51 protein-coding genes (2 of these 51 running past the window's edge) are annotated in these 57671 nt (G+C 33.3%); 32 read left to right on the top strand and 19 right to left on the bottom strand.

Annotated elements, in window-relative coordinates; translation table 11 throughout:
- On the bottom strand, positions 1–336 hold the beginning of the coding sequence (locus ACE94K_RS13620) for a PLP-dependent cysteine synthase family protein (protein WP_378173179.1). It extends 705 nt beyond the left edge of the window; only the first 336 of its 1041 coding nucleotides appear in the window; the start codon lies at positions 334–336; its stop codon lies off the left edge, out of view.
- 91 nt (positions 337–427) lie between these two features.
- Positions 428–2488, bottom strand: coding sequence for a S9 family peptidase (locus ACE94K_RS13615; protein ID WP_378173177.1), 2061 nt, complete (start codon positions 2486–2488; stop codon positions 428–430).
- 145 nt (positions 2489–2633) lie between these two features.
- Here ACE94K_RS13615 and ACE94K_RS13610 point away from each other — a divergent pair, with 145 nt between their 5' ends.
- Positions 2634–2957 (top strand): YbaB/EbfC family nucleoid-associated protein, encoded by a 324-nt coding sequence (locus tag ACE94K_RS13610; RefSeq protein ID WP_378173174.1) that lies wholly within the window; start codon positions 2634–2636, stop codon positions 2955–2957.
- A 64-nt stretch (positions 2958–3021) separates the two neighbouring features.
- On the opposite strand, the gene ACE94K_RS13605 is transcribed toward ACE94K_RS13610, so the two are convergent.
- Positions 3022–4125, bottom strand: a complete 1104-nt coding sequence (locus ACE94K_RS13605) for an OmpA family protein (RefSeq protein ID WP_378173171.1) — start codon at positions 4123–4125, stop codon at positions 3022–3024.
- A 233-nt stretch (positions 4126–4358) separates the two neighbouring features.
- Here ACE94K_RS13605 and ACE94K_RS13600 point away from each other — a divergent pair, with 233 nt between their 5' ends.
- On the top strand, positions 4359–4679 hold the full coding sequence (locus ACE94K_RS13600) for a YegP family protein (RefSeq protein ID WP_378173169.1): 321 nt from the start codon (positions 4359–4361) through the stop codon (positions 4677–4679).
- A 75-nt stretch (positions 4680–4754) separates the two neighbouring features.
- Here the strand turns inward: ACE94K_RS13600 and ACE94K_RS13595 are convergent, their stop codons facing one another.
- Both ACE94K_RS13595 and ACE94K_RS13590 read right to left on the bottom strand, forming a co-directional pair.
- Positions 4755–5768, bottom strand: coding sequence for a threonine aldolase family protein (locus ACE94K_RS13595; RefSeq protein WP_378173167.1), 1014 nt, complete (start codon positions 5766–5768; stop codon positions 4755–4757).
- A 53-nt stretch (positions 5769–5821) separates the two neighbouring features.
- The gene (locus ACE94K_RS13590) at positions 5822–8233 is read right to left on the bottom strand and encodes a zinc-dependent metalloprotease (RefSeq protein WP_378173164.1); all 2412 of its coding nucleotides are present in this window, start codon (positions 8231–8233) and stop codon (positions 5822–5824) included.
- Between the two features lie 241 nt (positions 8234–8474).
- Here ACE94K_RS13590 and ACE94K_RS13585 point away from each other — a divergent pair, with 241 nt between their 5' ends.
- The 5 genes from ACE94K_RS13585 to arsC all read left to right on the top strand — a co-directional run bounded on the left by ACE94K_RS13585 (position 8475) and on the right by arsC (position 13353).
- The gene (locus ACE94K_RS13585; RefSeq protein ID WP_378173161.1) at positions 8475–9941 is read left to right on the top strand and encodes a circularly permuted type 2 ATP-grasp protein; all 1467 of its coding nucleotides are present in this window, start codon (positions 8475–8477) and stop codon (positions 9939–9941) included.
- A gap of 4 nt (positions 9942–9945) precedes the next feature.
- Positions 9946–10893 carry an alpha-E domain-containing protein gene (locus ACE94K_RS13580; RefSeq protein ID WP_378173159.1) on the top strand — a complete coding sequence of 316 codons (948 nt, stop codon included), beginning with the start codon at positions 9946–9948 and terminating at the stop codon, positions 10891–10893.
- 30 nt (positions 10894–10923) lie between these two features.
- Entirely contained in the window at positions 10924–11778 is an 855-nt protein-coding gene (locus ACE94K_RS13575; RefSeq protein ID WP_378173156.1) for a transglutaminase family protein, read from the top strand.
- A 124-nt stretch (positions 11779–11902) separates the two neighbouring features.
- A protein-coding gene (gene prfB / locus ACE94K_RS13570) for a peptide chain release factor 2 (RefSeq protein ID WP_378173153.1) occupies positions 11903–13001 on the top strand; the annotation gives its coding sequence in 2 pieces (ribosomal slippage) (positions 11903–11965 and positions 11967–13001; 1098 coding nt in all).
- Between the two features lie 10 nt (positions 13002–13011).
- Entirely contained in the window at positions 13012–13353 is a 342-nt protein-coding gene (gene arsC, locus ACE94K_RS13565; protein ID WP_378173150.1) for an arsenate reductase (glutaredoxin), read from the top strand.
- Positions 13354–13414: 61 nt separating this feature from the next.
- On the opposite strand, the gene ACE94K_RS13560 is transcribed toward arsC, so the two are convergent.
- Both ACE94K_RS13560 and ACE94K_RS13555 read right to left on the bottom strand, forming a co-directional pair.
- Positions 13415–15580, bottom strand: coding sequence for an immunoglobulin-like domain-containing protein (locus ACE94K_RS13560; RefSeq protein ID WP_378173147.1), 2166 nt, complete (start codon positions 15578–15580; stop codon positions 13415–13417).
- Between the two features lie 53 nt (positions 15581–15633).
- A complete protein-coding gene (locus tag ACE94K_RS13555) occupies positions 15634–16188 on the bottom strand; it encodes a conjugal transfer protein TraO (RefSeq protein ID WP_378173145.1) in 555 nt (184 codons plus the stop codon).
- A gap of 282 nt (positions 16189–16470) precedes the next feature.
- On the opposite strand from ACE94K_RS13555, the gene ACE94K_RS13550 reads away from it, so the two are divergent.
- Entirely contained in the window at positions 16471–18909 is a 2439-nt protein-coding gene (locus ACE94K_RS13550; RefSeq protein ID WP_378173142.1) for a TonB-dependent receptor domain-containing protein, read from the top strand.
- 98 nt (positions 18910–19007) lie between these two features.
- Here ACE94K_RS13550 and ACE94K_RS13545 read toward each other — a convergent pair whose 3' ends face one another.
- Positions 19008–19184 (bottom strand): hypothetical protein, encoded by a 177-nt coding sequence (locus ACE94K_RS13545; RefSeq protein ID WP_162897257.1) that lies wholly within the window; start codon positions 19182–19184, stop codon positions 19008–19010.
- Positions 19185–19368: 184 nt separating this feature from the next.
- Here ACE94K_RS13545 and fumC point away from each other — a divergent pair, with 184 nt between their 5' ends.
- The 3 genes from fumC to ACE94K_RS13530 all read left to right on the top strand — a co-directional run bounded on the left by fumC (position 19369) and on the right by ACE94K_RS13530 (position 25904).
- Positions 19369–20766, top strand: a complete 1398-nt coding sequence (gene fumC, locus ACE94K_RS13540; protein ID WP_378173139.1) for a class II fumarate hydratase — start codon at positions 19369–19371, stop codon at positions 20764–20766.
- Between the two features lie 188 nt (positions 20767–20954).
- Complete coding sequence (locus ACE94K_RS13535; protein WP_378173136.1) at positions 20955–22130, top strand: T9SS type A sorting domain-containing protein; 1176 nt, start codon at positions 20955–20957, stop codon at positions 22128–22130.
- A gap of 777 nt (positions 22131–22907) precedes the next feature.
- Complete coding sequence (locus ACE94K_RS13530) at positions 22908–25904, top strand: RICIN domain-containing protein (RefSeq protein ID WP_378173133.1); 2997 nt, start codon at positions 22908–22910, stop codon at positions 25902–25904.
- Between the two features lie 81 nt (positions 25905–25985).
- Here ACE94K_RS13530 and ACE94K_RS13525 read toward each other — a convergent pair whose 3' ends face one another.
- Positions 25986–27266 (bottom strand): cystathionine gamma-synthase family protein, encoded by a 1281-nt coding sequence (locus tag ACE94K_RS13525; protein WP_378173131.1) that lies wholly within the window; start codon positions 27264–27266, stop codon positions 25986–25988.
- A 209-nt stretch (positions 27267–27475) separates the two neighbouring features.
- Here ACE94K_RS13525 and ACE94K_RS13520 point away from each other — a divergent pair, with 209 nt between their 5' ends.
- Together ACE94K_RS13520 and ACE94K_RS13515 are read left to right on the top strand one after the other, a co-directional pair.
- The gene (locus ACE94K_RS13520) at positions 27476–27931 is read left to right on the top strand and encodes an Lrp/AsnC family transcriptional regulator (protein WP_378173128.1); all 456 of its coding nucleotides are present in this window, start codon (positions 27476–27478) and stop codon (positions 27929–27931) included.
- Between the two features lie 258 nt (positions 27932–28189).
- Positions 28190–29170: a lipid A-modifier LpxR family protein gene (locus ACE94K_RS13515; protein WP_378173125.1), complete on the top strand. Its 981-nt coding sequence runs from the start codon at positions 28190–28192 to the stop codon at positions 29168–29170.
- A 16-nt stretch (positions 29171–29186) separates the two neighbouring features.
- Here ACE94K_RS13515 and holA read toward each other — a convergent pair whose 3' ends face one another.
- Complete coding sequence (holA, locus tag ACE94K_RS13510) at positions 29187–30191, bottom strand: DNA polymerase III subunit delta (protein WP_378173123.1); 1005 nt, start codon at positions 30189–30191, stop codon at positions 29187–29189.
- A 26-nt stretch (positions 30192–30217) separates the two neighbouring features.
- Between holA and ACE94K_RS13505 the strand changes: the two genes are divergently transcribed.
- The 5 genes from ACE94K_RS13505 to ACE94K_RS13485 all read left to right on the top strand — a co-directional run bounded on the left by ACE94K_RS13505 (position 30218) and on the right by ACE94K_RS13485 (position 33992).
- Positions 30218–30661 carry a type I restriction enzyme HsdR N-terminal domain-containing protein gene (locus tag ACE94K_RS13505; RefSeq protein ID WP_378173120.1) on the top strand — a complete coding sequence of 148 codons (444 nt, stop codon included), beginning with the start codon at positions 30218–30220 and terminating at the stop codon, positions 30659–30661.
- A gap of 85 nt (positions 30662–30746) precedes the next feature.
- Entirely contained in the window at positions 30747–31739 is a 993-nt protein-coding gene (locus ACE94K_RS13500) for a glycosyltransferase family 2 protein (protein WP_378173117.1), read from the top strand.
- A gap of 100 nt (positions 31740–31839) precedes the next feature.
- Positions 31840–32709 (top strand): flagellar motor protein MotB, encoded by an 870-nt coding sequence (locus ACE94K_RS13495; protein ID WP_378173115.1) that lies wholly within the window; start codon positions 31840–31842, stop codon positions 32707–32709.
- A 142-nt stretch (positions 32710–32851) separates the two neighbouring features.
- Positions 32852–33619 (top strand): DUF3108 domain-containing protein, encoded by a 768-nt coding sequence (locus tag ACE94K_RS13490; protein WP_378173112.1) that lies wholly within the window; start codon positions 32852–32854, stop codon positions 33617–33619.
- Between the two features lie 4 nt (positions 33620–33623).
- The gene (locus ACE94K_RS13485) at positions 33624–33992 is read left to right on the top strand and encodes a hypothetical protein (protein WP_378173109.1); all 369 of its coding nucleotides are present in this window, start codon (positions 33624–33626) and stop codon (positions 33990–33992) included.
- A 36-nt stretch (positions 33993–34028) separates the two neighbouring features.
- Here ACE94K_RS13485 and ACE94K_RS13480 read toward each other — a convergent pair whose 3' ends face one another.
- Positions 34029–35867, bottom strand: coding sequence for a glycoside hydrolase family 13 protein (locus ACE94K_RS13480; protein ID WP_378173107.1), 1839 nt, complete (start codon positions 35865–35867; stop codon positions 34029–34031).
- A gap of 260 nt (positions 35868–36127) precedes the next feature.
- Between ACE94K_RS13480 and ACE94K_RS13475 the strand changes: the two genes are divergently transcribed.
- Positions 36128–37189, top strand: a complete 1062-nt coding sequence (locus ACE94K_RS13475) for a sensor histidine kinase (protein ID WP_378173105.1) — start codon at positions 36128–36130, stop codon at positions 37187–37189.
- Complete coding sequence (locus ACE94K_RS13470) at positions 37179–37910, top strand: LytR/AlgR family response regulator transcription factor (protein ID WP_378173103.1); 732 nt, start codon at positions 37179–37181, stop codon at positions 37908–37910. Before ACE94K_RS13475 ends, ACE94K_RS13470 begins: the two co-directional genes overlap by 11 nt.
- A 19-nt stretch (positions 37911–37929) precedes the next feature.
- On the opposite strand, the gene ACE94K_RS13465 is transcribed toward ACE94K_RS13470, so the two are convergent.
- Positions 37930–38061, bottom strand: coding sequence for a hypothetical protein (locus tag ACE94K_RS13465; protein ID WP_378173101.1), 132 nt, complete (start codon positions 38059–38061; stop codon positions 37930–37932).
- Between the two features lie 180 nt (positions 38062–38241).
- Positions 38242–38826: a hypothetical protein gene (locus ACE94K_RS13460; RefSeq protein WP_378173098.1), complete on the bottom strand. Its 585-nt coding sequence runs from the start codon at positions 38824–38826 to the stop codon at positions 38242–38244.
- Between the two features lie 228 nt (positions 38827–39054).
- Here ACE94K_RS13460 and ACE94K_RS13455 point away from each other — a divergent pair, with 228 nt between their 5' ends.
- Positions 39055–39930 (top strand): AraC family transcriptional regulator, encoded by an 876-nt coding sequence (locus ACE94K_RS13455; protein ID WP_378173096.1) that lies wholly within the window; start codon positions 39055–39057, stop codon positions 39928–39930.
- Here the strand turns inward: ACE94K_RS13455 and ACE94K_RS13450 are convergent.
- Positions 39927–40547 (bottom strand): L-threonylcarbamoyladenylate synthase, encoded by a 621-nt coding sequence (locus ACE94K_RS13450; RefSeq protein ID WP_378173093.1) that lies wholly within the window; start codon positions 40545–40547, stop codon positions 39927–39929. The two genes, ACE94K_RS13455 and ACE94K_RS13450, sit on opposite strands and share 4 nt — an antisense overlap.
- A 203-nt stretch (positions 40548–40750) precedes the next feature.
- Here ACE94K_RS13450 and ACE94K_RS13445 point away from each other — a divergent pair, with 203 nt between their 5' ends.
- From ACE94K_RS13445 to ACE94K_RS13415, 7 genes are all read left to right on the top strand, one after another.
- Positions 40751–42112, top strand: a complete 1362-nt coding sequence (locus ACE94K_RS13445) for a DEAD/DEAH box helicase (protein ID WP_378173090.1) — start codon at positions 40751–40753, stop codon at positions 42110–42112.
- A gap of 10 nt (positions 42113–42122) precedes the next feature.
- Positions 42123–42671 carry a metal-dependent hydrolase gene (locus ACE94K_RS13440; RefSeq protein ID WP_378173087.1) on the top strand — a complete coding sequence of 183 codons (549 nt, stop codon included), beginning with the start codon at positions 42123–42125 and terminating at the stop codon, positions 42669–42671.
- Positions 42672–42690: 19 nt separating this feature from the next.
- Positions 42691–42993 carry a hypothetical protein gene (locus ACE94K_RS13435; RefSeq protein ID WP_378173085.1) on the top strand — a complete coding sequence of 101 codons (303 nt, stop codon included), beginning with the start codon at positions 42691–42693 and terminating at the stop codon, positions 42991–42993.
- The gene (gene bla / locus ACE94K_RS13430) at positions 42959–43813 is read left to right on the top strand and encodes a subclass B1 metallo-beta-lactamase (RefSeq protein WP_378173082.1); all 855 of its coding nucleotides are present in this window, start codon (positions 42959–42961) and stop codon (positions 43811–43813) included. The genes ACE94K_RS13435 and bla overlap by 35 nt, the downstream gene beginning before the upstream one ends.
- On the top strand, positions 43759–45540 hold the full coding sequence (locus ACE94K_RS13425) for an ABC transporter ATP-binding protein (protein ID WP_378173079.1): 1782 nt from the start codon (positions 43759–43761) through the stop codon (positions 45538–45540). Before bla ends, ACE94K_RS13425 begins: the two co-directional genes overlap by 55 nt.
- A 152-nt stretch (positions 45541–45692) precedes the next feature.
- Positions 45693–47360 carry a DUF4832 domain-containing protein gene (locus ACE94K_RS13420; RefSeq protein ID WP_378173076.1) on the top strand — a complete coding sequence of 556 codons (1668 nt, stop codon included), beginning with the start codon at positions 45693–45695 and terminating at the stop codon, positions 47358–47360.
- Between the two features lie 290 nt (positions 47361–47650).
- A complete protein-coding gene (locus tag ACE94K_RS13415) occupies positions 47651–47887 on the top strand; it encodes a CDGSH iron-sulfur domain-containing protein (RefSeq protein ID WP_378173074.1) in 237 nt (78 codons plus the stop codon).
- A gap of 57 nt (positions 47888–47944) precedes the next feature.
- Here ACE94K_RS13415 and ACE94K_RS13410 read toward each other — a convergent pair whose 3' ends face one another.
- Entirely contained in the window at positions 47945–49261 is a 1317-nt protein-coding gene (locus ACE94K_RS13410; protein ID WP_378173071.1) for a serine hydrolase domain-containing protein, read from the bottom strand.
- A 197-nt stretch (positions 49262–49458) separates the two neighbouring features.
- On the bottom strand, positions 49459–49875 hold the full coding sequence (locus ACE94K_RS13405; protein WP_378173068.1) for a MotA/TolQ/ExbB proton channel family protein: 417 nt from the start codon (positions 49873–49875) through the stop codon (positions 49459–49461).
- 177 nt (positions 49876–50052) lie between these two features.
- Here ACE94K_RS13405 and ACE94K_RS13400 point away from each other — a divergent pair, with 177 nt between their 5' ends.
- From ACE94K_RS13400 to ACE94K_RS13390, 3 genes are all read left to right on the top strand, one after another.
- The gene (locus tag ACE94K_RS13400; RefSeq protein ID WP_378173066.1) at positions 50053–51174 is read left to right on the top strand and encodes a sensor histidine kinase; all 1122 of its coding nucleotides are present in this window, start codon (positions 50053–50055) and stop codon (positions 51172–51174) included.
- Positions 51164–51874 (top strand): LytR/AlgR family response regulator transcription factor, encoded by a 711-nt coding sequence (locus ACE94K_RS13395; RefSeq protein WP_378173063.1) that lies wholly within the window; start codon positions 51164–51166, stop codon positions 51872–51874. Before ACE94K_RS13400 ends, ACE94K_RS13395 begins: the two co-directional genes overlap by 11 nt.
- Before the next feature lie 128 nt (positions 51875–52002).
- A complete protein-coding gene (locus ACE94K_RS13390; protein ID WP_378173060.1) occupies positions 52003–52452 on the top strand; it encodes a hypothetical protein in 450 nt (149 codons plus the stop codon).
- A gap of 76 nt (positions 52453–52528) precedes the next feature.
- Here ACE94K_RS13390 and lpdA read toward each other — a convergent pair whose 3' ends face one another.
- Positions 52529–53935: a dihydrolipoyl dehydrogenase gene (gene lpdA, locus ACE94K_RS13385; RefSeq protein WP_378173057.1), complete on the bottom strand. Its 1407-nt coding sequence runs from the start codon at positions 53933–53935 to the stop codon at positions 52529–52531.
- A gap of 216 nt (positions 53936–54151) precedes the next feature.
- On the opposite strand from lpdA, the gene ACE94K_RS13380 reads away from it, so the two are divergent.
- Complete coding sequence (locus tag ACE94K_RS13380; protein WP_378173055.1) at positions 54152–55723, top strand: right-handed parallel beta-helix repeat-containing protein; 1572 nt, start codon at positions 54152–54154, stop codon at positions 55721–55723.
- Positions 55724–55938: 215 nt separating this feature from the next.
- Here the strand turns inward: ACE94K_RS13380 and ACE94K_RS13375 are convergent, their stop codons facing one another.
- Positions 55939–56766: a leucine-rich repeat domain-containing protein gene (locus tag ACE94K_RS13375; protein WP_378173052.1), complete on the bottom strand. Its 828-nt coding sequence runs from the start codon at positions 56764–56766 to the stop codon at positions 55939–55941.
- Positions 56767–56863: 97 nt separating this feature from the next.
- On the bottom strand, positions 56864–57671 hold the 3' portion of the coding sequence (locus ACE94K_RS13370; protein WP_378173049.1) for a type II CAAX prenyl endopeptidase Rce1 family protein. It continues 80 nt past the right edge of the window; only the last 808 of its 888 coding nucleotides appear in the window; its start codon lies off the right edge, out of view; it ends in the stop codon at positions 56864–56866.

Raw genomic sequence — 57671 nt, 5'->3', positions numbered from 1 at the left:
ATTTTTGAGCATTGCAATCTTATCCTTGGAGGACTTAGAACTTACTGCTAGTATACAATCATATCCTTTTATTACACTTACCATCGCTAAGCTAAAACCGGTGTTTCCGCTAGTAGTTTCGATAATAGTACTACCAGGTTTTAAAATGCCTTTTCTTTCAGCTTCTTCAATAATATAAAGTGCAATTCTATCTTTGGTGGAGTGTCCGGGATTAAAAGATTCTATTTTTGCATAGAAATTACCTGGAAAGCCTTTCATAATTTTATTTAGTTTTACAAGTGGGGTATCACCTATAAGCTCTAAAACATTATTATAAGCCTGAATATCTTCTCTCATAAGGTTGTGTTTTAAACAGATTTGCAGAACTGAAAAAGGGGAGTCCACAAACCGTTACAAAAACGCTACGAAGTTACGTTAATTTTTTTAATTAATCCTTTATACCTTCCAAATCTAGTAAAAAAGCATACTCTTCAGCTACCTCTTTCAGTGCCTCAAATCTTCCCGAAGCTCCTCCGTGTCCAGCTTCCATATTAGTATGTAACAATAAAACATTGTGATCTGTTTTAAGCTCTCGTAATTTAGCTACCCATTTAGCAGGTTCCCAATATTGAACTTGAGAATCATGTAATCCTGTTGTTACAAGCATATTAGGATAATCTTGTGCCACTACATTATCATAGGGAGAATATGTTTTCATATATTCATAATATTCTTTTTCATTAGGATTACCCCATTCGTCATATTCTCCGGTGGTTAAAGGGATACTATCATCCAACATAGTAGTTACTACATCTACAAATGGCACTGCAGCCACTACACCGTTATAAAGTTGGGGTGCCATATTAACAATCACCCCCATCAGCAATCCACCGGCAGAACCGCCCATTGCATATAAGTGATTGGCACTTGTGTATTTTTCTTTAATCAAAAACTTAGAACAATCTATAAAATCGGTAAATGTATTTTTCTTTTTAAAAAGCTTTCCCTCATCATACCATTCACGACCTAAATATTCTCCTCCTCTTACATGAGCTATCGCATATATAAATCCTCTATCCAATAAACTTAATCTTACAGTAGAAAAATAGGGGTCGATTGTAGAACCATAAGATCCATAAGCATATTGTAGTAATGGACTATTCCCATCCTTTTTCAATCCTTTTTTATAAACCAAGGATATGGGTACCTTCTTTCCATCTTCTGCTGTTGCCCATACTCTATCGGAAACATAATTATTTTTATCAAAATCACCTCCTAGTACTTCCTGTTCTTTTTTAATTTCTTTTTCTTTAGTATCCATGTCAAAGTCGATCACAGAGTTTGGAGTGGTCAGAGAATTATAGGCATATCGTAAGATTTTTGTATCAAAATCAACATTTGTACTTACATATGAGGTATATGTTTCATTATCAAACGGAAGATAGTAGTCTGCAGTACCATCCCATCTTTTTATATTTATTCGGTTTAATCCATTGCTGCGCTCACTTATCACCAAATACTCCTTAAAAATATCAACATCCTCTAACAATACATCCTTACGATGAGGGATAAGGTCTTTCCAGTTTTCTTTTAATGTGTTTTTTTCTGAAACCTGCATTAATTTAAAATTCGTAGCTCCATCAGCATTGGTCAACACATAGAAACTATCTTCATAATGCGCTATTCCATATTCTAATCCTCGAATTCTAGGCTGAAAAATAGTAAAATCTTCTGTTGGCCTATCAGCATTAAGAATACGATACTCAGAGGTTAGTGTACTACTCGATCCGATTATAATATATTTTTTAGACTTCGTTTTATATACAAAAGTGTTAAAAGTATCATCTTTTTCGTGATAAACTTCTACATCCTCTTGAGCAGGAGTACCTAAATAATGTCTATAGATTTTATGTGATCTAAGAGTTTCTTCATCTTTTTTTGTATAAAATAATGTTTTGCTATCTGCTGCCCACGTACTTCCCCCTGTCGTAGTTTCCATTATTTCAGGGTAAATTTCACCCGTGACCAAGTTTTTGATCCTTATGGTATATTTTCTTCTGCTTAGGGTGTCAACTCCATACGCAAGTAATGTATTATCGGGACTCACATTTAAACCAACCATTTTAAAATAAGAGTGCCCTTCTGCTTCCTTATTACAATCAAATAAAATTTCTTCGGGAGCATCTAGATGATCCTTTTTTCTTGAATATATAGGGTAATCCTTACCGGTTTCATACTTAGTAATATACCAATATCCATTTAACTTATAAGGTACTGATTCGTCATCTTCCTTGATTCGACTTTTCATTTCTTCAAAAAGTTTTTTTTGAAAGTCTTTCGTATGACTCGTCATTCTATCATTATAATCATTCTCACTTTTCAAATAATTGATAACTTCTGGGTTATCTTTGTCATTGAGCCAAAAATAATTATCAACACGAATATCTCCATGTTTTTCAAGGTGTGTAGTTTTTTTTTCGGCGAATGGGTTTTGAACTTCTGTCTCCAAGGATATTTCTTTATTATAATTATTCGAAGTTGCAAAAGTAATAGTTAGCAATTACATAACTCTGCGACTTTTGACAATATTCTCTTAGTTTATTAACACGTAAAATACTAATTTTGTTCTTAATAAATCATTAAAAAAAATACCAATGTTTGGAGATATGATGGGAATGATGGGTAAGCTAAAAGAAACCCAGAAAAAAGTAGAAGAGACCAAAAAGAGATTAGATACTGTTTTGGTAGACGAGCAGAGTTCTGATAATCTTCTTAAGGTTACTATTACTGCGAATCGTGAAATCAAAAGTATTTCTATAAATAACGAATTACTGAATGATAAAGAACAGCTAGAGGATTATCTCATTCTCACCTTAAACAAAGCTATCGCAAAAGCGACATCTGTTAATGAAGCTGAACTTGCTGCAGTAGCCAAGGAAGGAATGCCCAATATTCCAGGACTAGACTTGTTTAAATAGTATCAGTATCAAACAAAAAAAGGAAGCAAAATTGCTTCCTTTTTTTGTTTGATAAAACGCTAAATTAATTGTTAATCAATCTAAATTCTGTTCTACGGTTTGCTGAGTGCTGACGTTCTGTACAAGTAACACCATCTGCACATCTATTTTTTAATCTATTCTCACCATATCCATTCGCTACTAGCCTGCTACTGTTTACTCCTTTAGAAAGCAAATAAGTTACTACCGCTTGTGCTCTTCTCTCAGAAAGATCCTTATTACTTGATTTAGAACCTCTTGCATCAGTATGAGAAGCTATTTCCATTTTAGCTCCCGGGTTATTCGCTAAAACCGGCATTAAACGCGTATCGATAATGCTCTTTGCTTCTGCCGTTAAAGTAGCACTACCTAAATTCCAATTGATTGGTAAAGCAGAATACTCAACTAACGAACATTCTACCTCTTTCCAAGTGGTTAATCCTCCTTTTTGGGTTAGTACTTCCTTGCTTACCGTTTTAAAAGTTGCAGGAACCACAACTTCTTCTGTGTATGCATCTTTTACCATCACTGTTTTTGTAATAGTCGCATATTCTGCAGGGATCACTTCTTCAATTACTCTTGCCGGTTCTGCAATTACTCTTTTAGTATAGGTACTTGATTGCTCTGCAATTGCAGAACTTGTAGTAGTAGCATCAGAACTCAATGTCTGAACAGGAACTGTAGTGAATTCTGCAGGATATCCTTTATAACACCAGTAACGACAATCGTCTGGATTGCTGGAAGCACAGTCAGGAGCCGGAGAACCAAGTTCCCATTGTGCGTATGCAGGCTTAATTTCTACTGTTTCTGCTCCTTTACCAAATTTAGCAGGAATAACTGCTAACTTAGAAGCACCTTGTTTCTTAATAAAAGTAACAGTTTCATTCTTATACTTGGCAGGAATAACGGTTAGTTTTTTTGCTTCTTCTTTTACCAGTACTTTTTCTGTTACTGTTTCAAAAGTTGCAGGAAACGTTTTCAATTTTTTATACTCTGGTGTGATTTGAACCTTCACTGTTTGATTTTCGTAAACATCTGGGGTCGTACAACGTACATAGCATTTTCCTGGTTCTGGATTAGCTGGTAAATCCTGAGCTTGTAAAGTAATTCCGGCCATAGCCAGAAACATTAATAGAATACGGTTTTTCATGTTAAGATGATTTTGTGGTTATTATTATGTTACATTTAAAGATACGAAATTATGAAGATGAAAAGAAAATGTTAAAATGAACAATTCTTAAAAAAAGCATATTTTCGACGTATTGTATTTTTATTCGATAAAAAACCTTTAAAATAAGATTCGTCTTTTTATATATTTTTCTTTCTGATTATTATTCTATATTTTTATCAAAATCATTCTAAATTCTTTAAAAACTCGACAATATGTTTGAACTCAAAAACAAGGAGGGATCCAGTTATCATTTCACCTTAAAAGCAAAAAACGGACAAGTTATTTTAAGTAGTGAAGTTTATAATAGTAAAGCAGCTGCTGTTAATGGAATAGCATCTGTTCAGAAGAATGCTTCTGAAGATGGAAGATATGAAAGAAAGACCGCCAAGGATGGAAAATTCTTTTTCAACCTAAAGGCAACTAATGGCCAGGTTATCGGAAGTAGTCAGATGTACTCTTCTGAATCAGGAATGGAAAATGGAATTAATTCTGTTAAAGAGAATGCTCCTGAAGCGGAAACAAAAGAGATCTAAGTTTTTTTATTAAGTGTTATTTCTATAAACTGTAATAAAGCTGTTCAAATGATTTGAACAGCTTTATTGCTCTTATTATAATGTTTGTAACAATTCTAGAAAATATTCATGCATTTTCTGTGTATAGTCCAAATGTGTTACAAATCTTAGCTTTCCCTGCCCCATTCCATAAAAATGAATATTCTTTGAAGCCATATTCGATATGAAATCTTCTTCGCTACCATCAATAGTAAATATGATAATATTAGTATCTATTGGCTCTACATTAGTTACAAAAGATAGTTTTTGCAAGACCGCTCCAATTTCTTTTGCTCTTTTATGATCTTCTAATAAACGATCCAGATGATTTTCTACGGCATATAATCCTGCAGCCGCCATAAACCCTATTTGTCGCATACCTCCTCCTAGAACCTTACGGATACGAATAGCTTTTTCCATAATTTTACTATTGCCAATTAAAACCGAACCCATAGGAGATCCCAACCCTTTACTCAGACAAACCGAAATCGTATCGAACACTTCTCCATATTGTTTAGGATCTTCTTTTTTGGCTATCAGGGCATTCCACAATCTTGCACCATCAAGATGATATCCTAAACCATGTTCTTTACATATTTTCTTAATTTTCAGGATCTCTTCAAAGTTATAACAAGCTCCTCCTCCTTTATTAGTTGTGTTTTCTATACACACCAAACTTGTTAGAGGGCTATGATAAAAATCCGGTGGATTAATAGAAGCCAATACCTGATCTGCTGTTATCATCCCTCTATGACCATCAATTAGTTTACACGAAACTCCGCTATTAAATGAAACTCCTCCTCCTTCATAATTAAATACGTGGGCATACTTATCTGCAATAAGTTGTTCTCCAGGTTGTGTATGTAACTTGATCGCTGCCTGATTTGCCATACTTCCGGAAGGAAAAAACAACGCACTGTCTTTACCAAACATAGTGGCTATCTTTTCTTCTAAAGCATTTACGGTTGAATCTTCTTTGTATACATCATCCCCTACTTCGGCATTCATCATTGCATTAAGCATATCTGGAGTAGGCTTAGTTACTGTATCACTTCTAAGGTCAATTATCATATGGTATTCTTTAACTCTATGGTTTGTTATTTGTTGTAAATGATTTAAAAAAATTAAAATCCGCATCTGAAACTCCCAATAGGAGAACCATCAGGAATTTTGGGCGAAGGTATTACCTTAAACTTTTCAGGATCTTCAATAAAATCCTGAATTTGCTTTAAATAATATTTATTATATATCTGATTGACTCCTTTTTCTTTACCGGAACTAAGTAATTGATTTATTTGATTGAGATAATGATATGCTAAAGCATTAACCTGAGAATAAGCTTGTTCATTTTTAGCAAGGCTCATTAAATGTTTTAATGTATTCTGCTTTACCGCATGTGTAATTTCGTTATGATAATCATTCGTTGATGTTGAAGAAAAAACTACTTTAACCAACTTTTCTAAAAATTCTGAAGCTCCCAATTGCTTCGTGTCTAAACTTTTTTGCTGTACCAACCTCGAAACTCTTTCCGGATTTAACAAAAGGGACAAAGTCATATCACTAGCCGTTGATGCAGCACTAATTGCATCAAAAGCAACTCCTGTTTTTCCCTTAAAAGATTCTCTTGTACGACCATAACCAATTGCTCTGGGAGGAAATAAGTTTAGTTTATCTTCTGGAATGGCTAAAATTTCGGGAGTTAATGTTCGTAGTACTTCCTCCATTGCTTCACGCTGTATTTCGCCAGAAATTAATTCTGTTATAACTTGTGCATCCCCTTTAACAGCATAATTGTAGTCTAATCCGCCAATTAATTTGACAACAGCTTCTGTTTGATATCTATGAAAAAAGTACAATGGGACAAATACATCCTCTAAGACTGAGTATGGTTCTCCTGTTCGTATATTATCTTTAGAGAAATTTCTAATAGCGGTTTCTCTGATCGTTAAAACATTTTTTAATTCCACTGTAGGGCTTTTACCATTATCCCATAAATGTGCTAACCCATGTGCTCCTCCCTTAGGTCTGGCATCACTGTCTGATATAAATCGTAATCCCATATTATAGGCATTACTCAATATTTTGTCCAGTTCTTTTTGCTCATCAGCATCCTTTGCAAATTCAGAATAACTATAGGCAACGGTGACTTTGTCCCAGACACCTATTTTTGTATCATACGCATCAGAAAGGTCGACTTTACCATCAATCAATCTAATTGTTGGGTGAGGATAATCCATCACCGATGCTCTGTCACTCGTACTTGCGGCAAAATTATGAGCAAATCCTAAGGTATGGCCTACTTCGTGAGCAGATAATTGACGAATTCTTGCTAGAGCCATTTCTAACATCGGTTGATAATTATCATCACTATTAGCGAAGGGTTTGTTGGATAATGCTTGTGCGATAAGGAAATCCTGTCGGATTCTTAAACTCCCTAAACTTACGTGTCCCTTTAGTATTTCTCCTGTTCTAGGATCCACTACACTAGCACCATAACTCCATCCTCTTGTAGAGCGATGCACCCATTGAATCATATTATATCTTAAATCCATCGGATCAGCATCTTCGGGAAGCATTTTTACCTGAAACGCATTTTTAAATCCAATTGCTTCATACGCTTGATTCCACCATCTTGCTCCGTCTAAAAGTGCAGACCTAATCGGTTCTGGAGTACCGGGATCTAAATAATAAATAATCGGTACTTTGGCTTCGCTAATTGCTAATTCCGGATTTTTCTTTTCTAATCGATGTCGCTTGATATATCTTTTTACTATTGGTTCATGGACAGGAGTAGCATAGTCTAAATAAGAAATTGAAAGCGCTCCACTCCTTGGATCGAACTCTCTTTTTTTATAATTGCTATCAGGAAGTTCTACAAATGAATGATGCTGTGTTACCGTTAACAATTCTGGATCTGGTGCAACGGACCATATGTTGCCTCGTTTTGGAGATCCTTTATAGGTAATCAATGCTTCAAATTCTACATTTTTAGGAAACGCCTTTGTTTTTTCAAGACTTAATGCGCTTTTTGTTTTATCTACACTATAACTACCTTCGTTTTGTCTCTTTAATCTTTCGATCACACCGTGAGTATCTTGTAATAAAAAAGGAGTTATATCAATTACGTGAGTATTTCCTTTTTTTTCTTTGATAGGAAAACCAAATAAAACCGACTTTGCAAACGCTTGTTCGACACTTTTCTTTTCTAATTTATTTTCTGTAATTGCTCGAAATCGCTGATTGGGTTGAATTAACAACAATTTATTTCCGGCTTTTTGAAATTTCACAACTACTCCATCTCCTATTTGTCCTCTATCTAGTCCGATATCATTAGACCCCAAACCCGTAGCTAAGGAATGTACATATAAAAACTCGGTATCTAAGTTGTCTACTTCCAGATATATCTCATCCTTATCTTCGTTATAATAAAAATTAAAAAATCCTTTATAAGACTTTAAATCTTTTTGTTTTTCAAGAAATTGAGAAGTTATAATATTACAACAAAAAAAAAGGATAATGATAAGGGTGTTTTTCATGATCAGTGCGATTTATTAGTTTTAATAATATTTAGCAAAATAAATAATCTATGGATTTTAGAACCAAGAAATTTCCATAAATTTAAAAATTAAGTTGCCTTATTTATACTTCTTTCTTACCCTAAATAGAAAATCATCAATAATCAAAAGTATTTTTGTTATTTTATTATCATATTTTCTGTTTTTTGATGATTTTTCAACATATTTTTCTATATTTTTTCCTATTTTACAAAAAAAACACATGAAGCTTAACACTGATCATTCTATATTTTCTTCATATCATCGCAACCCAAAATTTTATGATGAAGTATTTGATCATAATAACGACGTTCGGGAAGTTTATCAAAAACTTTTTTCTTTATATAGTAACAATTCTATTGAAGATTATATTAAGCTTAATAATAAAGCTAGGTCTTCCTTTTTTAATCAGGGCATCACTTTTCAGGTTTACGGTGAAAATGAAACAAAAGAGAAGATTTTTCCATTTGATCTATTTCCAAGAATTATAAGTTCAGAAGAGTGGGAAACCATTGAAAAAGGAGTTTTACAACGCAGCAGAGCTTTAAATCTATTCTTATGGGATATCTACCATGATAAAAAAATAATCAAGCAAGGAATTGTTCCTTTAGATCTTATAACATCTTCTGCAAATTATCCACATCAGATGTTAGGTGTAGATCCACCAGGCGGAATTTATAATCATATTTCTGGAACTGATCTCATCAAACATTCTGATGGTCAATACTATGTACTAGAGGATAACATCAGATGTCCATCCGGGGTGAGTTATGTTATCTGTAATCGCACAGCATTAAAAAGAGCTCTCTTTGGCGTTTTCGATCATTACAAAACACATACAGTCACTGATTATGCGCAAAATCTTTTAGAGATAATGGAAACAACAGCTCCAAGAGGATCAGATAATCCGAATGTAGTTGTGATTACTCCTGGGATTTATAACTCTGCTTATTATGAACATTCATATTTGGCAAAAGCTATGGGGGTTGAACTTGTGGAAGGCAGAGATCTCTTTGTTGAAAATGATTTTGTTTATATGAAAACAATTAGTGGTCCTGAAAAAGTTGATATTATATATAGGAGAATTGATGATCAATTTTTAGACCCTTTAGAGTTTAAACCAGATTCTACACTAGGTGTCCCTGGACTATTTGCAGCTTATAAAAAAGGCAACGTTTGTTTGGTAAATGCCCCCGGTACGGGAGTTGCAGATGATAAAGCAATATATACCTATATGCCACAAATAATAAAATATTACCTAGATGAAGAACCTATTCTTAATAATGTGCAGACATATCATTGTAGCCAAACAGAAGATTTAAAGTATGTCTTAGAAAACATTAATAAATTGGTTATTAAGCCTGTTGACGAAGCAGGTGGGTATGGAATTTCTATAGGAGATAGACTTAGTATATCAGAAATTGAAACTTTGAAAGAAACCATCAAAGCTAGTCCTCGTAAGTATATTGCCCAACCCATTATGTCATTATCTCTACACGCCACTTATATAGATGATTCTGAGTCATTCGAACCACGACATGTTGACCTCAGAACTTTCACACTGCTAGGTATTGATAAAGCTTTTGTACTAAAAGGTGGTTTAACCAGGGTCGCTCTTCAAAAAGGAAATCTAATTGTAAATTCATCTCAGGGTGGCGGTTCTAAAGATACCTGGGTATTAAAAAAATAATTTTATGCTCGCACGTGTAGCCAATAATTTATTCTGGATGGGTCGATATATTGAAAGGTCGGAACATGTAGCCAGATATCTAAATGTCAATTACTTCTCTTCATTAGATGCTCCGAACGAATTTTCCCAGTCACGGGATTTTGTGATGCGATCGATGAAGTTTATGGTAGGAGATCCTATTTATGATAATTCAGTCCAACTAGAAGAAAAAGATGTATTGTATGACATAGCTCTTAATTTTGAAAAAACCTATTCTATCGTAAATAGTATAAAAAATGCTAGAGAAAATGCCAACGGAGCAAGAGATTTAATATCTACCGAATTGTATGAAGCTATCAATAAACTATACCATTTTGTACTCAAATATCCAGTAGAATCTTACAAGAACAATGGACTATATGACTTTACAGTCAATGTTGCAGAATCTACAGCGGTATTAAGAGGAAAGATTCGAGGAACTCTATATCACGATGAAGTGTATGCTATTATAATGCTTGGTATAAATTTGGAAAGAGCCACGCAAATAATCAGAATTATCAATTCTAAACATAATGACACTTTAATTGCGAAAGCAGAATATGGTGATATGACTGACAATAGTTATGAATGGACTACCCTATTAAAATGTACAGAGTGCTACGATATGATGAGACGATACTACAGGAAAACACCAACTGCTATAAACACATTAGAATTTTTAATACTTAATAGATTTTGCCCAAGATCAGTTATGAATTGTCTGAACCAAGTATCTAATCATATTTCCATTCTAAACACAAGTAGGTATCCGGACAAAGACTCAACAGCTTTTCTTATAGGGAAAATTAGATCAGAATATGAATATAAACTTATAGATGAAATTAATGGAGATTTAAGCGAGTTCATAGAAAACATTCTTAATAATCTCGTTCGCATTAGTCAAAAAGTAGAAAAAGAATATTTTAATTACTAAAAGATATACTAAATTTAGCCTTTTTCTCGTATGCCCTTAGAATACACCATAAAGTATAAATCAAAAAATTTTTACGAAAATTTCGTTCAAGAAGCTCTTTGGCAATTTCTAATAATCCCTGAAAACAATGATACTCAAATATTGAATAGTTATAACTTAATAAATAACAGAAACTTTTTAGTTACAAAATCTATCAATGGATATGGTTTTGAAACTTTTCGGGTAATAGCAAAAGAAGAATTTAATGAAATTGAATTTGAAGCAATATTTACCCTCCTAAAGCGTGAGGTTAATCCATTCGATTTTGAAATCAAAAATACTCCTCAAATGGATCACGAATCAATTCAAAATATTTCTTTTAAAGTAGATTTTGAACCATTTCTTCGCATTACAGAGTTAACCAAACTTCCGATAAATTCATTAGATATATATCAAATTGATACTGCAAAAAGTATTTTCGAAAATCTACAACAATTAAATACCTGGACGTACAAATTTCTTAATTTCAAAGCTGAAGTTACAGATATTTCTACAACTATTAATAGATTGTTATTAATTAGAGAAGGTGTTTGTCAAGACTTTTCTCATTTATTTATTGCTATTGCAAGAAAGAATGGAATTCCGTCCAGATATGTGTCAGGATATCTTCATCAAGGACACGGATACTTCGGCGATTTGCAAATGCACGCATGGGTCGAATGCTTCATTCCTAATATTGGATGGATAGGATTTGATCCAACCAATAATATTCTGAGTAATGAGAATCATATTAAAGTAGCTCACGGCAAAGATTATACCGACTGTCCACCTATCAAAGGTGTAATATTCTCGTCTGGCAGTAATGAAACCAACCATACTGTTCAGGTAATGGCACAGCAGCAATAACTATCTATTTTTGTTTTTTTTTAACAAATCTTGTATTTCATAATTTAAAATAAACTGCAAAAAAACGTAAAATTATTTCCTACTGAGTTGTTAAATCCTATTTTTGTCAAAAATTAAAAGAAATATGATTAATACTGAGACTTTACAGGATCTTAGGGAGCGCCTGGTTGCGTTAAGGAGGTATCTTTGACATTGATGCCAAACTTATTGAAATAGCAAACCAAGAAGAAAAAACATATGCCCCTGATTTTTGGGACAATGCACAGAAAGCCGAACAGTTAATGCGAGCTCTAAACGCAGAAAAAAAATGGGTTTCTGATTACGAGTCAAGTGTTACACTAGTTGATGATCTAGAAATAATTTATGAGTTTTTTAAAGAAGGTGATGCTTCAGAAACCGAGGTAGAAGAGCGTTACACCAAAGCAACTGAACTTATAGAAAGCTTGGAGTTCAAGAACATGCTAAGCGAAGAAGGAGATGCTATGAGTGCTGTTCTGCAAATTACTGCAGGTGCCGGCGGAACAGAAAGCTGTGATTGGGCAAGCATGCTGATGCGAATGTATCTGATGTGGGCAGAAAAGCAAGGCTTTAAAGTAAAAGAACTAAATTATCAAGAAGGAGATGTAGCTGGTATCAAAACAGTAACCTTAGAAATAGAAGGCGATTATGCGTTTGGTTGGCTCAAAGGCGAAAACGGTGTACATAGATTGGTACGTATTTCTCCTTTTGATAGCAATGCCAAAAGACACACTTCTTTTGCTTCTGTATATGTTTATCCATTAGCTGATGATAGTATCGAAATAGAAATTAACCCATCTGATTATGAAATTATTACTTCCAGATCAAGCGGTGCCGGCGGACAAAATGTTAATAAAGTAGAAACCAAAGTTCAGCTTACTCATTTCCCTACAGGTATTCAGATTTCTTGCTCTGATTCCAGATCACAACACGATAACAGAGAAAAGGCGCTACAAATGCTAAAATCGCAGCTCTTTGAACTAGAGCTTAAAAAACAACAAGCGCAAAGGGACGAAATCGAAGCATCTAAAATGAAAATCGAATGGGGATCACAAATTCGAAATTATGTTATGCATCCTTACAAATTGGTTAAAGACGTGAGAACCGCAGAAGAAACCGGAAATGTGGAAGCGGTTATGGATGGAAACATTGATGCCTTTTTAAAAGCTTATCTGATGATGATGGGGCAAAAAAACGAAGATTAATATAATAAAAATGATAACAATATATCACAATCCTCGATGTAGTAAATCAAGACAATGTCTAGCCATTCTCGAGGATAAAAAAGAAGAACTAAATATCGTTAAATACTTGGATATTCATTTTACTGAAGAAAAATTGACCGAGATCATCAATATCATTGGGATAAAACCAATAGATTTAGTAAGAAAAAATGAGGCGGTATGGAAACAAGAGTATAAAGGGAAGGATTTTACAGATAGTCAAGTGATCAAAATTATGTGTCAACACCCTAAACTTATCGAACGACCTATAGTTATTAAAAACAATAAGGGAATTATCGGAAGACCCCCAGAAAAAGTAATTGATATTTTATAAAAAAATTAAACCCTTGAATTTTAATTCAAGGGTTTAATTTTTTACTCTTTGTATAAATTATTTATTGAGGAATTGGATTACTTACATTCATATCACCATTAAAGCTTTCCCCTGCAACACTGATAGTAAAGCTGGTTCCATTTCCAGAATCACCCAGACTTGGATTATGTGATCCTGTAAAGATGGCAATTTCATCTAACGGCATAGTAAATTGAAAAGAAGCTTCAGAAACCATTGGGTTTGTATCATCTGCTGATATTAAACAATCTTCTCCCGGAGCAAGTCCCCAGCACGTTATTCCAATACCCAAGCGTGTCGAATTAGAATCCCTTACCTGAATATTTGCATTACCGCTTCCTGAACCGCCGGAATTCATGGTTACCACAACCGAAGACCCTGCAGGCGCAGTTAACCGACCTGTTGCCCTATTAAAACTTACCGGATCGACCACATTAATGGTTCTGATTACTTGATCGGCCGCATTATTGGCTGCGTCCCTAACATTATACGTTCTGGTATAAGTTCCCGCTGTACTAGTATTCACAAAAGTACCTCCAAATACTATTTCGCTAGTCAAATTACCATCTACGTTATCAGATGCAGTGGCAGTTTCTGTATAAGTATCATTAACTGATAAGGTAATACTTGAAGGACCATTTAATACTATCACAGGTTTTATATCATCAACCACATTGATGGTTTTAATAATTTCGGTAGCAGGATTACCAGAAGAATCGGTAACATTATATGTTCTTGTAAAAGTTCCAATTGTATTGGTATTTACAAAATTTCCTCCAAACACTATCTGATCTGTTATTGTACCATCGAAATTATCGGTCGCAGTGGCAGTTTCTGTGTAAGTTGCACCTATTCCTATAGTTATATTGTTCGAACTATTTAGATCGATCACCGGAGCAACATCATCAACAACAATGATCGTTCTAGTCACTTGTTCCGCACTATTATTTGAAGAATCGGTTACATTATAAGTTCTTGTATAAGATCCTAGTGTATTTGTATCCACAAAATTACCTCCAAAAACGATTTGATCATTTAAATCTCCATCAACATTATCAGATGCAGTAGCAGTCTCTATATAAGTATCAAAAACTGTTATTGTAATCGTTTCAGGTCCGTTCAAGTTAATAACAGGAGCCTCTAGGTCCGGATCAATTAACTCTAAGGTTATATTTGAACTTTTCGTAATGGGTGTAGTGTTAGCATTAGTTACCTCAAATCTAAGCTCATTGGTCCCGCTTACGCTTCCAGAATATAATCCGGTAGTTACACCCACAGCTATAGGAATTTCGCTATCTTCCGTATAGGCCACTCCGTTATACTCAATAGTTCCCGGCTTATTTGCCAAAAATAACATCGTATAATTTGAGTTGCCAACTGTTTCTTCTATCACAAAACTGAACTCTATCGGAGTATTTGTAAATTGTGGATCAACCGGCGGAGCAAAAACTGAAAATGTAAAATCAGGAGTTTCAGTAACTTCAATTAAAATCGTTTCAGTTTTACTAATTCCTAAACTACTGGTTGCCGTCAAAATCAATTCTACCGTTCCAACAGTAGCACCTTCAAACGTCCATGTAGTATCACCCACAGGAACTTCAATATCTGTTAAAGGATCAACTTGAACACCATCAACCGCTATCGTACCGGTTCCTAACATATCTGCGTCAGGAGTTCCGAATTCGTATTGCACATTATAAGTAGCCGTACTAATTTCAGTAATATTCAAATTCAAGTCCAATGCACCATCTACGTAAGTATTCTCTGGTAAAGCTATTGCATCGAATGTAAAATCTGTATCTCTTACATTATAAACAATTACAAAATCTTCTTCTCTGTTGGCTCTATCCTTCAATGTAATGGTTACCCTATTTGTACCAATTGTGGTCCCCAGATATTCTATGGTATATTGAGGCCCTTCAGGCAAATCAACAAACTCATTCTCGATTATTGCTACATTGTTTACAGCATAGGTTCCTGCGCCTTCTGTAACATTATATTTGATTTGATAATCGCCTGCATTCACATCTGTTCCGGAGATTATTGTAAATTGTGATTCTTCTCTGGTATTAACAAATGCATCTAAAGTTGTTTCGCTAAATTCAACTTTAAAAAATACTACTAAATCATCAGTAATCTCCTTGGTACAGGCAATTCCGATAAATAGTAAAACAATTCCTGATATAAAATATTGATAAAACTTTTTCATTTTAATCCCTTATGTTATAAAGTCTTTTTGATAGAAGACCTGATTACAAAACTTTATTTTAAAATTAATTTAACACCGAGTCCAAAGTAAGGTGAAAACTCTCCGATTTCACTATTAAAGTGATATGTTTCCTGTGCTTTAATATTTATAGCTATGGTGGGTATCAGAAAAATATCTGCATCTAATCCGGCATAAGCTCCGAAAACAACTGTATTTGGGTCAAAATCCAATAGTAAATTATTTTCAAGAATCTCGTCACCATTATTTACACTTTCATACCCAACGGTTCCTCCGGCTCCTAAAGCGAGAGCAAAAGTTCTTTTGTTATTTCTAAGTACATCAAAAAAGAAACCAGCATTAAAAGCATAGAGATTTACAGGTACATCTACATTTTTATAGTCCAAATTCGTGAAATTAGCCTGAACATTAAATTGTAAATAATCGAATTCATTTACCTTATAATCAAGAGTTACCAATCCTCCAAAACCTCCATCAACATAACCTCCTGTTAATGACAAAGCAGTTTTATGACTCTGTCCGTAGATTGAAATTGAAGAAAAAAGAACAAATACGACTAATAAATACTTATTAATTAGAAGTTTTTCCATAAATCTTATTTTGTGATATTTTAATTACATAATTTTTCCGCAAAAAACAGCTGCAAAACTAAAAAACGCAAACGTAATTTACACTATAATTATTGTGTCTTTGTTGTAACTAAATTCTTTCAAATCTTAAAGAATTATAGATGTCATTGACGTTTTGTTAAATTAACAAAACACTTTTCAACCGTAACTATCTAAAAACAAATACAGTGCATTATTTAACAACGCTTTAACCACAATGCTACTAACCGAATCCTATTTTTGAACACAAACTTTCAGAAAAACATGAAAAAAATTATTTTTTTTTTATTCATCTACTTTATTGGTATTTCATCTTTTGCGCAACAAAAGGAAGTGAAAATAACTGGTAAAATTATCGATAAAGAAACACAGGAACCATTAGAATATGCAACAGTTGCATTTATAAATCCAAAAGACAACAAAGTTTTAACCGGCGGAATCACGGCATCTGATGGTAATTTTAGTATCAAAGTTCCATCAGGAGTATACACAGTTTCCTTTGAGTATATTTCCTTTAAAAAAAAGATAATTCCTCAGCAAAAACTATTTAAAAACACGAGTCTTGGAACTATTGGTCTGGTTTTGGACACAGAATCTCTAGACGACGTTGTTGTAATTGCCGAAAAAACTACGGTAGAAATAAAGCTTGATAAAAAAATATACAATGTAGGAAAGGACTTGACGGTAAGTGGTGGTACTGTAAGCGATGTGTTGGACAATGTGCCGTCAGTTTCTGTAGATGTTGAAGGAAATGTTGCCCTAAGGGGAAATGATAATGTTAGAATACTAATCAACGGAAAACCTTCTGGTTTGGTTGGATTAAATAGCACAGATGCTTTAAGACAGTTACCTGCAGAATCAATTGAACGAGTAGAAGTAATTACCTCTCCGTCCGCCAGATACGATGCTGAAGGGACTGCAGGAATTCTTAATATCATATTACGCAGAAGCAAATTACAAGGACTCAATGGTGCATTGACCTTCAATACAGGATATCCGTTGCAGGCTGGTATCTCAGGAAATTTAAATTACAGAACAGGAGATCTGAATTTTTTCACCACATCGGGATATAATTATCGAGAAGTGCCAGGAAATTCTTTATCTGAAACTCGTTTTTTCAATATTGATCCAGATACTCAAATTGACAACCCGGACACTTTCCTAAATGAAAAAAGAATTTTCGATAGAGTACGGAACGGGATCAATACAAATGTTGGTGTAGAATGGTATATTAATGATAGTTCTTCATTAACAGGTTCTTTTTTATACCGTTCTAGTGATAATGAAAGAAACACAACCAATCTCATTACAGAACCCGACGAAAACGGAAACATTTTAAGTAGCAACCTGCGCTTAGATCCTGAGATTGAGGATGATATCACTAAACAATATTCCATCAATTATAACAAAGATTTTAATGATAGTGGCCATAAGTTAACTTTTGATTTTCAGGTTGAAAATAGCGAGGAAATTGAAGATTCCAGAATCACTCAGGAAAATATCTCTACCATTGAATTGGTAAACACTACAGAACAACAAAATCGTATTCTTCTGCAGGCAGACTATGTGCTCCCCATTGGTGATAAAAGTCAGTTTGAGCTTGGATACAGAGGGAATTTTAACGAATTAGATACAGATTTCTTAGTTCAGTTTGATAATAATGGAACGATTGTAACTGATACAAGATTATCTAACAACCTTTTGTTTAAAGAACAAGTAAATGCAGCATACACTCAATATGGAAGTAAAATAGGAAAATTTTCTTATTTGTTGGGACTCCGAGTGGAAAGCACCAGAATTACGATTGATCAAAAAACCAGTGGTGATTTTGACAAAAAGATATACACGGATTTATTTCCTACCATAAATCTAGGATACAAACTAACTGAAAAACAGACGTTAACTCTTGGTTATAATCGAAGAATCCAAAGACCGCGCTCTCGTTTTATTAATCCGTTTCCTTCCAGATCCAGTGCTACCAATATTTTTCAGGGTAATTCTGATTTAAATCCCAGCTATTCTAATGTATTTGATTTTGGATATCTCAATAGAATGGGAAAGTTAACATTAAATTCATCCATCTATTACAACCGTTCTTCGCAAATATTTAATTTTATAGCAGAAGACACGGGAGATACGGCAGTTATTGGTGATGGAACCCTAGTTCCTGTTATTCGAAGAAGACCTATAAACTTATCTAATTCGGATCGGTTTGGGTTTGAATTTACGCTTACCTACAATCCTACTAAAAAATGGAGAATTAATGGTAATTTCAATGCTTTTCAAAATAATATCACGGGCGATTTCAACGGTCAAAATTTTGATGCAGAAAACTTTAGTTGGTTTGCCAGACTTAATAATAAAATTACCCTACCCGCAAAAATTGATTGGCAAACTACCGCATTCTATGCAGGACCTAGTGAAGATGCTCAAACTAAAAGAGAAGGAATCCTAAGTGTTAACTTAGCTTTTAGCAAAGATCTTTTTAAAGAAAAAGCTTCTTTAACTTTTAATGTAAGTGATCTTTTTAACAGTAGAAAACGTCAAAGCGTATCTACAACAGAAACTTTTATTACGGACGGTGAGTTTCAGTGGAGGGAGCGAATTTTTACATTATCTTTTACATATAGATTTAATCAGAAAAAGAAACGACAAAGATCAAGAGGTAACTTCAATGGTGGTGAGGAAGAATTTGAAGGTTAAAAAAATACTGCACAATACATTTACCTGACTAATCTTAGAAACAAAAAAGGGAGTTGATGCATCAACTCCCTTTTTGTAATATATAACTAATATAATACTTATGCTTCTTCTCTTGCCTTACGTTTGGCTTCTTGTTTTAATTTAAAATTTTCTATAGTAGCACCAAATATCCAGTAAGGTACTACAAAGGTTAATAAAAATATCATCAACCAAAATCCTATAGTAAGGATCGTTAAGAATGCTAAAAAACCAAGGTATTGATCAAATTCGAACATAATAGTAATCTAATTTCAATTTTTGCCAAAGATAATAACTCTTCACTTTATCTCATAGTATAAATAAGATTTATTTTAAAAACTAAATTTTTAAGAGTATTACCTTTTAAAAAGTACATTCTTTATAGAGAAATAGCTTTACAAATTCTTAAATTTGCGCTTCTTAAAACAAATCATCACCACTATGGAATATAGAATAGAAAAAGATACAATGGGCGAGGTAAAAGTCCCTGCTGATAAACTTTGGGGTGCCCAGACAGAGCGTTCCAGAAACAACTTTAAAATTGGCGCACCTGCATCGATGCCTTTAGAAATAGTATATGGTTTTGCATATCTCAAAAAAGCGGCTGCTTTTACAAACTGTGAACTTGGTGTATTACCTATAGAGAAGAGAGACCTTATCGCACAAGTATGTGATGAAATTTTGGAAGGAAAACACGATGATCAATTTCCGCTGGTGATATGGCAAACGGGATCTGGTACACAAAGCAATATGAACGTAAATGAGGTTATTGCGAATCGTGCTCATCAATTAGCGGGAAAAACTATTGGAGAAGGTGAAAAAACCATTCAGCCTAATGATGATGTCAACAAATCTCAATCCTCTAACGATACTTTTCCTACAGGAATGCATATTGCTGCATATAAGAAAATTTTGAAAGTAACGATCCCGGGCATCAAACAATTAAGAGATACGCTTAAAAAGAAATCAGAAACATTTAAGGATGTTGTGAAAATAGGACGTACCCATTTTATGGATGCTACCCCTCTTACAATAGGACAAGAATTATCTGGTTATGTATCACAATTAGATCACGGTCTTAAGGCATTAGAAAACACCCTACCTCATTTAGCAGAACTTGCATTAGGTGGAACTGCTGTAGGTACAGGATTAAATACACCTAAAGGGTACGCAAAAAGAGTTTCAGAATTTATAGCTCAATTTACAGGGTTACCATTTATAACGGCAGAAAACAAATTTGAAGCATTAGCTGCTCATGATGCATTTGTAGAAACACACGGTGCTTTAAAACAGATCGCAGTATCACTTAACAAAATAGGAAACGATATCAGAATGCTAGCCTCTGGTCCAAGAAGTGGAATTGGCGAGTTAATTATTCCTGCTAATGAACCTGGGAGCTCAATTATGCCCGGAAAAGTAAACCCAACTCAATGTGAAGCGCTAACAATGGTTTGTGCACAGGTGATGGGTAACGATGTAGCCATTGGCGTAGGCGGAATGCAAGGTCATTTTGAACTGAATGTCTTTAAACCAGTAATGGCAGCCAATTTATTGCAAAGTGCTCAGCTTATTGGAGATGCTTGTGTCTCTTTTGACGAACATTGTGCGCAAGGTATTGAACCAAATCGTGCAAGAATAACAGAATTGCTTAATAATTCATTGATGTTAGTCACAGCTCTTAATACCAAAATTGGCTATTATAAAGCTGCAGAAATAGCAAACACAGCCCACCAAAATGGTACAACTCTCAAACAAGAGGCAGTGGCATTAGGCTACGTTACCGAAGAAGAATTTGATCAATGGGTAAAACCAGCGGATATGGTAGGTGCGCTTAAATAGATGAAACTTCTTATACACGTTACCGAGGCCAGGTGTTTATTCATCTGGCTTTTTCATATATATTATTGCTCATATCATACTTTCAGTTTTTGTTAAGGAATTTTAACATTACACTAACTATCTAAAAATATTTCTTGTTCACAAAATAATCTAACTTGCACATTTAAATTCGCACAAACTCAATCATAATGACCAACTTTAGCTTAAGAAAAAATAGTTTTTTAAAAACTTCATATATCGGAGCCTTACTCCTAGTAATTTTTTCTACTACCGGAACTGCCCAACAAACCATTAATGGAACATTACAACACGATGGCATAACGCGTACTTATATTTTATATGTTCCTGCATCATATTCTCCAGATACTAATGTCCCATTAGTATTTAATTTTCATGGTTACACTTCTAATGCAAATGATCAGATGTTTTATGGAGATTTCAGATCTATCTCAGATAGAGAAGGTTTTTTGATAGCACATCCAATGGGTACCGTAGACAATGTTGGGAATACTCATTTTAATGTAGGATGGGGAACCAGTAACATCGATGATGTTGGATTTACAGAAGCTTTGATTGATGAAATCTCATCAAATTATTCTATTGATGCAAACAGAATTTATAGCACAGGAATGTCTAATGGAGGGTTTATGAGCTATAAACTCGCGTGTGAGCTTAGCGATCGCATCGCAGCTGTAGCATCTGTGACAGGAACTATGAACAAAAACCAACCCAATAACTGTAATCCAATACATCAAATGCCGATTATGGAAATTCACGGTACCGCGGATACAACAGTACCTTATCAAGGCGCTAATTGGATAGAATCTACACCAGATGTTATTGATTATTGGGCCAATTTTAATAATTGCGATAGTGTTCCTGAGATAACAAATATCGAAGATATAGCTCCCAATGATGGATCTACAGTAGAATATCAAGTATTTAAGAATGGAGATAATGGTGCCAGAGTTGAACATTATAAGGTTATTAACGGAGGGCACAAATGGCCAGGTACAGCTTTTAATTCTTCGGGAACAAATTATGATATAGATGCATCAGCTTTAATATGGGAATTCTTTTCAAAGTACGATATTAATGGTCTAATAACCACACTTTCTGTTGAAGAAATCGGAGAAAATGATATCCTAGTTGGTGTGTACCCAAATCCAGTAAACTCAGAAATTACTATCCATCTTAAAACTCAAGAACCTAAAATGTACGCTCTATTTTCCATTGACGGGAAACTTGTTTCTAAAGGATATGTATCACAAAATAAAAATAAAATAGATGTTTCAACATTAGTCTCAAATACTATGTACTTCCTTAATATTGAAAACACTACCGTTAAAATACAGAAGAAGTAATATACTACTATAAAAAAATTTCATAAAAAAACCAGATGCGTGTGCATCTGGTTTTTTGTCCCCACTATAATAACTAACTATTAGAATTTCCCCATTAATTCTAATAAATTGTATCTTCCAATTTACAATTGCATCCTATCTGTGTATCGCGTGACTGCAAGCACTTGGAAGTTCTCTTAAAAATTCTCTTATAAATTTGAAGTTAATGCGAAATGATTTCATAATATCGTTGTGTAAAATTGTTGAATAGACTCTTATTTTTTATTAATTATTGTTTAGAATATCAAATGAAATATATAAATCCCCATATTTCCTTACTTATTCTTATCTATGAATAGCGTGACTACTAGCCTTAGGAAGTTCTCTTAAAAATTCTAAAATAAAACGAAAGTTGATGCCTGGTAAATTCATAATATTCTGTGTGTAAAAATGGTTAATAAATGTTTTTTAAATCTCTGATACAAATATACTTCAGGAATACCTATCGCACAATGGGGGAAAACACCCGAAATGCATAGTGAGATACCCCCTAAAAGAATAAAATATTGATTTTTAGTGTTTTATATTAAAAAAAAGAATCATAATTACACAAATGAAGTTCCTATTATCTTAAAATTTTTATTTTGTTTTCTTCGTTGGGTATGAATACGTTATAACATTACTAAAAAGAATGATTCTTTTAAGACTTCTATAATGTGGATTATATTGCCCAAACTTTGCAAAAATTGTGTAAAAACATAAATATGTGTAAATTCGTCATCCCAAAACTATCAACTGATGAAAACCTTCATTACTCCTACACTCCTTTTATCTGCTCTATTATTTCTTGTGATCAACCCCATCAAACAAAATAAATCAGATACTACCTATATACCTATAAGTTCTATTAATACGATAAAAATACCGATAGAAGTCCTTGGTGAAGAAGGAATCATCGTGGAGCGTACCTTTTCAATAGACAATCAAACGTTTTCAAACACCACTAAAATGTGGTTTATGATTAACAACCTAAGTTACCAAAACAAAGGATCTATAAAGATTAATGATGCATCGTGGCTACCTCTGAATCATAGTACAACGCAAGTCCATCCTAAAGAATTAGCCTACGGAGGAATGGTTCACGGAGGATTTAATACCATACGACTAACAATTCCGGTAAGCGGATTAAAAGAAGGAAATAATACTATACGATTTAGGTTTGATACATCTGATGGTGTTTCCATCGGATATCGTGTGATCAAAATGAATTTGATCGATTCAAACGATAATAAATTGTTACCAGAGAGCTTTTTTGTACAGGAGGATCCCAGTAATTGGACTGCACCAGATAATAGCTCTATTCAAAACGGTGAAAATTTATGGTTCAATAAAGATTTATGGAACCACTACCCATTGAATAATAATGAAGGATTTTGGTATGGAAAGACGATCCCAGCCAGAAGAACCATAAGAGCTAAATGTACAGATTGCCACACGCAAGATGGAAGAGATTTAGAGATGTTTAGTTACTCTAACCTATCCATCATTGAACGTTCTAAATTCCACGGATTGACAGAACAAGAAGGAAAAGACATCGCTGCTTATATCAGAAGCCTATCGACTCAAGCTAATATAGGCAGGTATGGTAGACCGTGGAATCCTCCATATCAGCCAGGTCCTATTTTAGAAGACCGTCCCATAGAACAATGGGCAGCCGGAGCAGGATTAGAATGGGTACTGGAAAATGATTCAGATATGGCTCCATATATTTTTACAAATGGAACTAGTAAGATTGGGGTGAGAAGTGTTTTTGATTCAGATAAAATGGATGATCGCACACTTTTACCACTTTCGATACAATTTCCCGATTGGAAACATTGGTTACCTATAGTGCATCCAAAAGATGCTTATACTAAAAATGAATGGTGGAATACTAGCTTACCAGATGCTAAGAACCCTATAAAAAACTATGAAGCTATAAGGGCCCAATTTATAAATAACTATAACCCTAATACTATTGAAAGTTTTAACGTACCTCAGAAATTACGTTATTTAGGAGTCGGACTTGACGGAAGAACTGGTTTTAGATATTTCTACCAACATGGTGCGGTAGACACAAAACACTGGAGGTCTGAAGGAGGAAATGCGAATCAACACTTAACAAATGGTATTGATCTAGAAATGGCAAAAACTAGTATGGCTAGACTTCAGGCTGTAAAGTATTTTGAATTGGTTAATGAATTTAATCTACAGGATAAAGCACCTCAAACAGTTCCTAATGCAGAAGAAGATCAACCTCTAGACAGACAATGGCCGGTAAAATGGTATTCAGTTTTTGAAGTACCTGCTCATTTTACTTCAGACAATAGCAGACATTATACAGGTCAAGAGCAAAAGACAGGCCATTATGAAACCACAACTTGGTATAACTTGCAATTTGTAATCAACGGAGGAAATGGTTTTGTAGGAGGAACCACGCCTACTGATTTTAATTATCACACCCCTTTTATGGGATTCTCAGCATATTACTCTGGTATATCAGAACCACTTAGGAGGTTTTCAGCCATAAACCATATGTATCAAATACGTACTTGGTCAGGAAACAATGGACCCGGAAACGAAGGGTTTAGAATATCCAATCAAGGAATATGGGAAATGATGGGAAGTAGCAATAGTAATCAAGAGTTTCATAATCCTTCTTATGACATTGTAAAACAATTAGATGATATCGAAGACGGGTTGTCTGACAATGTATTAGAAGCTATGCTTCTTCAGTTTCTTAATGAAGCTGAAAAATACGACCTAAGTACTTGGCCTAGGACAGAAAACGGTGGGAATTATCAATTAGATTCCGCCAATAAAACCACCAATGATTTAATAACAATTCAACATAATGGGACGCCAAGTAATCAGAGGCTATTATATCATTATGCAGATAAATTTTATGATATTATTCCAAGAATTAGGGATAACTTTAATGTCCATTGCGGTATTTTAAATAGAATTACAAATTGGTGTAAAGCTGCGTGGCCTTTAATAGATTTTGAAAAATATATAATAGATAATTGTGGTGATGAAGTGTTAAATTGTGATAGCACTGCTATTGAAAATAGAAATATTTATAAAATAAAAACAACACACGATAAATGTATTAATGCCACAGAGAGCAACGGATATAACATCACTCAACAAACTTGCTCTGATAATGATACTGGAAAATGGATCTTAGAAAATGCAGATAGTGGATATTATTATATAAGTAATATAAACACGGGTAATTATATGAGTACCACTGGTAATAGTAATGGTGATCACATTGAAGAAGCTACTTTTTCTGGTAATGACAATCAACAATGGCAAATAGTAGAAAAAGACAATTGTAAATTCAACATTATCGCCAAAACTTCTAATAAATGTCTGGATCTGAAAAGTGGAAACAGCGCAGATGGTACTCGCTTTCAATTATGGGATTGTGTGAATACCAGCAGTGAAAATCGCGAATATAGTTTTGAGTTTTTAGAATCAGAGACATTAAGTATAGAAGATCATATCGTACCAAAGATTCAATTATTTCCAAATCCAACTGATTCTAGTTTAAAAGTTAAAATACCTAAGAGTTTTGAAAACCATAAGACAAAAATTAAAATCTATGATTTTACGGGCAGACTTGTTATGGAATTAAATACCCAAGAAAGCCTAGTCAACATAGATTTAAACAACTTAAATTCTGGAAGTTATTTTTTTAGAATCATACATAATAATACATCATTTGATAAGATAGTCATCAAAAAATAGTTGCAATTTTCTATAAATTAAAAGGCAGTGTAAAATTAATTACACTGCCTTTTAATTTATGCTTGATGTTCATCGAGTTTGCTATGATAAACAAGTTTCTTCTTTAAGAACGTTAACTTTCTCTAACGCCTGCTCCAAATCCCAAATCAAATCCTTCGCACTTTCTACTCCAATTGATAATCGAACCAATTGATCGGTAATATTCATTTGTTGTCTCTGTGATTCATCTACCCCGGCGTGCGTCATTGTTTTTGGGTGTTCTGATAAACTTTCTGTACTTCCTAAACTTACTGCCAGTTTCATTAATTTCAGGCTATTAAGAAACATAAAAGCTTCTTTTTCACCACCAACAATATCAAAAGAAACCATCGCTCCCGGAGCAGAACATTGTTTCCTATAGATCGTGTGCGCTTCAGTCCCTTCTTCCAATAATCCCAAATAATATACTTTTTCAACTTTAGGGTGTTGATTTAAGTAATCGGCAACGACTTGAGCATTCTGTGTCTGTTGGTCCATACGTACCTTAAGAGTTTCTAAACTTCTTAGCATAAGCCACGCTGTGTGCGGACTTACCATATTACCCAGAAATGTTCTAAGAGTTTTTACACGAATCATTAATTCTTTGTTTCCCAATACGGCTCCTGCTATTAAATCACTATGACCTCCTATATATTTTGTAGCAGAATATAACACAAGGTCTGCTCCACATTGTAATGGATGTTGCCATAACGGCCCCATATAGGTATTATCAACAGCTACTAAGGTTTTTCTTTCTTCTGTACTATATCTAGCAGCAATCTGACTAAACTTTTCTATGTCAACAATATCATTTGTTGGATTAGCAGGAGTTTCCAGATAAATCATAGCCAGTTTATCCGCTTTACCAGAAGCCTCTATCATTTCCTCTACTTCTTCCATACTCTGGTTAGGCATCACTCCTATAGTATTTACTCCTATTTTATCTAAAAAATGATGAATAAAATGATCTGTTCCTCCATAAACAGGATTACTATATACCAATAAATCACCGGGTTTTAAGAATTCTAATAAAACTGTACTAATAGCAGACATACCACTCTCAAATACTGCACAATCATCTGCTTTATCCCAAAGACATAATCTGTTTTCTAATATTTCTAGATTAGGGTTATTAATTCTACTATATATTAAGCCCAGCTCTTCTTTTTCTGACTTCTCTCGTAAGCCATAGGCCAACTCAAAAAAAGCTTTCCCTTCTTCTGCAGTTTTAAAAACAAATGTAGATGTTTGGAATATAGGACATTTGATCGCTCCTTCAGACAATTCTGGTTTGTAACCATAAGTCATCATTAAACTTTCCGGATTAAAATTGTGATCTTTCATAAGTTAGCTATTGTATAGTTTGTAATAATCGAAATTTAGTTTCCTCTTTCCTGAGAAAACACTACCGTTTCGTAAACAATAAAATTATTCTAAAAAGAATTAAAAACCATATTTTTACATAAATTCAGAATTAAAATTATAATAATATATTTTAAAAAGAATATTATTCTATTTTTGATAGATTAACGAAAAAAAAAGAGAAAAATATTATGGATAAAATAGATCGCTCCATCCTTAATTTATTACAAAAAGATGGCAAAATAACCATCAAGGAGATTGCAGAACGATTAAGCTTAACTACCACGCCAATTTTTGAAAGGGTTAAGAAACTGGAACGAGAAGGATATATAAAATCCTACAAAGCAATTGTTGATAGAAAGAAAGCAGGATTGCAACTTATGGTGTTTTGTAATGTAACCCTGAATTTACATCAAACAGATTACCTCAAAAAATTTGAAAAAGACATTCAGCAGTTTCCTGAAGTCGTAGAATGTTATCACGTGGCAGGAATGTTTGATTATTTAATAAAGATTTATGCTGAAGATATGGAACGTTATCAGCATTTTCTTTCTAATAAGCTAGCGTCATTAGAAAATATTTCTAAAGTACAGAGTTCTTTTGTGATGACTGAAGTCAAGGATTTTTCATTTTTACCTATTCCGTAAAATAGTATGAAAAAGATGGTAAATTAGTGACTAAATATTACCAAACGGAACAAGAATTTTTATAAAGGGGATAACGAACCTAAATTATAATGAAGCAAATATAGATACAAACAAGACATGTTATAGATTAATCATAAAGCACCTATTACAAACTTATCGGGGCTTTTTAAATCAAATACGATATCATTATTAGTAAAATGACAAACATCCAAAATGAAAGATTTTTACTTTTGAATTAAAATTACACATTTACCTTATATGAATACGAACACCACTTTTTTACTTTTTTTCACTTTTTTATCTATTATTTATGCTCAAAACAGCACCGCACAAGAAGAAACTTTTAACTCTGAAATAAAAGTTATTGTCGACAATGACATCTTTGCGGTATTCAGAGATTCTGACAGGTATTATTCCTACGGAATGGGTTTAGAGTATTCGTTTAAAACTGAAAAATTTTTGGGCCTACAAAATTTGTTCAAAAATAAGAAGGATGTTTTTTATTCTCTAGGTATAAAACTTGAAGGATACACTCCGGCAGAGGTAAGAGAGTTTGCCATGACTCCCGAAGTTGAAGATAGAGATGATTTTGATCGCCCATTCGCCGGATTATTGTATACAACCTTGGGAGCTACCTACGCTTTCGAAAGATCTTTCTTAAAATCAGAAATACTGGCAGGAGTAATCGGTCCCGCTTCTCAGGCCGGAGAAATACAAACGTGGTTTCACGAAAACATCACCGGAGATCCTGTTTATGATGGATGGCAGTTCCAATTAGAGGATCAATTCATAGTTAACTTCAAAAGTTCTTTTGCGTATGATTTTAATCCCGAAAATAAATGGTTTCACACTTATCTTGTAGGAACCGCGCATGTAGGAAATTTATATATAAGAGCTGCACCTCAAGCAGGTTTTAGAATTGGTAAATATGAAGGTATTGCCAATTCCAGTGGTTTTCATAATTCACTATTATTACCAAAGAAAAATTCGGAACTGTTCTTTAAATTCAATATAGAAACACGTTTTATCGCATATAACGCCACGATACAAGGAAATTTGTTTGATGATAAAGCCTATGGTGTAGATGATTTAAACAATATCTCTTGGCATCTGAGCAGCGGACTTTATTATTCTGTAAGTAGTTTCTCTATTAATTTTATCTATCTGTGGTCTACAGGTATACTAAACAAAACTGAAAATCACGGTTATGGGACATTCAATGTAGCTTATAGATTTTAGTGGTATTAAATAAATTTTATCCCATTATTTTAACTAAAAGTTCTTTCAGAATATCTCCAGGAGGAAGATTGCTTGCTCCTACTCCTTTACTTTTAACGTCTGCTTCTCTGAGTAAAGCAATGATCTGGCTCACTTTTTTCATGGGATAATTTCGAGCAGCATCAGCGTAATCACTCACAAAATAAGGATTGATTCTAAGAACACTAGCAACATTGTTTTTTGATTTATCAGAAAGTCCGTGATACTGCAATACCTGCGAAAAAAAACTAAACAATAAAGAAATGGTTACAACCAATGGATTGTCTTTTGGATTCTGTGCAAAATAATTGATAATCCTATGCGCCTTCAATACATCTCGAATACCTATTGCTTTACGTAGCTCAAAATTATTAAACTCTTTGCTAATTCCAATATTCTCTTCAATCTTATGAGCTGTGATTTGCTCTCCCTTCGGAATAATCAGTTTCAGTTTTTCTAATTCATTATTGATCTTACTCAAATCTGTACCCAAAAACTCTACCAACATCTGAGCAGCTTTTGGTTCTATGCTGTATGTAGCACCTGCCAAAACTCTTCGAATCCAATCAGAGACTTGATTTTCATACAGTTTTTTACTTTCGTAAATAATTCCGCTTTTGGCAACAGTTTTATAGAGTTTTTTACGTTTATCAATTTTTTTATACTTGTAGCATAGTACCAAAACGGTGGTGGGTTGGGGATTTTCAGCATAATCCGCTAACTTCTCGATCGTTCTGGACAAATCCTGTGCTTCTTTTACAATGACCACTTGTCGTTCGGCCATCATAGGATATCGCTTTGCATTAGAAACAATATCTTCGATGCTTACATCACGACCATAAAGTACCATTTGATTAAATCCCTTTTCTTCTTCGGCTAAGATGTTCTTGTCGATAAATTCTGAAATTTTATCGATATAGTACGGTTCTTCACCCATTAAAAAGTAAATAGGTTTTATATTTCCATTTTTTATATCGCTAACGATCTGTTTTACTTCATCCATTCAGAAAAAATCATCAAATTTGTGCTATGCAAAACCTAAACTTTCCGGCATACCAGTTCAGGTTCAAAAGTAGCGAAAATAAAGTTTCTATTTTTGACAGAATTCGCAAAAAATTCATCATTCTCACTCCAGAGGAATGGGTAAGACAACATACTACCCATTATCTAATTGAGGATAAAAAATATCCTGAAAGCCTTATGAATGTAGAGAAACTTGTAAAGCTAAACGATACAAACAAAAGGTATGACATCATCATATTTAATCCTGACGGAAGTATTTTTTTAATTGTCGAATGTAAAGCTCCCACTGTCAAAATCTCTCAGGAGGTTTTTGACCAAATTGCACGTTATAACCTCGCATTGGATGCAGAATATCTTATGATTACTAATGGATTAGATCATTATTTCTGTCAAATGGACTATAACAAAAAACGATATACTTTTCTTGAAGACATTCCAGATTATAGATAGAAACGTTGTTGTTTAATAATCCCAGTTAAGAACTTTGGGTCTTCCAGGCTTTGAAACTCTAAATTAAAGGTATTTATTTGCATTAGTGAACATAGCTGTAGTCATATTAAACTGGAACGGACGCTCATTACTGGAGCAATTTCTTCCGTCAGTAATAGAATATTCTAAAGAAGCAATTATCTATATAGCAGATAATGCCTCAACAGATGATTCTGTGACCTATATAAAAGCGTCTTTTCCTGAAGTGACAATTATTCAAAATGAAGTAAATGGCGGTTATGCTAAGGGTTATAATGATGCCTTGGCAAAAATTGATGCAGATGTATATTGTTTACTGAATAGTGATGTTGAAGTTACTAAGAACTGGCTTATTCCGATTATAAAAGCTTTTGAAGCATCAGAAAAAGTTGCGGCTATACAACCTAAAATTCTTGATTACAAAAGGAAGAACTACTTGGAATATGCCGGTGCAGCAGGAGGTTTTATAGATAAATTAGGCTATCCCTATTGTCGAGGACGTATTTTTGAAACACTGGAAGAAGATAAAGGCCAGTATAATGACACCTTGGAAATCTTTTGGGCAAGCGGAGCTTGTCTCTTTATTCGGAAATCAGTTTTTGAAGAAGTTGGAAAGTTGGATGAGGATTTTTTTGCGCATCAGGAAGAAATTGATCTTTGCTGGCGGATACGAAATCACGGTTATAATATTAAATATGTGGGTGCTTCTGAAGTCTATCATCTTGGCGGAGCGACATTAGAGACAGTGAATCCCAGAAAGACGTTTCTTAATTTCAGAAACAACTTATTAATGATGGTAAAAAATACTTCTGGAGTATCTATTTGGTTTATAATCTTTGTTCGTATGTTACTGGATGGAATTGCAGCAATCAAATATATTTTTGAGAGAAAACCATCACATTGTTTAGCAATTCTGAAAGCTCATTTCAGCTTTTACAAAAATTTGTCAACTTTTATTAAAAAACGAAAAAAATCAAGGGACACAAGGAAATATTATTCTGTTTCTTCCGTTGTATGGCAGTATTATATTTTAAACAAAAAACTATTTAACCGTTTGTAGGGTTATATTCATTAAATTATTGTTAACAACACGACATTGCGTCACAATTTTAATAATTTTGAGTTATATAACCAGAATAAGACTAAAAACACATTTTCTAATGAAAAAAGCAATGATTATCGGAGCTTCAATGGCTGTATTATTATCTTCTTGTGTATCACAGAAGAAATTTGCAGACCTAGAAGCAAAACAAAAAGAAACCCAAGATTTATTAAATACTGCAACTGTTAAGTTAAATAGCTGTCTCGAAGAAAAGGCAAGTGAAAGTTCTGAGTTAAAGGTTTTAAGAGACCAGGTAAATAATCTTAAGAATCAGAATTCAGCGTTATTAAACAATGTTGGAAACCTTGCTACCTTATCAACTAAGGAAGCAGAAAACCTAGAGAGATCTTTAGAAAGTATTAAAGAAAAAGATTTACAGATCAAAACAATGAATGATGCATTGAATAAAAAAGATTCTGTAACACTAGCATTGGTAACTAGCTTGAAAGGAGCTTTAGGAAATCTTGCTGACGAGGACATCGAAGTAAATGTAGAAAAAGGAGTAGTTTATGTTTCTATTTCTGATAAACTTTTATTTAAAAGTGGTAGCTATAATGTTTCTACCAGAGCTAGAGAGGTGTTAGGTAAAGTAGCGAAGGTAGTAAATGATAAACCAGACATCGAATTCTTAGTGGAAGGACATACTGATGATGATCCAATTAAAGGTAATAAAGTATTAATTGATAATTGGGATCTGAGTGTAAAACGGGCTACTGCAGTGGTGAGAATTTTACAGAATGATTTTAAGGTAGATCCTAAACGTATGACTGCTGCCGGAAGAAGTTATTATGTTCCTGTAGCAAATAATGACACTTCTGCCAACAAAGCTAAAAACAGACGTACAAGAATCGTAGTTCTTCCTAAATTAGATCAATTCTATAATATGATCGAAGACGGAATGAAAAAAGCTACCGAAGGTGGTAATTAAAAAAGAATAAAGTACTTTTGAAAAAGGGTTAATGTAAAAGTTAACCCTTTTTTTTAGGTAAAGTTTCGAAAAATGGTATAAAAATTGAAACAAAACATTTGAAAAAAAGTCTCTTGTAACTCAAGACTAATTATTTAAAACAATGAGAAATCTATTTATCCTTGTACTTCTTTTTTCTTTAGGAACTGCAGAAGCACAGACATCGGCAAATACTGCTATCGGGGAAAATGAAAAACTGGTGTATACTGCATCTTACAATATGTCTGGTTTATTAACCAACCTTGCACAGGTTACCATGGAAACCACTAGAGTGAATACAGGTAAAAGTAACTACTTACGCCTTAAGTGTAATGCTGCTACTTATTCTAAATGGGATTCTTTTTTTAAAATCAGAGATGTCTATGAAGCTTATGTAAATCCTTCCAATCTTAAACCCTATCTATACAAAAGGGACATCAATGAAGGAGGCTATATAAAGAAAGAAAAATACGTATACAGCTATAAGAATAAAACAGTAAAAGCTACTATGCAAAAGAAAAAAGAGCCGAATACCAAAACTCTTAAAATGGGTAATAATACTTTTGATGTAGTTTCTACACTTTACCACATTAGAAATATGGATATTGCAAAGGCTCCGGCAGGAAGTAGCCAAAAGATGACAATTTTGTTTGACAGAAAACCACAGACTGCCTATCTTAAGTTGCTAGGAAAAGAATCAATTAGCACCAAAGTAATGGGTACAAAAGAGTGCTTTAAAATAGCCGTAAATAATGACGCGTTAAAAGGAACAAACCAAAATATCGTTTATCTTACTGCTGATGCAAATAAAGTACCCGTGTTGATAAAATTTAGTATTCCAGCCGGTACCGGTCAATTGACATTAACCCAGGCTTCTGGTTTAAAAAATTAAAAATATGAGAATTGCTTTATTATCTCTAGCAGCCCTATCAGCTTTCTTAGGAATCATTATGGCTATATTACCATTTGGAACACTTGGTGTTTTACCAGGTATTGTAGCTCTATTATCAGGCTTTGCGGCTTATTACATCTCTAAAAAGAAACAAAAACCTCAAAAACTGCCACTTTTATTTCTAACGATTGGTGTTTTAGTAATTGTAGCAAGTGGTTCTAAAACATTATGGGTAAAGGATGTAGTAGCTGTAGACACAGAGTTTCAGGAAAAAGAAGAGCAAAGTAAAGAAGAAGCTATAGAAGAGCTGAAAGAAATTGAGAATGAACTCGAAGAGATTGAAAATGATCTTGAAGAAATCGAATCCGAATAATCAATTACCAAACCCTACTATAGCCAGCTTGGAAATTTAGTTTGCTAAGTCTATAATCAATGCAGTATGCTTAGATAAATTGACTTGTTGAAGGTTTTTCAACTCCTTTTCTGTTAATATTTCTTTTCCTTTGGTATATCCATCTAATGACTTTTCGAAACGTTTCAAATCAAAAGTTGGATAATCCACATCACTGTTATTAATAATAATCATGGTCTTATCCGCATCTGTATATCTAAAATATACATATATGTTATCTTTTGGTTGATAGTGTGTAAGTTTACCATTATGGATAGATTTAGCATTTTTTCTCCAATTTAGAATAGTTTTTACATAGTTAAAAACTTCATTTTCTTGTGGTGTTCTACCCCATTCAGTAAAAGCATTTCGATCATCATCTTTCCATCCTCCAGGAAAATCCTGTCTTACTTTTCCATCAGGTCTTTTATTTTTCATTAAAATTTCATCCCCATAGTAAATTTGAGGAATTCCTCGGGTGGTTAAAGTAAATACCATACTTAACTTTAATTTTTCTACATCATCATCCAATAGAGCTAACAAACGATCTACATCATGATTTCCGTTAAAAACTTTATTATTTTTCGGATTTCCGTATACAAAATCCTCAGCTAATGTTTTATATACCTCTGAAATATCACCATTTGTTCCAAACGCTCTTATCAATGAATAATATAAGGCATAATCACTGATACTATTTACATTGGAGACATAGCCATCTTTGTTTACTTTGTCATTATTCCAATAGGATAAGTATGATGCCCGTTCTGCCCAGGTTTCTGCTACCATATAAAAGTCAGGATATTCTTGGGTCAGTGCTTTCATCCATCTAGACATAGCATGTTTATTTGGATAAGGATATGTATCAAGACGAATCCCGTCTATACCTGAATCTTCAACCCACCAAATAGAATTCTGAATCATATAAGTTGCCAGAAAATCATTTTCTAAATTTAGATCAGGCATATTAATATCGAACCATCCTTTTGTAAGTAAATCAAAATCGCTTGAAGACACATAGGGATCTGAAGCCGCTATATTAGTAAAATTACTACGTGTAAATGTATCCCATTGATTTACCCAATCCTTGGATGGTAAATCTTTCATCCACCAATGCCCTGCTCCACAATGATTAAACACCTGATCCATAATTACTTTCATTCCTTTTTCATGAGATTTTTTTACAAGTTTTTTATAATCCTCATTTGTTCCCAAACGTGTATCGGTTTTATAAAAATCTGATATCGCATATCCGTGATATGAATACTCTGGTTGATCATTTTCTAAGAATGGATTTAGCCACAAAGTAGTAACTCCCAGTTCTTCGAAGTAATTAAAATTGTCCAATATTCCTTTTAAATCTCCACCGTGTCTACCATTATCATCTTTTCGATTTGCTTTTTCCAGCGTGTCCTCTGTTGAATCATTGGTTGTATCTCCATTTGCAAAACGATCCGGTGTTATCAGATAAATCACATCTGCAGCTGTAATAGCCTGTCCTGTATATTGTCTTTTTTTTCTTGATTTTAACTGATATGTATGGCTGAAGGTTTGACCATCCTTTGTAAATTCTAGTAATATTTTTCCTGGTTTTGTATTTTCCGTTATAATTAAGTCTACAAAAAGATAGTTTGTATTCTCTACCTTATTTATTTTTTTTATCTGTACTCCGGGGTAACGAATAGAAACATCAAAAGTGGCTATGTTTTCTCCATGAATCAATAGTTGTAAATCCTGACTTTTCATTTGTACCCACCAAAAAGGTGGTTCTACACGGGTAATAATTTCTCTTTTTTGTGCTGTACCAAAAAAAGAGGTTGACAGGGTAACTACAAAAAGTAGCAGTATTCTTCTCATATAAAATATCATTGTTAATTATTTTAATTGTTTACACAACTAATAACCAGAGATCTTAAATCATTAACAATGTTCTTATACCAATTACTTAATCTAAGGACAGACAACCAGTAAACAAAAAAAATAGATGACAATCGGAAAGATTAAGAATTAAACAACTTTTTTTGCAGTATGTACTATATTACCGGTCGTTTGTCCTGAAATTTGTTTTTTTTATAAAAAAAATCAGATTTTAGTCTTTTCAGCTTATGTAAATCTAAATGAAGCATTTTCTTGTAAAAAAAATATTTTCAAATAGGATCGCTAGACATATAACGTACTGGATTGGATTAATTATTTTTTTCGGCATTACTTGGGGAACTTACGATAACGATTATATTCGTTCATTTACTATTCAGACGTTCAGTTTGCCTGCACGAATGATTTTGGTATACATTTCAATATATTTTCTGATTCCTAATTTTTTTATAAAAAAAAATATTGCAGCATTCATCGTTGCCTATATATTTCTATTATTAGCCACAAGTGTTGTTATACAGCGATCTCTTATGTTTTTTTATGTACAGCCAAACTACTTACCCAGTTGGCAGAGCGAAGGATATTTTACGATTACAGAATTAGTAAATACTATTTTGGATGTTAATATAGCCGCAATTATTCCATTAGGATTTAGCTTCTTTAAATTTTATCATAATTCGCAACAAAAAACCTTAACACTACAAAAAGAAAAGATTGAAGCCGAACTGAGCCAGCTTCGCAACCAGGTGCATCCACATTTTCTGTTCAATACCCTTAATAGTTTATATGCCTTGATCATAAAAAAATCAGATATTGCAGAAGTAGCTGTTCTAAAACTATCTAATTTAATGAGGTATATGCTGTATGAAGCCAATGTGCCGAAGGTTTCGTTAAGTAAAGAAATTGCATATTTGAGAAACTATATAGATCTTGAACAATTAAGATTTAATAAAATGATAGATATTAGTTTCCAATCAGAATTTGACAAAGATTATCAAATATCTCCTTTTTTATTAATTCCATTTGTAGAAAATGCCTTCAAACATGGTACGTCTTCTACTGCGAATTCTTGGATTGTCATCTCTATATTTGCCAAACAAACTCAACTTATGATGCAGGTAGAAAACAGTAAATTAAATACCGGGCACCAGGACGATTTTGGCGGTATTGGTTTTAAAAATGTAAAAAAAAGGTTAGAACTTTTGTATCCTGGTCAATTTTCATTAGAAACAGCGGACAGTGAATTATCATATCGCATTACGCTCACTCTAAAACTTATAAAAACTACTCTACATGGATACTAAAATTAAATGTATGGTTGTTGATGATGAGCCATTAGCAAGAGAAATTATTGAGAATTATATTGCTAGAATCGACCATCTGCAACTAGTATCTTCCTGCGCAAACGCGTTAGAAGCATTTAATATTATTGCAAAAGATAAGGTTGATTTAATCTTTCTCGATATACAAATGCCAGAATTAACTGGAATTGATTTTCTTAGAGAACTAAATCCTGCTCCCAAAATTATCTTTACAACGGCTTATAGTGATTATGCAGTGGATGCATTTCATCTCGAAGCCATTGACTATTTATTAAAACCAATAGAGTTTTCTAGATTTCTAAAATCAATACATAAGGTCTTGAAATTAATATCAACAGCTTCAACTCAAATCAACCTCAACACTGACTTACCAAAAGAAGCAAATTATCCAGATACTTTTATATATCTAAAAGTTGAAAAAAAAATGCAAAAGATATTTCTTAAAGACATTCTTTTTATTGAAAGTCTGAAAAACTATATTCGAGTCAAAACTATAGATCGAGAAATCATTGCTTACAAAAGCATCAGTAATATTGAAAGCTTGCTACCCGGATCGCGATTTATAAGGGTACATCGTTCCTTTATAATCGCTATTGACCATATAGATTCTTTTTCATCTACAGAAATAGACCTAAAAGGAATAAGAATACCAGTAGGTAGAAATTACAAAGAATCAGTCAAAGATTCGCTGGGATACTTTTAATAATACCCGATACAAATAGTTAACCATTCAAAAACTCATCTGTTTCCAAAGAGAATTCTTCAATTTCAAAGGCAAAATCTTGTATCGAATCAGAAAAAGAAATGATAAAAATTGCGACAACTAATAGGTAAATTTCTGTTACTTTTTTCATAATAATAACTTTTAAAGTTGCTCCTATAAATTTACTGTAAAGTACAGAATCCTAGGACAACAATATTAGCAGATATATATTCGATTTTAACCATATTTCGATCCTGATTTCATAATAGAAAATATAAAAAGCAGCATGGTTAGTGCTGCTTTTTGAGTGGTTGAGTTAATAATGAAACAATTAAATACTAACTTTCTTTATAAACGTTCTATCCTTTAATGAGAAATATAATAGATATTCACCCTTAGGCATTTTAGAAAAATCAAATGTTCTTTTAAATATTTTCTCATCGTTACCGATTATTTCCTCTAATACTGTCCATTCACTATCATAAATAGTTAGATTGAAAGGAGACTTTTCTGTATTATTAAACAGAACTTTCATAAGGTTGTTTTCTACACTCGTTTGTGGTTTAAACAATGTTACCGCTGATGTATTGATTAAAGAAACCCCTTTTTTGTTTTTCAATAATGGAGTAACTTTTACCTCGTATGGAGATTCTGTCTCTACAAAATATACCCCATCTGCTACATTTCCTAAATTGAAATATTTCTGATAATTAGGAGTTGCTTCTAATGTTACGTTAAACAACGTTTCTCCATTATAGTTCTTAAGGAATAGTTTTTCTCCTGCTTCAACTTCTGTCAATGATACCGTAACCATAGACGAATTAGTGATCTCTACTGATACTCTTCCTGCCGCACTAGCGATATTGCTTGTGGTGATTACTAATGCTAGCAAACATAGGTTAATAACTCTTTTCATAACTTAAGTTTTTGTTGTTGTTAATATTTTACATTGCAAATATAGAGCCTAGTAGATATTCAGAAATACAACTATATTTGCATATATATGTTCAATTTTAACCTTAATACCCTTATAAAAAACCTAGTAACGCTAATTTAACATATGATTTAATAAATTTTACATTTATTTAACAGAATAGATACTTTATGTTTACGAAAATTAATTAATAAGAAATTTCCCCAAGCTATGAATACGAACATAAAACCTTCATTAGAAAAAATAGTTCCAGAATTTGGTAGTTCTTTTTATTATGAAAACTTTTCTAAAGAAAAGATGAATAAAGCTCCCATTTGGCATTACCATCCAGAAATTGAGTTGGTCTATGTTAATGGAGGAACAGGAAAACGACAAATAGGAAGTCATATGTCATATTATAGAAACGGAGCATTAATTCTTATTGGATCCAACCTACCTCATTGTGGTTTTACCGATAGTCTAACGAAGAATAAAAGTGAAACGATTATACAGATGCTACCGGACTTTCTAGGTAATTCATTTTTTAATATCCCAGAAATGAGCGGTGTGCATAAACTAATGGAACAGGCAAAAAAAGGTATCGTATTTCACGGGGATACCAAAAGAAGAATTGGAGCACTCATTGAAGCATTGGGGTTATTAGATCCTTTTGACAGGTTGCTTGGTTTTCTCAAAGTATTAAAAGAAATGTCTCAAACTAAGGATTACTCGATCTTAAATGCTGAAGGTTTTATAATCGAAACTTCCTTACAAGATAACAATCGGATTAATTTAATATTCAATTTTGTGCAGGAAGAATTTACAAGGCAAATACCATTAGAAGAAATAGCAGACAAAGTAAGTATGAGTGTCCCAGGATTTTGCAGATACTTTAAGAAAAACACGGGTAAAACCTTCATTCAATTTGTAAATGAATACAGATTGGTTCACGCAGCTAAATTGTTACACGAAAAACAAACCAGTATAACCGATATTTGTTATGAAAGTGGTTTTAGTAATTTTTCGCATTTTAATAAATTATTCAAACAATTCTCTGGAAAAACACCCAGTACCTATAGAAATGAACTAAAATACATTATATCTTAAATAATATCAATAGCTCCTTTTCCTTCTCTAACCAGTACAGGTTCTCCGCTGGTCAGATCAATCACCGTAGAAGGTACATTATCTCCATAACCGCCATCGATAACGATATCTACCAATTTATACCATTTTTCCAATATCAATTCGGGATCTGTGGTATATTCTATGACCTCATCTTCATCATAAATGGACGTAGACACTATCGGGTTGCCTAAGGTTTCCACTATCACCTTACATATATTATTGTCAGGAACTCTAATCCCAACAGTTTTCTTTTTCTTAAAAACAGTAGGTAAATTATTGCTTCCTGGCAGGATAAAGGTGTAAGGTCCAGGGAGCGTTCTTTTTAAAAGCTTGAAAGTGCTATTATCAATTTGCTTTACATAATCCGACAAATTACTAAGATCACTGCAAATAAATGAAAAGTTAGCTTTAGCCAATTTTATTCCTTTAATTTGAGCTATCTTCTCTAAAGCTCTATTATTAGTAATATCACACCCCAAACCATAGACAGTGTCTGTGGGATAAATGATTAATCCACCATCACGCAGCACATTAACCACCTTTTGTACTTCACGTGGATTTGGATTTTCATTATAAAGTTTAATCAATTCTGCCATAGCCATCTTAAGTACTATAAAGATACAGCTTTATCCCAAATTTTTATCTCAATATACTTGTATTTTGTCGTTTACTTTATTAAAAAAATTACAGAGCTCTTATTTTTTATTAATTGTCGTAGAGTAATAAAACAGTATATTCTAACCGTTTTTGTATTTTTTGCCATCAAATAAAGTACTTTCGCAAATAAAATACTTTTAAAGTGACTTTTAGAGATCTAAATTTAAGCACACAACTCATTAATGCACTGGATGATCTGGGGTTCGAAACTCCTACTCCTATTCAAGAACAAGCGTTTTCTACGGTAATGTCCGGCAAGGATGTTGTAGGAATTGCACAAACGGGAACCGGTAAAACATATGCATATATGCTACCCATCTTGAGAACATTGAAATATTCTATACAGCAAAACCCGCGAGTTTTAGTTTTAGTACCTACACGCGAATTGGTGGTTCAGGTAGTAGATGAAATTGAAAAACTATCTACATACATCAATGTGAGAGTTACTGGAGTTTATGGAGGCACCAATATTAATACTCAAAAACAAGCCGTTTCTCAAGGTTTGGATATTGTAGTAGCTACTCCTGGGCGTTTGTATGATCTAGCAGTCAGTAGAGCACTTCAACTCAAATCTTTACAAAAAATAGTAATCGATGAAGTAGATGTAATGTTAGATCTTGGATTTAGACATCAGTTGATGAATATTTTTGATATACTGCCGCAACAACGTCAGAATATTATGTTCTCTGCCACGATGACGGATGAAGTAGACCAAATGATTACCGAAATTTTTAAAAGTCCGAAAAGGATATCTGTGGCAAAAAGTGGTACTCCATTAGAGAATATTAAACAATTTGGTTATAAAGTTCCGAATTTTTATACCAAAGTTAATTTGTTAGAACATTTACTTTCTGATACTGAAACCTTTCATAAAACACTCATATTTGTTGGATATAAAAAGATTGCAGACCGCCTGTTTGAAGCCTTAGAAGAGAAATATAAAGAAGAAATCTGCATCATACATTCCAATAAAACACAGAATTATCGATTAAGAAGTATAGAACAGTTTAGAAATGGTGAAAACAGAATCCTTATCGCTACCGATGTAATGGCAAGAGGTCTGGATATCGAAAATGTAAGTCAGGTAATCAATCTTGATACTCCAGAATATCCAGAAAACTACATGCACAGGATAGGTAGAACGGGCCGTGCAGAGAGGGAAGGCGTTTCGTTTGTTCTTACTACAGAAAAAGAGCAAGAATATCTACATGCGATAGAAGATCTAATGGAAATGAAAGTAGAACAATTAGAGTTACCAAATTCGGTAGAAATCTCTGACCAACTAACTCCAGAGGAACAACCCAAAGTTAAAGAAATATACAATCCCCACAAACGACCAAATGACGATGAGGCAGGCGAAGCGTTTCACGAAAAAAAGGACAAAAACAAAAAAGTAAATCTGGGAGGAAAGTATAAAAGAGAAATCAAAAAAAAGTACAAAAAACCAAAAACTAAAGGAGACAAAACCTTCAATCTTAAGCACAAAAAGAAGAAAAAGAAATAATACCTAATAAATGGCTTCAGTATTTGGACACGCATTAGCGGCTTATGCTTTAGGGAAAGGGTTTAGCAATGAGATTGCAACCTGGAAGTTTTGGGTTTTAGGTATCAGCTGCTCTATACTACCCGATGCAGACGTTATCGGTTTTAAATTTGGAATATCTTATGAAGATTTTTGGGGACATCGTGGATTCTCACACTCTTTAGTATTTGCTTTATTACTTGGTATTTTAGTCACACTTATATTTTATAATAAAAAAATCATCACTCGAACCGGATTAGCACTGATTTTATATTTTACCATCTGTACTGCATCTCATGGAATTTTAGATGCAATGACCTCTGGAGGATTAGGGATCGCCTTCTTCTCCCCTTTTGATGATACTCGATATTTCTTCCCATGGCGACCTATACAAGTGTCTCCGATTGGAGCTAGTAAATTCTTTAGTATTTGGGGCATTAAAGTATTGTTAAGTGAAGTTATCTGGATCGGAATTCCAGCTGGTATTTATATCTTAGTGAATACATTTTTTAGAAAAAGAAATGAAAGATATAAACTTTAACAATAAGAAATTCCTTCTTATGGAAAATTCGGAAAACGGTACTGTAAATTCTGAAACCGTTTTTAAATACAAACAAGATGGTAATCTAGTAACAGCAGATTATAGTGGCGGTACTATTCGATATGGTAAAATCATTGCTCATTTAAATAATAATAAATTATTGATGTTATATCAATGCCTGACCAATGATAATAAATTAAAAGCAGGAAAAGCGATCGCGGATATCACATTCACGAAAAAAGAAAAAATAAAACTAACACTAAACTGGGAATGGCTGAATGAAGAAAATGAAAAAGGTACTTCTGAATATATCGAATGTTAATCTACCTAACTTCGTTAAAAACACCATAAAACTAGTCATCATTCTTGTTTTAGCGACCGTCCTTGGTTTTTGTAAAGACACATCTGTTGCCGACAATATTCATATTTCTGAAGATCTTCAGCTACTTAAACTAAACGATCATAGCTATATCCATATTTCGTATATCACTCTGAAAAATGGCGCTAAATTTCCGTGTAACGGATTTGTATATATCAAAGATAATGAAGCCTATGTTTTTGATAGTCCAGCTACCGAAAAAGCAACAAATGAATTGATTAATTGGTTTCGAGATGAACAAAAAACTACTATAATAGGCGCTGTTTTTAACCATTTTCACGATGATTGTACAAAAGGAATTGAAATTTTCAAGAAAAATGATATTCTAACAATTGCCAGCAATACGACCAAAAACTTAATGATTCAAGATGGAATTATCGCACCTGATCAGGTTTTTGACAATGCTCTGGAACTAAAATTTGGCGATAAAACTATTATTAATTCATTCTTTGGTGAAGCACACACAAAAGATAATATTGTATCTTATTTCCCAAAAGAAAAAATACTGTTTGGCGGATGTATGATCAAGAGTTTGAATGCCAAAAAAGGAAACCTAACTGATGCCAATCTATCAGAATGGTCAAATACGGTAACCAATATTAAAAAAGCCTATCCGGATGCAGAAATAGTCATTCCAGGACACGGTTCCTATGGAGATCAAAGCCTGTTAGACTATACTATTTCTCTTTTCAATACCAAAATTAAACTATGCGAGAATTTCAAAATAATAACACATCAAAAGATAAAACGAAATCCAAAGTAACTATTTTACAAGCTTTTAAAACTATAATATGGCCAAGACGAAATCTAGTTTTCATAGGTTTACTTTTAATAATTATAGGAAGGGTAGCTGGATTCATATTACCCTGGAAAAGTAAGGTTTTGTTAGATGAAGTTGTGCCTAATAAAGACTTTAATCAACTATATGAACTATTGGCAATAGTTGGTGTGGCTATTTTAGTGCAAGCAACAACTTCGTTCTTATTAACCAGAATACTAAGTGTTCAGGCTCAATTTTTGATTTCAGAATTGCGGGCACAAGTACAGAAAAAGGTGCTTTCCTTACCTATCAGTTTTTTCGACAACACAAAATCGGGTGCCCTGGTTTCCAGGATTATGAGCGATGTTGAAGGAGTACGTAATTTAATAGGTACGGGACTAGTGCAATTGGTAGGAGGAACATTTACCGCTATCATTTCTTTAATTATTTTGATATATATTAATCCTTTAATGACTCTTTTTGTATTAGTCCCAGTTTCCTTATTTGGATTCATAGCTTTAAAAGCTTTTAAATACATCAGGCCTATTTTTAGAAAAAGAGGTGTTATTAATGCCGAAGTGAAAGGAAGATTAACCGAAACCCTCGCTGGGGTTAGAGTTATTAAAGGGTTTGGAGCAGAAGAACAAGAAAGTAAGGTTTTTGAAGAAGGTGTGGATCGCTTATTTCAAAATGTAAAAAAGAGTCTAACCGCTACTGCATTGATGACCAGTTCTTCTACCTTTCTATTAGCTGGAATTGCTTCTACCGGAATTATGGGAATTGGTGGTTATTATATGATGCAAGATGTTGATCCAATGACCACTGGAGACTTCCTGTTTTTTACTATGGTGCTTGCTTTTATGATAGCTCCAATCATACAAATGAGTAATATAGGCAGTCAATTGACAGAAGCATTAGCTGGTCTGGATCGAACCGAAGAATTGATGAATATGGATCCTGAAGAAGATCCTGAAAATCGAACTATACAATTAGAAAACATCAAAGGTGATATTATATTCAACAATGTATGTTTCTCTTATGAAGAAGGAAAAGAAGTATTACATAATATCAGTTTTAGAGCACCTTCTGGAACTGTTACCGCTTTGGTAGGAAGTTCTGGTTCAGGTAAATCTACGATTGCCGGCTTATCCGCTACTTTTCTCAATCCTAAATCAGGTCTTATTACGATTGATAGTCACGATATTTCTAAAGTAAATCTTAGCAGTTACAGACGTAATCTAGGAGTTGTATTACAGGATGAATTCTTGTTTGAAGGTACCATAAGAGAAAATATCTTATTTCCCAGACCTGATGCTTCGGAAGAGCGATTACAACAAGCTGTAAAAGCGGCTTATGTGAATGAGTTTACAGATCGATTTGATGATGGCTTAGATACCTTGATCGGAGAACGTGGTGTGAAGCTATCAGGAGGCCAACGCCAACGAATTGCTATTGCTCGTGCGATTCTTGCGGATCCAAAAATTATTATTCTGGATGAAGCAACCTCCAACCTAGACACAGAAAGCGAAGCTTTAATCCAAAAAAGTTTGGGCGAATTGATGAAAGGACGTACTACTTTTGTCATAGCACATAGACTAAGTACTATCAAAAAAGCGGATCAAATTTTAGTCATAGAATCAGGTAACATCGCCGAAAGAGGAACACACGAAGAACTGATCGAAGCAGAAGGTAGATACTTTGATTTATATACCTATCAAGCTAGAATCTAAAATATTACAGCTATTATATCGTTAATAATTAGGAAACTAACATTTTCTAATGATTCATCTTTATTCTTTTACTTTAAGGTTGATCATTATTTTCTATGTGGATGTTTATATCCTTTTAGAAAAAACACCAATACTCGTAAACTCTTAACCTCATGAAAAAGTTAATTACCCTCTTACTTTTTGTAATCTTAGTTCAAACCAAGACTTTTGGTCAAAATCAAATTAGTCACACCTATCCTAAAACGGATGGTCCAGATAAAAACCCTTTAAAAGGCTGGAATTCTGGTTGGTGGGATAGCTATGATATTGCATCGGTTGGATTCCAATATTTAAAATGGAAAGATTTTGAACCTACCAATGATAATTTTAATTACGATGCTGTAGAAGACGTTATCAATAGACCGGGATCTAAAGGAAGACATGTTATTTTAAGACTGTATGCTGACTGGTTTGGTTCAGAACAAACATCTGATGCAGGTCCAGCTTGGCTTTATAATGATATAGGAGTAGCTAGGTTACAATACGGCGGTAAGTATATTACTGATTATAATGACAGTAATTACATAAGTCAAGCTATAGAAGCCATAACAGCATTAGCTACTCGTTATAATGATGATCCAAGAATATATGCCATTCAGTTAGGGATTTTAGGATATTGGGGAGAATGGCATACCTTTAGTTATGACGATCCTAATTTTGATATTTCTGAAACAGCCAAAACAGAAATAATTAATACCTACAAAAGCAACTTTTCTAATAAACAATTAATGGGTCGCTATCCCTGGAGAGAGCCTTTATCTTCTACCAGTAGTATAGGGTTTCACAATGACTTTTTTGTTCCCAACAACGGACACAGTGACGAGTTTGACGATGCTATTGAACTAGGAAACAAATGGCGTCAAGGACCCGTAGGAGGCGAAGTTCCTCCTATTAATGATAGCGATGGTTTTATGACAGCACTATACGAAACCTCAACCGGCATGAACATGATAGAAACGGGCCATTATTCTACAATGAAAGTTGGCAGCGATGAGCGGCCTTGTGCTAACGACCCTAATGGTTCAAGATGTTCAGGATTTTTGGCAATGCACCGAAAAATGGGATATAACTTCCAGATCGAATCCGCTTTATTCTCAGAAACCCTTAATAATACTGATAATCTAGCTATAGATATTACCATTTCTAATATTGGAGTTGCGCCAATGTATTATAACTGGGATCTACAATTTGCCTTAATCGATCAAAACAACCAGTCGGCACAGGTATTTGATGTTGCCTATGACTTAACCTCTATATTAGACGATACTGGACAAACCATTACTTTATCTAGCCCGTTAACTGTATCCACTGGTGATTACAGATTAGCAGTACGGCTCATTCAACCAGATGCGGATATGGCTAAAAATGAGCCTTGGGGATTAGATGCCAGAAACACCTATATTCTCTTCTCTAATGAAATGACCGTCATTGATGGTCAATGGGATGCAAATAATGCTTTAATAGGTGGATGGTCTATTTTAGGAGATATTACAGTTCAGGATGTAACACTAGGAATAAACGAGTATAAGCCATTAAATAAATTAGTATCTATTTATCCAAATCCATCTAATAAAAACATTACCATATTAAACAAGAGTGATATCGGTTTAACGAGAATACAGTTCGTTGATATGATGGGTCGTGTAATTCAAAGAACTCATATAGAAAACTTGACGAATCATACAACAATAATGGATATTTCTCATCTATCGGCTGGGATATATCATCTTATTCTGGACTTTGGCACCAGTAAGGTTCAAAAACGATTGATAAAACAATAACCTTTTTTGAATGTCGTAGCGCCAAAATTTGGATCAATTTTAACTCGAGATTGCTAATTACCAAACACTTGGCCAGCATAAATAAAATAGATCAAATCGTAATTATCGTATCAGGAAATATTGTAAAAGGGATACACATCAAAGACTGATCGAAGTACATGCCAGCTGAGATCGTATTTATTAATATTAGCGCGTATCTAATAAAGCCAGAATCATAACAACATTCACTTGCCAATTTGTTTTCAATCTAAATGCTTTTTGTAGTATTTTAGAATCAAAATATACAAATTATGAGTACACCAAAAAGAGCTGGTAATGAACCTGTAGGAATTGAATTAGAAAAGAATAAAAACTATGCCTGGTGTAGTTGTGGTTATAGTGAGAATCAGCCGTTTTGTAATGGAGCACATAAGAAAGAAGGCGGGGTTCCTATGATTTTTTCTGTAGAAGAAGAAAAAAAGGCTTTTTTATGCACTTGTAAATTAACAAGTAATCCTCCTTACTGTGATGGAACGCATAAGAATTAATCAAACCTCTCTATTTTAATTTCTGTATCTAAAAATAGAGAGTTATAATACTTGAGCTTATTTCTTTTTGAAATATACCTTATTTCCATTTAGTTCTAAAATCATTTTGTCTTGATCAGGCAGGAAATTTAAGGTTGCTCCAGCTTTATCGGATTTAAATCCATCTTTTATGTAGCAAACCAATGGAAATGTAGGCCCATCTTTGGCATCTACAATTAACACAGTATCTTTTTTTGTAATTGTTATCTGAAAAGGAAATGACTGACTAGTATAAACACCTAAATACATATCTAACTCTTCTGTTTTTAGCTTTAATGGTTCTTTAAACTCCGGAAGTTGATAGTCTTTATCATAATAACTCTTTAAAACATTGACAACAAACTCATTTGGCGACATAACAATTCCATTACCTAAATATGAAATTGATAGGTTTTCGTTCGGCAAATACAAGGTAAGTGATTGAAACCCATCAATACTTCCATTGTGACCATATGCTTGTTTATCAAAAAAGGTTTCACCTCCTAACCCAATTCCCATTCCACTAGAAGTATCCATCATTTTTTCTAAGGAAGCTTTATTTACCAATTTTCCTGAAAATAAATTATGGTAAAAAACATTTAATTCTGTTGGTGTCGATACTATAGCACCCGCACCAACCGGAACACTCATATGTGTTTCATTTTTTATTAATTGCCAATTAGAATCTTCCATAACATAGGATAATGCTTCATTTTGTCTTGTATTAATTTTTGCTCCATAGGCAGTTCTATTTAATTCTAAAGGCTTTATGATTCTTGATTCTAGAATCTCCGCATAGGTTTTGCCTTCAATCTCTTCTGCGATATAGGAAAGTAATAAATAGTTGGTATTAGAATATGCTGTTTTCTCATCGGGTTGAAAATCGACATCCTTTTTTACCAACCTATCCATCATTTGTTCCCTAGTATTTGAAACCAACATCCATTTCATAAAATCCTCGTCTTCTGTTAGATTAAACAAACCACTTCGGTGCCTTAATAGATGCTCTATTGTAATTTTACCTGCATTAGGTACTTGAGGAAAATATTCGCTTAAGAGAGTATCCAGACTTAATTTATTTTCATCCACCAACTGCATGATCAAGGTTGCAGTAAAAGTCTTAGTTATAGAACCAATTCTATATTTAGTATTTTGGTTCGATTCTATTTTATTTTTTATATCGGCATATCCAATGGAGTTATGGTATACTTCATTTCCTTTCTGAAATATAGAAATACTTCCCATCCCTTTATTGTTCTTATCGACAAGATCAAACAAACTGTCTATTTTTGCCTTATTAAATGTCTGTGCTTGTATTGTAGTCCCTATCAAAAGAGCTATTATTACTTTTTTCATCTTTATATTTTTAATGAAATTTTTATACGAAAATCAGAAAACCATCTCATATTATAGTAACATGATTCATAAGGAATTGATTAATTCCTATCACCTAGTTTTAAAAGGTTTTCCAAAATGAAGTCTAGGATTATAAGTTCATTTTATTCACCAACTGTAATAGTGAAATTTGAATAAACAAAGAGTACAAAGAGTTGCTACATTTCTTCTTTCTGAATCCAAGTAAAAACAATAGAAGCTACCCTGGAAATTATAAATACACAAAAACCAAAAATTGGTGGAAGCGCTGAAACCTTTAGACCTCCGGCAAACATGGCGGTTGATATGTCTCCTACCGCTTCTACCTGATCAAACATTCCAACAATACCGATTAGCTGACCTAACATTCCCCAAACCAATGTTAAAAGACCAACAGAATTTAATAGTTTAATATTCTTATCTAACTGAGATTTGCCCTTTTTCAGCACTATTACAGCTCGTACGATCAGAAACAAAACCAGTAAAAGCATCATTAAAATAGGAAACATAAAAAAAAATCCTCCTTCTTCTAATCTCTGAAAAAACTGCATGAAAAGTAATGGTTGTCGTAGTGGAATCATACTTAGTGATATCATAATTTATTATTATTTTGAATTAAACTTATTCAAAAGTAATTTCTAATATTTGGGTGTTATTTTTTTTTCGTTCACTTACTAATTACACAATGCTTTTAACCGATTCTGTGCGCTTTATGGAGATATAGATCCAATATTGCTAAAAAGAGTTCTAATCCGGTTATTCGTCCAAAAATAATGTTTGAAAAACAAAAATTGCAGATATTGTACCTCATTATGATTTCAAAGGATTTTATTCTTAAAAAAGCTGCAACTTTTCTATTGCACACAATCTTTTGGGTAGTGGTCTTATTCGGCTACACGTATTTTTTTGGATATAATACAGAAGACATCAATTATGTTTTTTCCTTCTCTTTGTTTCTTATGCCAGTAACTATAGGAACAACCTATTCGGTTACAAACCTATTGATACCAAAGTATTTAATCAATGAAAAATATCTTTTATTTGCATTGTATTGTTTATATACGGTTATTATTTCGGCATATTTCATCGTTATTTCATTTTTTTACGGCCTCATATTTTTATCTTCTTTAAAATTTGAAGGAATGGCTCCAATGACTCGTAGTCCTTTTTTTCTATTTGTTGCTGTATACTTTGTTGTCTTTGTTGCCTGTGCGTTGAGTCTGGCTAAACATAACTATAAATCAACAACTGCGAACCAAGCGCTAAAAACCAAAATTCTCGAGGCTCAACTAAAACTTAAAGAACAAGAATTGAACTATCTCAAGATGCAAATCCACCCCCATTTTTTGTTTAATACATTAAATACGTTATATGGATATGCTCTACAAAAATCAGAAGACACTCCAGAAATGATCCTTAAATTATCAAATCTTTTAGATTATCTTTTATATCAGTCTGATAAGCCTTTGGTTTCTCTGCTTGAAGAAATAAATCATATTGAGGATTATGTAGCTTTAGAAAAAATGCGATTTAGCAATGTACTTGATATTACGTTACATTTTGAAAATATAAATAATACTATTGAAGTAGCGCCAATGTTATTACTTCCTTTTGTAGAAAACAGTTTTAAACACGGCAAAATTGTTGATCAAAAACTTTCTATAGATATCTGTTTACAGTGTACCGAAAGTCAACTCTACTTTAGAGTAAAAAATTCAATCCATAATAAACCATCAGCATCAAAAGATAACAATGGTATTGGATTAAGTAATATCAAAAAACGACTATCCTTAGTATATAATGATAATTACGATCTTAAAATTTCGAAAAATACGAATTGGCACATTGTAGAGTTAACCATCAAAAATTTAAAAACACCTACTTATGAACACTAAAATATCGTGCATTATAATAGATGATGAACCTACAGCTAGAGATATCATCGCAGATCACTTATCAAAGATTGATCGTATCGAAATAATCGCTAGATGTAGTAATGCTCTGGAAGCTTTTAATTATATCAATTCTCAACAAGTAGATCTCATATTTCTGGACATCAATATGCCCGAAATATCTGGAATCTCTTTTGCTAAATCCATCAATAAAGAGATCAAAATCATTTTTACAACTGCCTATAGGGAATATGCCATTGATGGTTTTGACCTACACGCGGTAGATTATTTACTTAAACCGATTTCTTTTGAACGTCTTCTGAACGCTGTAAATAATTACTTCGAAATACACCATAAAGTCCTACCTGCAAAAGCTGAAGAAATAAAATCAAATGATTTCATCTTCGTTAGATCCGATAGAAGAATGAAGAAAGTAGATTTTTCAGAAATAATTTATGTAGAAAGTTATAATGATTACCTCAAAATTCATTGCAATACTGAAACTATTGTAACAAGAGAAACCATTAGTAATATCGAGGCTAAATTACCTGTTCAGCAATTTATGAGGACACATCGCTCATACATTATATCTATTAAAAAAATTGATTCATTTTCTAATGAAGAGTTAATTTTAAGTAATAAATCTATCCCTATTAGTAGAAACTATAAGACCGAGGTACTAAATAAGCTTGAGAACTTATAGTTTCCAAACATAAAAAGTGTTTTACACATGTTAACAAAACATTATGATTTAAAGACGCAACTTCTCTTACATATTTGTATCTTCAACTATAGTAATAAAATTATTATTCACTTTTAAAACTAACAATTATGAAAAAAACACTGTTATTATTATTGATCGTACCATTTTTATTTACCAATTGTAGTGATGACGATGACGGTGGAAACACCATTGAATTCACAACTTATACATTAGCCGAAGTAGATGGTTCCATGATTTCCGGAACAGCTACTTTTACCAAAATAAACGATACTACTACAGAAATTACGGTAGCACTTTCAAATACTCCTGCTGGTGGTGATCATCCTATGCACATTCATATGAATGATGCCGCAACGGGCGGAGGAATTGCCATCACCTTGACAAATATTGATGGTGATACCGGGTTGAGTACAACTACAGTAACTCAACTTGATGATGAAACCGCTATTACCTACGAAGGACTAATTGCATATGATGGATACATCAATGTTCATTTAAGTCCTACAGAACTTGCTACTATTGTTGCACAAGGTAATATTGGAAGTAATGTAAACTAATGTTCACCATATTTGTAAACAAAGAAAAGCGAACCTTAACGGTTCGCTTTTTTATTTTATCGTTGTTTTATGAAAACTATACGTGCAATGCTCTATTATCTGTAGCTGCTAATGCAGCTTCTTTAATGGCTTCAGTAAATGTAGGATGCGCGTGTGACATTCTACTAATATCTTCTGCAGACGCCCTAAACTCCATAGCAGTTACAGCTTCGGCAATTAAATCAGCACAACGAGCTCCGATCATATGAACCCCAAGAACTTCGTCAGTTTTTTCATCAGCCAATATTTTTACAAAACCATCTAAATCTGCACTAGCTCTTGATCTACCTAGTGCTCTAAACGGAAATTGTCCGGATTTATATTTCACCCCGGCTTCTTGTAGTTCTTCTTCGGTTTTACCTACGGCTGCAACTTCTGGCCAGGTATATACAACTCCCGGAATCAGGTTATAATCAATATGTGGTTTCTGTCCTGCTAAAACTTCTGCAACAAAAACACCTTCTTCTTCTGCTTTATGTGCTAACATCGCTCCTTTTACGACATCACCTATAGCATATATATTATTCACCGAAGTTTGTAAGTAATCATTTACTTCTACCTGTCCTCTATCGGTAAGTTTCACTCCAGCAGCTTCAGCATTCAATCCATCTGTAAACGGACGACGTCCTACAGAAACCAAGCAATAATCACCTTTGAATTCAACCGGATTTCCTTTTTTATCATCAGCTGTAATAGTAACTTGTTTTGCAGTTGCTTTTACAGCAGTAACTTTATGAGAAGTATAAAATTTAACACCTTGTTTTTTCATAACTTTCTGTAATTCTCTGGATAGTGCTTTGTCCATTCCCGGAATAATTCTATCCATATACTCTACTACAGAAACTTCTGCACCTAATCGACAGTACACCTGTCCTAATTCTAGGCCTATGACTCCTCCACCGATAATCACTAAATGCTTCGGCACCTCTTTTAATTTTAATGCCTCTGTAGAAGTAATAACTCGTTTCTTGTCAATAGTTATGAAAGGTAATGAAGATGGTTTAGACCCAGTAGCTATAATGGTATTTTTTGCTTCGATGGTTTCTGTACTACCATCATTTTTAGTGATATTGATATTTGTCGAATCCTTAAAAGATCCAATTCCCTCAAACACATCTATGTTGTTCTTCTTCATCAGAAAACTAACGCCATCACAGGTTTGATCTACCACAGTTTGCTTACGCGCTATCATTTTCTCCAGGTTGATTTTTACATCTCCCGGAATCTCGATTCCATGATCCGAAAAATGTTTTACAGCGTGCTCATAATGATGAGAAGAATCTAATAGTGCCTTACTTGGGATACACCCAACATTAAGACAAGTTCCACCAAGTGTTGAATATTTTTCTATAATTGCAGTTTTCATTCCCAGTTGTGCGCAACGAATAGCTGCTACATATCCACCAGGACCAGAGCCGATTACGGCTACATCATATGTACTCATAAGAGATTATTATGTTGGCATATTAAATTAGAAAAACAAATGTACAAATGTTTTACCTCTTACAGAAAGGATAGTCTAGTCAAATTTTTATTAAAAAAGCAATATTAGTAGTGATTAAAAAGTTATACATTTATTCCATCTATATACTTTTAAAAAAAGATGTTATTCTTTTATACAAGGTATTGGTCATATTTTAATAAACATAGCAATTAAATAATGCGTTATTTATCATCTCTTGTCTTGCTTGCAGTTATAGTTTTATGGAGTTCGTGCCGTAAAGATTTTGAAGCAGATCCCAGTACAGGTAATTTAGAATTCTCTACAGATACACTATTTTTAGATACAGTTTTCACAAATATCGGTTCTAGCACCTATAGTTTTAAAGTATATAATCGCACAGATAATGATCTGAATATACCTTCCATAGCTTTGGAGAGAGGAGAAAATTCTAATTATCGATTAAATGTAGATGGAATTCCCGGCAAATCGTTTGAAAACATACAGGTACTTGCCAAAGACAGTATTTTTGTTTTTGTAGAAACTACCACTGATATTACGCAACAAACCGGTGACTTAGAATTTTTATATACAGATCGTGTCCTTTTTGATCCTAGCGGAAGCCAACAAGATGTGGATTTAGTAACACTGGTTAAAGATGCTGTGTTTTTATTTCCATCCAGAGATGATGAGGGAATGGTAGAAACACTACTTCTCGGAGTGGATGATAATATGGAAGAAATTCGGATCGAAGGGTTCTTCTTAGAAGATGACGAACTCACGTTTACTAATGAGAAACCTTATGTCATCTATGGATTTGCTGCTATCCCACCAGATCGGACGTTAACTATTGAAGCAGGAGCAAGAATACATTTCCACGATCGATCCGGAATTATTGCTGCCAATAATTCGACATTGTTGGTTAATGGAGAAATTAGTACAGATCCTGAAACTCTGGAAAATGAAGTGATTTTTGAAAGTGATCGATTAGAACCCGGATTTAGTGATATTCCCGGTCAATGGGGATTTATTTGGCTCACAGCCGGTAGTACAGGTCATATGATCAATCACGCAACTATTAAAAATGCGACCGTGGGTATATTAATGGATTCTAATGACGGCGGTACAGATCCTACACTAACTATTAGAAATTCGCAAATCTATAACAGTGCTAATATCGGATTACTAGGCCGTACGGCTAATATTCTTGGGGAAAACCTAGTAATAAATAACTCTGGGCAAACTTCTTTATACGCTTCTTTTGGGGGTACCTACAATTTTAACCACTGCACATTTGCTAATTATTGGAATACCAGTTTTAGGGATACTCCATCTGTTACCATAGATAATTTCTTTACTGTTAGAGATGAAGGCGGAAATATTACAGAAATTCTTGTAACAGACTTATTAGAAGCTAATTTTACGAATTGTATCATCTATGGTAATGAAAATCTGGAATTAGGCATCAATAAAGCAGATGCCGATGGTATTGTTTTTAATTACAACTTCAAAAATTGTTTAATCCGGTTTAATGACTTTAATGGTCAGTTTTTGGATAATGAATTATATGATTTTACGAATACTGGTTTATACGAAAATGTGATTCTTAACGAAGATCCGGATTTTAAAGCTCCTTTTGATAATATGCTAAATATTGGAGAAGACTCTGCTGCTAATGGGCAAGCTACTACTCCAACATCCGGAAACGATATTTTAGGAATACCCAGAAATACAGCTGCTCCGGATATCGGAGCATATGAAAGTACGTCTTTTGAGGTGGATGGGAATTAAAATATAATCTTTCAGAAATCAATCCCTTCTAAAAGACAACAAATTATATTATACTATGAGTAAATTCTTTTTTAATTACATCGCTCTTTTTCTTAATTGACGAAAATAATTAGTTGACTAAAAATATTGTTTTTAAGTGTCTTCTTTAAAATTATTGAAATAACAATTATTTTTATTATTCTATTCGATAGTTTTTGGAAGTAGTTGTGTTATAACTAAAAAATTATTTTCGTATCAGTTAAAGCTTCTTGAATACGCTGTTGTTCTTTTTCTGAAAAATTATTGTTACTTAGTTCCAGGACTTTAAGTGATGAAAATCCCTTTAAATTTTTAGGTAACTTCTGCAAACCATTATTTCTAAGTAACAAAACTTTTAAATTTGGCAAAGACCTTAGTTTATCTAGTAAATCTTCAATCAAAAGCTCGGGATTATTGTCCAACATAACGCCTTCAAGGTTTTCTAAAGTGTCCAAATTTTCCGGAAGCATTTTGAGGTGATTATCTGATAATGCCAAAATTTTAAGTGATTTAATTTTTGACAAAACATCAAATGCTTGTTTCACATCAAGTTCGGGATTATTTTTTAAATGTAACTCTTGCAGTTTATTGAGATCTGATAAAGAAACTGGAATTTCTTTCAAATTGTTACCACTTAAATATAAAAAATCTAAATTCTTAATCCCTGATAAAACACTACTAGCTTGTAAAAAATGAAGCGCTGGATTTTCGGATAAATCTAGTTCTCTTAAATTGGACATCTCGACCAATACCTCTGGTAAAACTCTAAATTTATTGCCTCTCAAATTAAGCACTGATAGTTCATCCAATTGATTAAATTCTGGAGGCAGGTAATTAATATTATTATATTTTAAACTAAGAAGTGTAAGGTTCGAAAACTTGGTGATCACATTTGGAATCTCATTTATATTACAATTGGTTAAATACAGAGATTCTAGATTTGATAGTTTTTCTATTTCAAAAGGAAAGCTTTCGAATTCTTCACAGTTTGGATGAAACCATTTTACTTTATCAGAAACTTTCATTGCTTCAGAAAGAGAAGTGTATCTTTTATTTTGAGTATATCCTGCGAATTGAAATGTCGAAAATAAAATAACTAATAGAATTTTTCTCATCTTTTTGTTAGCCCAATAAATTATTACTAATACGAGTAATACTGCTTATTTTATGCTTGTGTGATATCCAAATATAGGATAAAAAACCAACGATTGCCCATATTCCAAGAATTGCAAAATTTGCTACAAACTTATGCTCGCCAAAATCCATTTCAAATAAAACGATCATAATAGAATTAATTCCCCCGTGAACAAAAACAGCAGGCCACACACTATTTGAATTGATAGTCAACCATCCCATAAAAAATGATATGCAAACAGTAGTTAATGGAAACAGAAGAAACGCACCCCAAATGGGATATTCAGGATAATTCATTCCATTAATTATTAAAGGAAAATGCCAGAATCCCCAAACTAATCCTAAAAATACTAACGATTTAACTACACCATTCTGTTCTAATAGCTTTTTTTGAAGAAAACCTCTCCATCCTACCTCTTCGCCTATCGTTAACAAGCTTATAATAAGAGAGAAACCAATTCCCGATAGTATAAAGTTTAAAATAAAAAATGGTACACTCTGTATATCAGTGCCTAGTAATAAAGGAATTTGGATAGCATTTATCTTTCCGTAACTAAATGAAAATGCATTGTTTGTTCCCAAGCCTATTTTTTCGAAAAACCAAATACTTATCAAAGTAATTATAGAAGGCACCAATAAACTATACAGAATATATAAAGGTTTTCCCAACTTCCAATTTATATATTTAATTCCTTTTTTAGTCTTTATTAAATAGATAATGGCTCCAATACCTGGAAAGAACATTGATAATCCGATAAAAACCTGAAAATACTCATAGTTTTCTCCACCTTGAGTT

Source organism: Aquimarina besae, assembly GCF_042434905.1.
Classification (GTDB): Bacteria; Bacteroidota; Bacteroidia; order Flavobacteriales; family Flavobacteriaceae; genus Aquimarina.
This window is presented reverse-complemented; position numbering and strand designations above follow the sequence as displayed.

Coding starts and splice junctions, on each gene's coding strand:
- ACE94K_RS13610 (WP_378173174.1), top strand. CDS start 2,634: ATGTTTGGAGATATGATGGGAATGATGGGTAAGCTAAAAGAAACCCAG.
- ACE94K_RS13605 (WP_378173171.1), bottom strand. CDS start 4,125: ATGAAAAACCGTATTCTATTAATGTTTCTGGCTATGGCCGGAATTACT.
- ACE94K_RS13600 (WP_378173169.1), top strand. CDS start 4,359: ATGTTTGAACTCAAAAACAAGGAGGGATCCAGTTATCATTTCACCTTA.
- ACE94K_RS13595 (WP_378173167.1), bottom strand. CDS start 5,768: ATGATAATTGACCTTAGAAGTGATACAGTAACTAAGCCTACTCCAGAT.
- ACE94K_RS13590 (WP_378173164.1), bottom strand. CDS start 8,233: ATGAAAAACACCCTTATCATTATCCTTTTTTTTTGTTGTAATATTATA.
- ACE94K_RS13585 (WP_378173161.1), top strand. CDS start 8,475: ATGAAGCTTAACACTGATCATTCTATATTTTCTTCATATCATCGCAAC.
- ACE94K_RS13580 (WP_378173159.1), top strand. CDS start 9,946: ATGCTCGCACGTGTAGCCAATAATTTATTCTGGATGGGTCGATATATT.
- ACE94K_RS13575 (WP_378173156.1), top strand. CDS start 10,924: ATGCCCTTAGAATACACCATAAAGTATAAATCAAAAAATTTTTACGAA.
- arsC (WP_378173150.1), top strand. CDS start 13,012: ATGATAACAATATATCACAATCCTCGATGTAGTAAATCAAGACAATGT.
- ACE94K_RS13560 (WP_378173147.1), bottom strand. CDS start 15,580: ATGAAAAAGTTTTATCAATATTTTATATCAGGAATTGTTTTACTATTT.
- ACE94K_RS13555 (WP_378173145.1), bottom strand. CDS start 16,188: ATGGAAAAACTTCTAATTAATAAGTATTTATTAGTCGTATTTGTTCTT.
- ACE94K_RS13550 (WP_378173142.1), top strand. CDS start 16,471: ATGAAAAAAATTATTTTTTTTTTATTCATCTACTTTATTGGTATTTCA.
- ACE94K_RS13545 (WP_162897257.1), bottom strand. CDS start 19,184: ATGTTCGAATTTGATCAATACCTTGGTTTTTTAGCATTCTTAACGATC.
- fumC (WP_378173139.1), top strand. CDS start 19,369: ATGGAATATAGAATAGAAAAAGATACAATGGGCGAGGTAAAAGTCCCT.
- ACE94K_RS13535 (WP_378173136.1), top strand. CDS start 20,955: ATGACCAACTTTAGCTTAAGAAAAAATAGTTTTTTAAAAACTTCATAT.
- ACE94K_RS13530 (WP_378173133.1), top strand. CDS start 22,908: ATGAAAACCTTCATTACTCCTACACTCCTTTTATCTGCTCTATTATTT.
- ACE94K_RS13525 (WP_378173131.1), bottom strand. CDS start 27,266: ATGAAAGATCACAATTTTAATCCGGAAAGTTTAATGATGACTTATGGT.
- ACE94K_RS13520 (WP_378173128.1), top strand. CDS start 27,476: ATGGATAAAATAGATCGCTCCATCCTTAATTTATTACAAAAAGATGGC.
- ACE94K_RS13515 (WP_378173125.1), top strand. CDS start 28,190: ATGAATACGAACACCACTTTTTTACTTTTTTTCACTTTTTTATCTATT.
- holA (WP_378173123.1), bottom strand. CDS start 30,191: ATGGATGAAGTAAAACAGATCGTTAGCGATATAAAAAATGGAAATATA.
- ACE94K_RS13505 (WP_378173120.1), top strand. CDS start 30,218: ATGCAAAACCTAAACTTTCCGGCATACCAGTTCAGGTTCAAAAGTAGC.
- ACE94K_RS13495 (WP_378173115.1), top strand. CDS start 31,840: ATGAAAAAAGCAATGATTATCGGAGCTTCAATGGCTGTATTATTATCT.
- ACE94K_RS13490 (WP_378173112.1), top strand. CDS start 32,852: ATGAGAAATCTATTTATCCTTGTACTTCTTTTTTCTTTAGGAACTGCA.
- ACE94K_RS13485 (WP_378173109.1), top strand. CDS start 33,624: ATGAGAATTGCTTTATTATCTCTAGCAGCCCTATCAGCTTTCTTAGGA.
- ACE94K_RS13480 (WP_378173107.1), bottom strand. CDS start 35,867: ATGAGAAGAATACTGCTACTTTTTGTAGTTACCCTGTCAACCTCTTTT.
- ACE94K_RS13475 (WP_378173105.1), top strand. CDS start 36,128: ATGAAGCATTTTCTTGTAAAAAAAATATTTTCAAATAGGATCGCTAGA.
- ACE94K_RS13470 (WP_378173103.1), top strand. CDS start 37,179: ATGGATACTAAAATTAAATGTATGGTTGTTGATGATGAGCCATTAGCA.
- ACE94K_RS13465 (WP_378173101.1), bottom strand. CDS start 38,061: ATGAAAAAAGTAACAGAAATTTACCTATTAGTTGTCGCAATTTTTATC.
- ACE94K_RS13460 (WP_378173098.1), bottom strand. CDS start 38,826: ATGAAAAGAGTTATTAACCTATGTTTGCTAGCATTAGTAATCACCACA.
- ACE94K_RS13455 (WP_378173096.1), top strand. CDS start 39,055: ATGAATACGAACATAAAACCTTCATTAGAAAAAATAGTTCCAGAATTT.
- ACE94K_RS13450 (WP_378173093.1), bottom strand. CDS start 40,547: ATGGCAGAATTGATTAAACTTTATAATGAAAATCCAAATCCACGTGAA.
- ACE94K_RS13440 (WP_378173087.1), top strand. CDS start 42,123: ATGGCTTCAGTATTTGGACACGCATTAGCGGCTTATGCTTTAGGGAAA.
- ACE94K_RS13435 (WP_378173085.1), top strand. CDS start 42,691: ATGGAAAATTCGGAAAACGGTACTGTAAATTCTGAAACCGTTTTTAAA.
- bla (WP_378173082.1), top strand. CDS start 42,959: ATGAAAAAGGTACTTCTGAATATATCGAATGTTAATCTACCTAACTTC.
- ACE94K_RS13425 (WP_378173079.1), top strand. CDS start 43,759: ATGCGAGAATTTCAAAATAATAACACATCAAAAGATAAAACGAAATCC.
- ACE94K_RS13420 (WP_378173076.1), top strand. CDS start 45,693: ATGAAAAAGTTAATTACCCTCTTACTTTTTGTAATCTTAGTTCAAACC.
- ACE94K_RS13415 (WP_378173074.1), top strand. CDS start 47,651: ATGAGTACACCAAAAAGAGCTGGTAATGAACCTGTAGGAATTGAATTA.
- ACE94K_RS13410 (WP_378173071.1), bottom strand. CDS start 49,261: ATGAAAAAAGTAATAATAGCTCTTTTGATAGGGACTACAATACAAGCA.
- ACE94K_RS13405 (WP_378173068.1), bottom strand. CDS start 49,875: ATGATATCACTAAGTATGATTCCACTACGACAACCATTACTTTTCATG.
- ACE94K_RS13400 (WP_378173066.1), top strand. CDS start 50,053: ATGTTTGAAAAACAAAAATTGCAGATATTGTACCTCATTATGATTTCA.
- ACE94K_RS13395 (WP_378173063.1), top strand. CDS start 51,164: ATGAACACTAAAATATCGTGCATTATAATAGATGATGAACCTACAGCT.
- ACE94K_RS13390 (WP_378173060.1), top strand. CDS start 52,003: ATGAAAAAAACACTGTTATTATTATTGATCGTACCATTTTTATTTACC.
- lpdA (WP_378173057.1), bottom strand. CDS start 53,935: ATGAGTACATATGATGTAGCCGTAATCGGCTCTGGTCCTGGTGGATAT.
- ACE94K_RS13380 (WP_378173055.1), top strand. CDS start 54,152: ATGCGTTATTTATCATCTCTTGTCTTGCTTGCAGTTATAGTTTTATGG.
- ACE94K_RS13375 (WP_378173052.1), bottom strand. CDS start 56,766: ATGAAAGTTTCTGATAAAGTAAAATGGTTTCATCCAAACTGTGAAGAA.